The 57,671-nt window shown below is 68.2% G+C and carries 45 protein-coding genes and 1 tRNA gene (2 of these 46 only partly in view); 21 read left to right on the top strand and 25 right to left on the bottom strand.

What is annotated here, in order from left to right:
* A protein-coding gene (mfd, locus tag LCM32_RS05750; protein WP_224820109.1) for a transcription-repair coupling factor crosses the window boundary here: on the top strand, positions 1-283 show its 3' portion. Its footprint begins 3,194 nt before the window's first position; 283 of the gene's 3,477 nt are visible here — the last part of the coding sequence; the start codon falls outside the window, past its left edge; the stop codon is at positions 281-283.
* 18 nt (positions 284-301) lie between these two features.
* Here mfd and LCM32_RS05745 read toward each other — a convergent pair whose 3' ends face one another.
* The 13 genes from LCM32_RS05745 to chvE all read right to left on the bottom strand — a co-directional run bounded on the left by LCM32_RS05745 (position 302) and on the right by chvE (position 15,467).
* Positions 302-1,135, bottom strand: a complete 834-nt coding sequence (locus LCM32_RS05745) for a GNAT family N-acetyltransferase (RefSeq protein WP_224820108.1) — start codon at positions 1,133-1,135, stop codon at positions 302-304.
* Between the two features lie 182 nt (positions 1,136-1,317).
* On the bottom strand, positions 1,318-3,021 hold the full coding sequence (locus LCM32_RS05740) for a hypothetical protein (protein WP_224820107.1): 1,704 nt from the start codon (positions 3,019-3,021) through the stop codon (positions 1,318-1,320).
* A 48-nt stretch (positions 3,022-3,069) separates the two neighbouring features.
* Positions 3,070-4,221, bottom strand: a complete 1,152-nt coding sequence (locus LCM32_RS05735; RefSeq protein WP_224820106.1) for an HD domain-containing protein — start codon at positions 4,219-4,221, stop codon at positions 3,070-3,072.
* Positions 4,222-4,390: 169 nt separating this feature from the next.
* The gene (locus LCM32_RS05730; protein WP_224820105.1) at positions 4,391-5,257 is read right to left on the bottom strand and encodes an SMP-30/gluconolactonase/LRE family protein; all 867 of its coding nucleotides are present in this window, start codon (positions 5,255-5,257) and stop codon (positions 4,391-4,393) included.
* Between the two features lie 177 nt (positions 5,258-5,434).
* The gene (locus tag LCM32_RS05725; protein ID WP_224820104.1) at positions 5,435-6,040 is read right to left on the bottom strand and encodes a 2-dehydro-3-deoxy-6-phosphogalactonate aldolase; all 606 of its coding nucleotides are present in this window, start codon (positions 6,038-6,040) and stop codon (positions 5,435-5,437) included.
* Positions 6,037-6,885 carry a 2-dehydro-3-deoxygalactonokinase gene (locus tag LCM32_RS05720; protein WP_412070667.1) on the bottom strand — a complete coding sequence of 283 codons (849 nt, stop codon included), beginning with the start codon at positions 6,883-6,885 and terminating at the stop codon, positions 6,037-6,039. The genes LCM32_RS05725 and LCM32_RS05720 overlap by 4 nt, the downstream gene beginning before the upstream one ends.
* 97 nt (positions 6,886-6,982) lie before the next feature.
* Entirely contained in the window at positions 6,983-7,900 is a 918-nt protein-coding gene (locus tag LCM32_RS05715; protein WP_224820102.1) for a dihydrodipicolinate synthase family protein, read from the bottom strand.
* Positions 7,901-7,910: 10 nt separating this feature from the next.
* Positions 7,911-8,864 (bottom strand): aldose epimerase family protein, encoded by a 954-nt coding sequence (locus LCM32_RS05710; RefSeq protein WP_224820101.1) that lies wholly within the window; start codon positions 8,862-8,864, stop codon positions 7,911-7,913.
* Positions 8,858-9,781, bottom strand: coding sequence for a Gfo/Idh/MocA family protein (locus tag LCM32_RS05705; protein WP_224820100.1), 924 nt, complete (start codon positions 9,779-9,781; stop codon positions 8,858-8,860). The genes LCM32_RS05710 and LCM32_RS05705 overlap by 7 nt, the downstream gene beginning before the upstream one ends.
* Positions 9,781-11,523: an L-arabinonate dehydratase gene (gene araD, locus LCM32_RS05700; protein ID WP_224820099.1), complete on the bottom strand. Its 1,743-nt coding sequence runs from the start codon at positions 11,521-11,523 to the stop codon at positions 9,781-9,783. The genes LCM32_RS05705 and araD overlap by 1 nt, the downstream gene beginning before the upstream one ends.
* A 3-nt stretch (positions 11,524-11,526) precedes the next feature.
* Positions 11,527-12,756: a multiple monosaccharide ABC transporter permease gene (gene mmsB / locus LCM32_RS05695; protein ID WP_224820098.1), complete on the bottom strand. Its 1,230-nt coding sequence runs from the start codon at positions 12,754-12,756 to the stop codon at positions 11,527-11,529.
* Positions 12,757-12,768: 12 nt separating this feature from the next.
* Positions 12,769-14,289, bottom strand: coding sequence for a multiple monosaccharide ABC transporter ATP-binding protein (gene mmsA / locus LCM32_RS05690; RefSeq protein ID WP_224820097.1), 1,521 nt, complete (start codon positions 14,287-14,289; stop codon positions 12,769-12,771).
* A gap of 122 nt (positions 14,290-14,411) precedes the next feature.
* Positions 14,412-15,467 carry a multiple monosaccharide ABC transporter substrate-binding protein gene (gene chvE / locus LCM32_RS05685; protein WP_318246179.1) on the bottom strand — a complete coding sequence of 352 codons (1,056 nt, stop codon included), beginning with the start codon at positions 15,465-15,467 and terminating at the stop codon, positions 14,412-14,414.
* Between the two features lie 151 nt (positions 15,468-15,618).
* Between chvE and LCM32_RS05680 the strand changes: the two genes are divergently transcribed.
* Positions 15,619-16,536: a LysR family transcriptional regulator gene (locus LCM32_RS05680; RefSeq protein WP_224820096.1), complete on the top strand. Its 918-nt coding sequence runs from the start codon at positions 15,619-15,621 to the stop codon at positions 16,534-16,536.
* 67 nt (positions 16,537-16,603) lie between these two features.
* Here the strand turns inward: LCM32_RS05680 and LCM32_RS05675 are convergent, their stop codons facing one another.
* Entirely contained in the window at positions 16,604-16,918 is a 315-nt protein-coding gene (locus LCM32_RS05675) for a hypothetical protein (RefSeq protein ID WP_224820095.1), read from the bottom strand.
* Between the two features lies 1 nt (position 16,919).
* Complete coding sequence (locus LCM32_RS05670) at positions 16,920-17,573, bottom strand: alpha/beta hydrolase (protein WP_222489615.1); 654 nt, start codon at positions 17,571-17,573, stop codon at positions 16,920-16,922.
* Positions 17,574-17,736: 163 nt separating this feature from the next.
* Here LCM32_RS05670 and LCM32_RS05665 point away from each other — a divergent pair, with 163 nt between their 5' ends.
* The 14 genes from LCM32_RS05665 (at position 17,737) to LCM32_RS05600 (ending at position 28,150) form a co-directional block, all read left to right on the top strand.
* Positions 17,737-18,231 (top strand): Rrf2 family transcriptional regulator, encoded by a 495-nt coding sequence (locus tag LCM32_RS05665; RefSeq protein ID WP_224820094.1) that lies wholly within the window; start codon positions 17,737-17,739, stop codon positions 18,229-18,231.
* Between the two features lie 88 nt (positions 18,232-18,319).
* Positions 18,320-19,366, top strand: a complete 1,047-nt coding sequence (locus tag LCM32_RS05660; protein ID WP_224820093.1) for a cysteine desulfurase family protein — start codon at positions 18,320-18,322, stop codon at positions 19,364-19,366.
* A gap of 16 nt (positions 19,367-19,382) precedes the next feature.
* Positions 19,383-20,921 carry a Fe-S cluster assembly protein SufB gene (gene sufB / locus LCM32_RS05655; protein ID WP_224820092.1) on the top strand — a complete coding sequence of 513 codons (1,539 nt, stop codon included), beginning with the start codon at positions 19,383-19,385 and terminating at the stop codon, positions 20,919-20,921.
* Between the two features lie 2 nt (positions 20,922-20,923).
* Entirely contained in the window at positions 20,924-21,115 is a 192-nt protein-coding gene (locus LCM32_RS05650; RefSeq protein ID WP_224820091.1) for a hypothetical protein, read from the top strand.
* Complete coding sequence (locus LCM32_RS05645) at positions 21,112-21,306, top strand: hypothetical protein (protein WP_224820090.1); 195 nt, start codon at positions 21,112-21,114, stop codon at positions 21,304-21,306. The genes LCM32_RS05650 and LCM32_RS05645 overlap by 4 nt, the downstream gene beginning before the upstream one ends.
* Before the next feature lie 26 nt (positions 21,307-21,332).
* Positions 21,333-21,647, top strand: a complete 315-nt coding sequence (locus LCM32_RS05640) for a heavy metal-binding domain-containing protein (RefSeq protein WP_224820089.1) — start codon at positions 21,333-21,335, stop codon at positions 21,645-21,647.
* Between the two features lie 13 nt (positions 21,648-21,660).
* A complete protein-coding gene (locus LCM32_RS05635; protein WP_224820088.1) occupies positions 21,661-22,257 on the top strand; it encodes a hypothetical protein in 597 nt (198 codons plus the stop codon).
* 25 nt (positions 22,258-22,282) lie between these two features.
* On the top strand, positions 22,283-23,038 hold the full coding sequence (sufC, locus tag LCM32_RS05630; RefSeq protein WP_224820467.1) for a Fe-S cluster assembly ATPase SufC: 756 nt from the start codon (positions 22,283-22,285) through the stop codon (positions 23,036-23,038).
* Positions 23,038-24,339: a Fe-S cluster assembly protein SufD gene (sufD, locus tag LCM32_RS05625; protein WP_224820087.1), complete on the top strand. Its 1,302-nt coding sequence runs from the start codon at positions 23,038-23,040 to the stop codon at positions 24,337-24,339. Before sufC ends, sufD begins: the two co-directional genes overlap by 1 nt.
* Positions 24,339-24,851: a YIP1 family protein gene (locus tag LCM32_RS05620; protein WP_224820086.1), complete on the top strand. Its 513-nt coding sequence runs from the start codon at positions 24,339-24,341 to the stop codon at positions 24,849-24,851. Before sufD ends, LCM32_RS05620 begins: the two co-directional genes overlap by 1 nt.
* Positions 24,852-24,853: 2 nt before the next feature.
* Positions 24,854-25,435, top strand: coding sequence for a YIP1 family protein (locus LCM32_RS05615; RefSeq protein WP_224820085.1), 582 nt, complete (start codon positions 24,854-24,856; stop codon positions 25,433-25,435).
* Positions 25,435-26,655, top strand: a complete 1,221-nt coding sequence (locus LCM32_RS05610) for a cysteine desulfurase (protein WP_224820084.1) — start codon at positions 25,435-25,437, stop codon at positions 26,653-26,655. The genes LCM32_RS05615 and LCM32_RS05610 overlap by 1 nt, the downstream gene beginning before the upstream one ends.
* A 244-nt stretch (positions 26,656-26,899) precedes the next feature.
* Positions 26,900-27,913 carry an acetylserotonin O-methyltransferase gene (locus LCM32_RS05605; RefSeq protein WP_224820083.1) on the top strand — a complete coding sequence of 338 codons (1,014 nt, stop codon included), beginning with the start codon at positions 26,900-26,902 and terminating at the stop codon, positions 27,911-27,913.
* A gap of 160 nt (positions 27,914-28,073) precedes the next feature.
* A tRNA-Arg gene (locus tag LCM32_RS05600) sits at positions 28,074-28,150 on the top strand.
* A 108-nt stretch (positions 28,151-28,258) separates the two neighbouring features.
* Here LCM32_RS05600 and LCM32_RS05595 read toward each other — a convergent pair.
* The 5 genes from LCM32_RS05595 to LCM32_RS05575 all read right to left on the bottom strand — a co-directional run bounded on the left by LCM32_RS05595 (position 28,259) and on the right by LCM32_RS05575 (position 42,367).
* The gene (locus LCM32_RS05595) at positions 28,259-29,383 is read right to left on the bottom strand and encodes an aromatic ring-hydroxylating oxygenase subunit alpha (RefSeq protein ID WP_224820082.1); all 1,125 of its coding nucleotides are present in this window, start codon (positions 29,381-29,383) and stop codon (positions 28,259-28,261) included.
* Positions 29,384-29,651: 268 nt separating this feature from the next.
* A complete protein-coding gene (locus LCM32_RS05590; protein WP_224820081.1) occupies positions 29,652-34,253 on the bottom strand; it encodes a beta strand repeat-containing protein in 4,602 nt (1,533 codons plus the stop codon).
* A 540-nt stretch (positions 34,254-34,793) separates the two neighbouring features.
* Positions 34,794-37,481 (bottom strand): calcium-binding protein, encoded by a 2,688-nt coding sequence (locus tag LCM32_RS05585; RefSeq protein ID WP_224820080.1) that lies wholly within the window; start codon positions 37,479-37,481, stop codon positions 34,794-34,796.
* Between the two features lie 446 nt (positions 37,482-37,927).
* Positions 37,928-42,142, bottom strand: coding sequence for a M10 family metallopeptidase (locus tag LCM32_RS05580; RefSeq protein WP_224820079.1), 4,215 nt, complete (start codon positions 42,140-42,142; stop codon positions 37,928-37,930).
* A gap of 9 nt (positions 42,143-42,151) precedes the next feature.
* Complete coding sequence (locus LCM32_RS05575) at positions 42,152-42,367, bottom strand: hypothetical protein (protein WP_224820078.1); 216 nt, start codon at positions 42,365-42,367, stop codon at positions 42,152-42,154.
* A gap of 946 nt (positions 42,368-43,313) precedes the next feature.
* Between LCM32_RS05575 and LCM32_RS05570 the strand changes: the two genes are divergently transcribed.
* On the top strand, positions 43,314-44,942 hold the full coding sequence (locus LCM32_RS05570; protein WP_224820077.1) for a glucan biosynthesis protein: 1,629 nt from the start codon (positions 43,314-43,316) through the stop codon (positions 44,940-44,942).
* A 441-nt stretch (positions 44,943-45,383) separates the two neighbouring features.
* Here the strand turns inward: LCM32_RS05570 and LCM32_RS05565 are convergent, their stop codons facing one another.
* The 4 genes from LCM32_RS05565 to LCM32_RS05550 all read right to left on the bottom strand — a co-directional run bounded on the left by LCM32_RS05565 (position 45,384) and on the right by LCM32_RS05550 (position 49,747).
* Positions 45,384-45,602 carry a hypothetical protein gene (locus LCM32_RS05565; protein ID WP_224820076.1) on the bottom strand — a complete coding sequence of 73 codons (219 nt, stop codon included), beginning with the start codon at positions 45,600-45,602 and terminating at the stop codon, positions 45,384-45,386.
* Positions 45,551-46,972, bottom strand: coding sequence for an O-antigen ligase domain-containing protein (locus tag LCM32_RS05560; RefSeq protein WP_224820075.1), 1,422 nt, complete (start codon positions 46,970-46,972; stop codon positions 45,551-45,553). The genes LCM32_RS05565 and LCM32_RS05560 overlap by 52 nt, the downstream gene beginning before the upstream one ends.
* Positions 46,973-47,207: 235 nt before the next feature.
* The gene (locus LCM32_RS05555) at positions 47,208-48,770 is read right to left on the bottom strand and encodes a hypothetical protein (RefSeq protein ID WP_224820074.1); all 1,563 of its coding nucleotides are present in this window, start codon (positions 48,768-48,770) and stop codon (positions 47,208-47,210) included.
* 365 nt (positions 48,771-49,135) lie between these two features.
* Positions 49,136-49,747 carry a response regulator gene (locus LCM32_RS05550; protein ID WP_224820073.1) on the bottom strand — a complete coding sequence of 204 codons (612 nt, stop codon included), beginning with the start codon at positions 49,745-49,747 and terminating at the stop codon, positions 49,136-49,138.
* Positions 49,748-50,120: 373 nt separating this feature from the next.
* Between LCM32_RS05550 and LCM32_RS05545 the strand changes: the two genes are divergently transcribed.
* The 4 genes from LCM32_RS05545 (at position 50,121) to LCM32_RS05530 (ending at position 56,201) form a co-directional block, all read left to right on the top strand.
* Positions 50,121-51,527, top strand: coding sequence for a WecB/TagA/CpsF family glycosyltransferase (locus tag LCM32_RS05545; RefSeq protein WP_224820072.1), 1,407 nt, complete (start codon positions 50,121-50,123; stop codon positions 51,525-51,527).
* A gap of 201 nt (positions 51,528-51,728) precedes the next feature.
* Positions 51,729-52,241, top strand: coding sequence for an oxidoreductase (locus tag LCM32_RS05540; RefSeq protein WP_224820071.1), 513 nt, complete (start codon positions 51,729-51,731; stop codon positions 52,239-52,241).
* A 7-nt stretch (positions 52,242-52,248) separates the two neighbouring features.
* A complete protein-coding gene (locus tag LCM32_RS05535) occupies positions 52,249-54,831 on the top strand; it encodes an ATP-binding protein (RefSeq protein WP_224820070.1) in 2,583 nt (860 codons plus the stop codon).
* A 134-nt stretch (positions 54,832-54,965) separates the two neighbouring features.
* The gene (locus LCM32_RS05530) at positions 54,966-56,201 is read left to right on the top strand and encodes an Hsp70 family protein (RefSeq protein WP_224820069.1); all 1,236 of its coding nucleotides are present in this window, start codon (positions 54,966-54,968) and stop codon (positions 56,199-56,201) included.
* Between the two features lie 251 nt (positions 56,202-56,452).
* On the opposite strand, the gene LCM32_RS05525 is transcribed toward LCM32_RS05530, so the two are convergent.
* A protein-coding gene (locus tag LCM32_RS05525) for a polysaccharide biosynthesis/export family protein (protein WP_224820068.1) crosses the window boundary here: on the bottom strand, positions 56,453-57,671 show its 3' portion. Its footprint extends 17 nt past the window's final position; the window shows 1,219 of its 1,236 coding nt (coding positions 18-1,236); the start codon falls outside the window, past its right edge; the stop codon is at positions 56,453-56,455.

Here is a 57,671-nt window from a genome sequence, read left to right as displayed (position 1 = left end):
GCTCCTCGTGGTGCGGATCAAGGCCATGTGCAAACGCGCGGGCATTGCCAAGCTCGACGGCGGGGAGAAGGGCGCGACGATCCAGTTCCACAACGACAAGTTCGCCTCTCCGGCGGGGCTGGTGGAATTCATGCAGGCGCAGAACGGGCTGGCGAAGGTCAAGGACAACAAGATCATCGTCCGCCGCGACTGGAAGTCCGACGCCGACCGGATCAAGGGCGCCTTCGCCATCGCGCGCGATCTGGCCGAGAAGGTGAAGGACGCGAAGAAGGAAAAGGCCTGAGGGATCTCAGGCCTTTTTCTATTTCAGCTTTTTCTCAAAGAAATGCGTGGGGTAGGGGTCGTCGTTAAAGCGCTCGATCCTTGTCCAGCCGGTCTTTTCATAAAGCGCGATGGCCGCCGGCATCTGTTCGTTGGTATCGAGCCGCAGGGTGTCGATCCCGAGGCGCTGCGCCTCGCGTTCGGTCTCCTGCATCATCCGTTTCGACAGCCCCAGCCCCCGGGCCGAGGGCGCGATCCAGAGCCGCTTGACCTCTGCGTAGCCCTGATCCGTGCCCTTCAGCGCGACGCAGCCGATGGGCAGCCCGTCGGAGAGCGCCAGCAGGAAGGCCCCCACGGGCGGGCGCATGGCGGGGGCCTGCGGGTCACAGGTCTTGGCCCGCTCGAAACCCTGTTTGAAGAGCCTGTTCACCTCGTCGAAATAGCGATCCAGACACCAGTTGGCATGGGGGCTTTCGGGGTCGGCCAGTTCGATGGTGATCCGGTCGCGGGTCAGGGCGGAGGCGATGAAATCCATCGCTTCCAACAGCTTGTCCGGGTCCGGATGGCGTGAGAGCAGGCTGTGCGCATTGGCGTTCGAGAGCGCCTCGTACTCCGCGAATTCGGCGGAGCCCTTGCCGGTCAGCACCGCCACCCGACGCCGTGCATCCTCCTGCGCCGTTTCGGTGGTGATCAGCCCTTCGTCCTCCAGCCCGCGCAGGATGCGGGAGAGTTGCCCGCTATCGAGCCCGAGGTAGAGCCGCAGGTCCGCCACGTCGCCCCGGCCATGGCCGATGGCATTGAGCACCCGCGCCACCCCCAGCGGACGGCCGCGCCCGAGGAAGCTTTGATCCAGCGCGCCGGTTTCGGTTGTCACAGCCCGGCTGAACCGCCGGACCCGGGAAATATCGGAGAGAGGCATCTGTCTGACCTTTGTCAGGGGTTTTTCGCTGACATATGTCAGGAAACCACCGCCGGTCAAGACAGTATCTGACATATGTCAGATACTAGCGCGCGCCCCGCCAGACCACGCGCGGGCTTTCATCTTTCCAAAAATACTCACTCCCCGGCCGGCTGCGCGGCACAACAGCTTGGGCCCTTGATCTGCCCGCTGGCCAGCATCGCCGATTGCGCACAGGCGCAGGAGGCCGCTACACCGGCGTCGGCACGGGCAAGCGCAAAGTCCAGTTTCTGCCGGATCAACCGACGCTCGACCTGCTCCCCGCGTGCTTCAAGACAGTCGTGCAACCCCTTGAGGGACCAGACGTTATCCGGGTGGATCGAGCCGCGGGGCAGGTCGCCTGCAAGGCCGAGGTCCTCGCGGTAGACGGCCTCCGCCTCCGCCACGTGGCCCTGTTCGTAGAGCAGCGCGCCAAGGGCATGGCGGGCGGGCTGCATCCAGCCCCAGGGCTCGTCATAGGGCAGCGTGTCATCCAGCCGGACGGCCTCACGCAGGTGGGCGAAGGCGGCGGTGTACGCCTGCTGACGATAGAGGATCTCGCCCCGCAGCATCTCTCGCGCGATCTGCATCAGGTCGCTGACGAGGTTGTTGTGCAGGCGGCGCAGCGGCATTTCTCCAAGGGCCGCGAGGAACGCCTCCTCGCCCGCAAGTGCCGCCTCGACCTCGCCAAGGGCCGCATGGGCGAGCGCCTTGCCATATAGCAGCGTGACGTGGAGCGTGGCGCGCAGGGCAGGATCGGCGGGGGGCGCCATGGCGATCAGCTCGCGCCACTGGCCGAAGCGGATCAGCACATGGGGCTCCATGGCGAGATAGGCCTCGAAATATTCGGCCATGGGTGGGCTTTCCATCAGCAGAAGCTCGGGCGGGAAGGTGGCCTCCATGCCGCGCAGCGCCTCCAGCGCGGGCTGCATCTGGCCGAGGAAGAGCGCGCCGTAGATCGCGAAGTGATAATCGTGCATCCGGTAGCCGGTGTAGTAGTTCATCCCGCCTTCGCGGTCGAAATACCTCAGGTCGGCGGCGATGGCGCGCTGGTTCCAGAAGAGCGCATCATGATAGGCGCCGCATTGCACGTCGATATGGGTGGGCATGTGGACGAGGTGGCCCGCGTCCGGCACGAGGTGGCGCAGCACGTCGCCGGCCTTCAGGGCCTTCTCGGGGGTGGGCGACATCTCCATCAGGTGGACGTAGAGGTGCAGCAGCCCGGGGTGCGCCATGCCGCCGGGCTGGGCCATTCCGGCCTCCAGCACGGATTGGCATTCCAGCGTATCGGCCAGCGGATTGGGGCGGCGTTCGGCCTGCTGCCACATGGCCCAGGGGGTGCGGTTCAGCAGCGCCTCGGCAAAGATCGTGCGAAGGTCCTTGTGATCGGGGTGGGCGGCGCTGACGGCCCGCATGGCCGCGGCAAAGTCATCGACCCAGGGCTGCAAATCTTCGATCGGGTCGCGCTGCGGATAGCGGGCGGAGAGGGCGCGGATCAGGTCCGCCTCGGCCTGCGTGACGCCCTCCAGCCGGGCGAGGGCTTCCTGCGAGGCGTCATAGGAGACGGCGAGCGCCTTGGCCCGGCTGACGGGGTCGAGCTTGATCCACGGCAGGTTGTAGTTCGGCCCGCTGGCATAGGCGACGCCCCACCATGCCATGGCGCAGGCGGGATCGGCCTCCAGCGCCTTGTGGAAACAGGCGACCGCCTCGACGTGGTTATAGCCGTAGACCCAGTTCAGCCCCCGGTCGAACCAGAGCTGCGCCAGCGGGCTGTCGGTGGTGACGGGCATCCCGTGGGCGCCGAGGTCGTAGTAATCGTCCATGGGGCTGGCTCCTGTGCATCTCGCGCGGCCAGCCTAGCGCCCGCGGGATCAGCGGACCAGTGTCGCCATGAAGGCCCGCACCTGCGGCGCGATCCAGTCGAAGAGCTGTGGGGCGCCATGGGCGATTTTCGCGCCGACGCGGGCCTCGAAAGTGGCGTAATCGACGCTGTATTCGACCCAGCTGCCCCCGCCGGAGGCGAGGTTCTGGTTCGGCGGCTGGAACCGGTCGACCGATTTGGCAAAGCGGGCGTCGGGGGTCTCGTTGGTTTCGAACTCGCCCCAGAGCGCGCGGGTGCGGCCCGCCTGATCCCCGGGCAGCAGGCCGAAGAGCCGGTCGGCGGCCTCGGCCTCCTCTGCCTCCTTGGCGGCCACGTCATGGGTGCCGAAGATCGGCGCATCGCCTGCGTCGATCTCGATGATGTCGTGGATCAGCAGCATCTGCACCACCCGGGCGGGATCGACACCGGGCCCGGCATGTTCCCCCAGCACGAGGGCATAGAGCGCGAGGTGCCACGAATGTTCTGCCGAATTTTCCCGGCGGGAGCCGTCTCCGAGCGTGGTGGCGCGGTAGACGGACTTGAGCCGGTCCACCTCGGCGAGGAAGGTGTATTGCCGGGCGATGGGGCCATTGGCGGTGCCTTCGGCGGCGAGGCAGGCGAAGAGATCGGGCAGGGTCTCGCCGATCAGCCGGGCGCGGCCGGTCGAGAGGTTCTCGCGGCAGACGGCCTCGTGATCGGCGCGGCGCGGGCTGGCGGCCCATGTCTGCAGAATCGGCACGGCGAAATCGACGCTCTTGGCAAGGCGGGCATCGGCGCTCTCGCAGGCCTCGAACTCCTCCCAGAGCGCCCGCAGCGCGGCGCCCTGATCGGCGGGCAGCAGGGCAAAGAGGCGGTCTGCTGCGGCGGCTTCGGCGGCGGCAAGGGCTACGGCGTCATGGGGCAGGTCGATGGGCTGATCGCCCGCGTCGATCTCGACGATGTCGTGCAGCAGGAGCATGGCGATGACCCGCGACAGGCGCTCGGGTGCGAGGTCTTCGAGCCAGATCATCGCGGCAAGGGCTGCCTGCCACGAGTGTTCGGCGGAGTTTTCCTGCCGCGACTGGTCGGTGAGGGTCGAGGCGCGGTCGACGGACTTGAGGCGGTCGCATTCCTGCAGGAAGGCCATCTGCGCGTCGAGCCGGGTGCGGAGGTCTGGGGTCATCCGGGGGTCTCTTGTCTGCTGGTCGTCCCGTGGCTGGGCCTTGGGTTGGGCCTCGGGTGAGGCCGCGGGCCGGGCCGAGAGGAGGGCCGTGGGGCGGGCAGGCGGACCCTAGACCCGCAGCGCCGGGAGGGCAAGCAACGGGGCATTCGTGCGAGGGCGTCTTGCGGGGTTAGAGGCGCACGCGGGGCTCGGGCCGCCCGGCGATCTCCTGCGTCAGCGCATAGGTGCAGCCCTGCGCCGCGTCGGGCGCCGCGATCCCCTCGCGGGCGGAGGTGACGAAGAGCGTCCGCAGGCCGGGTCCGCCGAAGGCCGGGCAGGAGGCATGGCGCCCCGCCAGCGGCACGATCCGGTCCGGCGTGCCGTCGGGCAGGTAGCGGACCACCCGCGCGCTGCCCCATTGCGCGTTCCAGACCGCGCCCTCGGCATCGGTGACGGCGCCGTCGGGGCTGGCGCCCGCTGCTGCCACGTCGACGAAAAGCACGGGATCGCCTGCGGGCCAGCCCTCGGCGTCGAGCGGCACGCGGAAGATCCGGCCCACGCCGGTATCCGTGAAATAGGCGCTGCGCCCGTCAGGAGCGAAGCAGATCGCGTTCGGGATCGTGATCCCGGGGTAGAGGCGGCGCAGCTCCCCCCCGTGGTAGCGATAGATCGCGCCAAGCCCGGGTTCCGCCGCCTTGCCCATGGTCCCGATCCAGAAACCGCCCTGCGGATCGGCGCGCCCGTCGTTGGAGCGGGTGGCGGGGATATCAGCCTCCAGCGGGCAGAGCAGGCTTTTGTCGCCGGTCGCAAGGGCCAAGCGCCAGAGCCCGGTTTCAGTGGCGATCAGCAGGTGGTCCCGGTCGATCCACCCGGCGGCAGAGGCGCATTCGCCAAGGTCCCAGTCCAGCGGCCTGTCGCCCTCGCGCGAGAGCAGCCGGTGGCCTAGGATGTCGAACCAGAAGAGCTGTTCGCGCTCCGGATGCCAGAGCGCTCCTTCGCCAAGATGGCAGGGGCGGGCGTCGTAGAGCGTGGCGTCAGCGGTCGTCTGGGGTGTCATTCTGGGCGGTCTCCGGGGCAACGGGGTGACCCGCTGTCGGCTGGGTCGGCCGTTGGGATCATGGGTGGGATCATGGGCTGGTGGCGCGGCACGGCAAGGGAAAACCCTGGGTCGGGGCCGGGCGGGGGATGGGAGCGGCGCAAGGCAGTATCGTGGCGCCTTTGCCGTGGTGCCGTCTCATCCCGCCATCCCGTCGTAGCGCGCCACGAGGCGGGCGGCCTTGGCGGCGACGGTCGCGGCGCTGTCGCCCGGCGCGAAGAGCGCGGAGCCGATGCCGACCCCCGCGGCGCCCGCGGCGAACCATTCGGGCAAATTGGCCTCGGACACGCCGCCCACGGCCCAGACCCCGGCCTCGCGCGGGAGCACGGCACGCAGGGCCTTCAGCCCCGAGGGGCCCGCGATCTCTCCGGGGAAGAGCTTCAGCGCATCGGCCCCGGCGGCGAGGGCCGCGAAGGCTTCCGTCGGGGTCAGCACACCGGGGTATGAGGCGAGGCCAAGGCGCTTCGTCTCGCCGATCACCGCCGGGTTCATGTTGGGCGAGACGATGAGCCGCCCGCCGGCCTGCGCCACCTGCGCCACCTGCGCGGGCGTCAGCACGGTGCCCGCACCGATCTGCGCGCGGTCACCACATGCCCCGGCCATGCGGGCGATTGAGGTCAGCGGATCGGGCGAATTCAGCGGCACCTCGATCAGGGTCACGCCCGCCTCGATCAGCGCCTCGGCCACGGGGACGGCGGCCTCGGGCGTGAGGCCGCGCAGGATGGCGATGATGGGTCGGGTCATGGGGTCTCTCCGCCGATCGGGGGCAGGCCCGCGCGCGCAAGGCGCAGCCCGGCCAGTGTGACGGTCTCGGCATCGTGCCGGGTGAGGGTGACGCCCTGAGCGGTGAGCGGCGCATATTGCGCCTGCTGCGCGCCACTGCCGACGAGGGCGACGCGGCCCGCCTCCCAGAAGGGACGCGCGCCCGCCAGTTCGAGGCCGGTGAGCAGGCCGGAGAGCCGGGCGCGGGCCGCACCCGGGGCGGGCGTGGCCAGCAGCGCTTCGGCCCGGATCGCGAAGAGGGCGGCGCTGACGCTTTCGGGGGTGGCAAGCGCCTCGGCCACGGCGGCGTTGAAGGCGGGGGCGTCCCACTGGTCATCGAGGCTGAGGCGCAGGATCGACTGTGTGGACAGCAGGGCGAAAAGCTCGCCGGTCAGGAAGGTGCGAAAGCCGGTGACCTGTCCGCGCGAGAGGCGGACCCACTTGGTATGGGTGCCGGGCAGGCAGAGCGCGCCGTCGAAATCGGGCTCTGCGGCCAGAAGGCCCGCGATCTGCGTCTCCTCGCCGCGCATCACGTCGGGGGGTGAGGATTGCGAGAGGCCGGGCAGGATGCGCACCCGCAGCCTTGCGTCGTGGGTGGGGGCGGGCGTCGCCTCGGCCGGGGCGGGTGCGCAGGGCACGGCGGCATAGCCTGCCTCGGCCCAGCCCCCGCGCGCACCGGCCATGCCGCAGATCAGCACCTCGGCGCCCTCGGGGCCGATCCAGTCGCCCGCAAGCGCCAGCAGGGCGCCCTCGAATGCCTCCGGCGCAAGCCCGCCCATCCCCCGGTCGGAGCGGCGCGACTCCAGCACCGCGCCGTCGGGCCCCATGGCCCAGACCCGCAGGTTGGTGGTGCCCCAGTCGGCGGCGATCCAGTCGATGGCCTGTTTTTCCAAACCCTGCCTCTCCGAGACGGTCATGCGCCCCTCACTTGCCCCAGCGGAGCGCGATCAGGTCCAACTCTTCGCTCAGCGAAAGCAGGCGGGCCTTGGTCCGCTCCGACATCGGCTTGAGCGGGTGGCGCACATGGTCCGAGCCGATCACGCCGCCCGCCATCATCACCGTCTTGGCGGCGCGCAGGCCGCATTGGCGGTTCTCGTGGTTGATCAGCGGCAGGCAGAGCTTCCACTGCTCCAGCGCGGCGGCGGTGTTGCCCGCGCGGTATTCGGTCACGATGGGGCGGATCTTCTCGGGCTGCAGCGCCGAGGTCATCGTGCCCGTACAGCCCGCGTCGAGATCCGCCAGCAGGGTCACCGCCTCCTCGCCGTCGAAGGGGCCGACGATGTCGGGGCCGCCCGCCTCGATCAGCGCGGCCAGCTTGTCGGCGGCGAAGGGGGTTTCTATCTTGAAGTAGGAGACATGTTCGATCTCGCGCGCCATGCGCACCAGAAGCGGCACGGGAAGGGACACCCCGGAGAGCGGCGCGTCCTGCACCATGATCGGGATGTCGATCGCCTCGGAGACGGCGGCGAAATGCTCGAAGATGCCTGCCTCGGCGGGGACGAGGCCGACGCCGTGATAGGGTGGCATCATCATCAGCATCGACGCGCCGAGCGCCTGTGCCTCCTTGGCGCGGGCCACGACGATCCGGGTCGAGAAATGGCTGATCGTGACGATCACCGGCACCCGGCCCGCGACATGCTCAAGGCAGACCCGGGTCAGCAGGGCGCGCTCCTCGTCCGAGAGCAGGAACTGTTCGGAATAATTGGCAAGGATGCAGATCGCGTCGACGCCCTGGTCGATCATGCAGTCGAGGACGCGGCGCATCCCCTCGGGGTCGAGGCCGCCATCGGCGTGGAACGGCGTGGGGGCGACGGGCAGGATTCCGGTGAGCGGTTGGGTCATCTGGGCCTCTTCAGGTCTTGTGCGTCACGGCAAAGCGCGACGTCTGGCGATAGGTCTCGCCGGGGCGCAGCCCGGCAGAGGGGAAATCGGGGCGGTTCGGGCTGTCGGGCCAGACCTGCGGCTCCAGCGCGATGCCGCGCTGCTGGCCGGTGTAGACCTGAAGCCCCGGTTCGGTGGTCTCGACCGCGAGGCGCAGCCGCTCGGTTTCGAGCAGGCAGGCCGGTGCGAGGGGGCCACGCGCGGGACGCAGGCAGAAATTGTGATCGAGCGTGGCGGCGGGCGGGCGCGGCTGCCGGTGATCGAAGACGGTGCCTGCGACGGGGGCAGGGCCGCCCGTCGGGATCTTGTCTGCATCCACCGGCAGGTAGCTCTCTGCCGCGACGGTCAGCCGGTGCCCCGAGAGGTCGGCGCGGCCGTCAAGCGTCCAGTAGCCGTGGAAGGCGGGGGCAAAGCAGGTCTCCCGCGCGGTCTCGGCGGTGATGTCGAGGATCAGGGCACCGCTGGCGTCGAGGCTATAGCGCGCGGTGATCTCCACCGGACCGGGGAAGCCGCCGCATCCGTCGGGATGGGTGAGGGCGAGGGTGACGCTGTCCTCTTCCGCCGCGCTGATCCGCCAGTTGCGGGCGTCGAGGGCGGCAGACCCGCCGTGCAGCGTGGTGCGCCCGGCCTCGTTGCGGTCCAGCGAAAGCAGGCGGCCCGCGACGGGCATCTGCCCGCCGGCAATGCGGTTCGCCACCGGCCCGACGATGGCGCCGTAGTGGTTCAGCGGGCCAAGGTAATCCTCGAACCGCGCGGTGCCGAGGATCAGCGAGACGTCCACGCCCTCGATCCGGTAGTCGAGCAGGCTGGCACCCCATGTCATCACCTGAACGGTGGTCCCCGCGCGGGCGAGGGTGATCGCCTCCACCGCCGTGCCGTCTGGGGCCATGCCGAAGGGCGCGATATGGGGCCGGGGGATCACCATGCGAAGGCGGGGGCCGTCACACGGCGGCCCAGCAGGAAGGCATCGGCCACGTGGCGCAGGGGGGAGAGATCCATCTCGCTGCCGCCGGTCTTCACCAGCCGGGCCATCTGGTCGTAGAGGCGGGGGTATTCGCCGCTGAGCCCGGGCAGGGCTTCCTGCGCAACCCCGTCGATGGAGAGCGCGCCGCCGCCCTGTTCCAGCAGCAGGACGCCCGCGTCGGTCACCGCCTCGATGCTCCATGTCGGCGCGCCGGGTTCCAGCCAGTCGAGGTCCATCGTCACCTCCGCCCCCTGCGGGTGGTGGAAGCGGCAGGTGGCGGCAATGGGCGTCTCGCGGTTCTCGGGGAAGTGCAGCTCGGCCCCGGTCAGATGGACGGGATCGGGCAGGATCTCGGTCAGGATGGAAAGCGCGTTGATCCCCGGATCGAAGACGCCGAGGCCCCCGGCCTCGAAGACCCAGTCCTGCCCGGGGTGCCACTGGCGCACGTCCTCGCGCCAAGTGATCGTCAGCCGCTCCAGCCGCTTGTCCTGTAGCCAGGCCTTGGCGGCGGGCACCTTGTCGGCCTGCCGCGAGTGCCATGTGGCATAGATCGAGACCCGGTGCCTGCGGGCAAGCGCCTCCAGCGCATGACATTCCGAGAGCGTGGCGCCGGGCGGTTTCTCCAGCATCACGTGGCGGCCCGCGGCGATGGCCCGGCGGGCATAGTCGAAGCGCGGCACCGGCGGCAGGCAGAGCGAAACGACGCGCACCTCCGAACGCTCCGCCAGCATCTGGTCGAAATCGTCGTAGGCGGTGACGCCGGGCACGGTGCCGTGGCGCGAGACGGTGGCGGTCAGCTCCCAGTCGGGGCTGGCGGCGATGGCGGGGACGTGCTGGTCCACCGCGATCTTTCCGATGCCGACGAGTGCGATCTCCATCAATGGCTGTCCTTTCCGACGGGCGCCCCGCGGCAGCCCTTGAGGAAGTCCAGATCCGCGCCGGTGTCCGCGCCCTGCACATGGGCCTGGTGCAGCCAGGCGTAGCCACTTTCGGGCTGCTCGTGGGAGGGCCGCCATGCGGCCAGCCGCGCGGCCAGTTCCGCATCGGGAATGTCGAGGTGCAGCCGCCGGGCAGACACGTCGATCTCGATCATGTCACCGGTGCGCACCACGGCCAGCGGGCCGCCGGCGGCCGCCTCGGGGGCGGTGTGCAGCACGACGGTGCCATAGGCGGTGCCGGACATCCGCGCGTCCGAGATCCGCACCATGTCGGTGATCCCCTTGCGCAGCACCTTGGGCGGCAGCCCCATGTTGCCCACCTCGGCCATGCCGGGATAGCCCTTGGGCCCGCAGTTCTTGAGCACCATGATGCAGGTCTCGTCGATCTCCAGCGCCTCGTCGTTGATCTGCGCCTTGTAGTCGTCGATGTCCTCGAAGACGACGGCGCGGCCCCGGTGCTGCAGCAGGTGGGGGGAGGCGGCGGAGGGTTTCAGCACCGCCCCGTCGGGCGCGAGGTTGCCGCGCAGCACGGCAATGCCGCCCTGTCGGGTCAGCGCCTTCTCCAGCGGCAGGATGACATCCTCGTTCCAGTTGCGGACGTCCTTGACCTCGTCCCAGATCGTCGCCCCCGAGACGGTCAGCGCGTCGCGGTGCAGCTGTCCGCCTTCGCCAAGGCGTTGCAGCACGACCGGCAGGCCCCCGGCATAGAAGAACTCCTCCATCAGGTACTTGCCCGAGGGCATCAGGTTCACGATCGTGGCCACGTCGCGGCCGCAGCGGTCCCAGTCATCCAGCGTCAGGTCGACGCCGACGCGCCCCGCGATGGCCAGCATGTGGATCACCGCGTTGGTGGAGCCGCCGATGGCCCCGTTGCAGCGGATCGCGTTCTCGAAGGCCTGCTTGGTCAGGATGTCCGAGGGCTTCAGGTCGTCCTTGACCATCTGCACGATGCGCCGTCCGGAAAGCTGCGCCATCACGCGGCGGCGGCTGTCCACCGCCGGGATCGCGGCATTGCCCGACAGCGCCATGCCGAGCGCCTCGGCCATGGAGGCCATGGTGCTGGCGGTGCCCATCGTGTTGCAGGTGCCCGACGAGCGGCTCATGCTTTCCTCGGCCTCGAGGAATTCCTCCTGCGTCATCTCGCCCGCCTTCACGGCCTCCGAGAACTTCCACAGGTGGGTGCCGGAGCCGACACGCTCGCCGCGGAAGTAGCCGTTCAGCATCGGCCCGCCGGTGACGACGATCGAGGGCAGGTCGGTCGAGGCCGCCGCCATCAGCAGCGAGGGCGTGGTCTTGTCGCAGCCCACCAGCAGCACGGCGCCGTCGATCGGCTGGCCGCGCATCTGTTCCTCGATCGAGAGGGCCGCGAGGTTGCGGAACATCATCGCCGTGGGGCGGAAGGTGTTCTCGGAGGCGGAGAAGACCGGCACCTCGACCGGGAAGCCGCCGGCCTCCCAGATGCCGGCCTTCACCTTCTCGGCCAGCTCGCGCAGGTGCCCGTTGCAGGGCGTCAGGTCGGACCAGGTGTTCAGGATGCCGATGATCGGGCGCCCGTCGAACAGGTCATGCGGGTAGCCCTGGTTCTTCATCCAGCCGCGGTGATAGATCGTGTCGCGGCCGGTTCCGGCGTACCATTCCTGCGACCGCAGGCGGCGCGGCCAGGGGGCGGGAGTGAAGGTCATGGCTCAGCCCTGCTTGCTCTTGTTGTAGACATCGAAGATCACGGCAGCGAGCAGCACGAGACCCTTGATCATCTGCTGGTAGTCGATGCCGATCCCCATGATGGACATGCCGTTGTTCAGCAGCCCCATCAGGAAGGCGCCCACGACGGCCCCCACGATCTTGCCCACGCCGCCCGACATCGAGGCCCCGCCGATGAAGACGGCGGCGATCACGTCCAGTTCCAGCGCAAAGCCGGCCTTGGGGGTGGCAGTGTTCAGGCGGGCGGCGAAGACGAGGCCCGCGGCGGCGGCGAGGATGCCCATGTTGACGAAGGCGAGGAAGGTCAGCCGCTCGGTCTTGATGCCCGAGAGCTTGGCCGCCTTCTGGTTCCCGCCGAGCGCGTAGATCCGCCGCCCCAGCACCGTGCGTTCGGTGAGGAAGGCATAGATGATCGTCAGCACGCCCATGGTGATCAGCACGTTCGGCATCCCCCGGAAGGTGGAGAGCTTGAACATGATGAAGATCAGCGCCGCGCCGATGATGGCGTTGCGGGCGATGAAGAAGCCCCGGGGCTCGTCCACGATGCCATAGGCGCGGTTGCGGGCACGTTTGCGCATCCCGGACCAGATCACCGCCGCGGCGGCCACGATCCCGGTGCCGAGCGCCAGCACGTTCACCTGCCGCGCGTCGAAGACCGGGGCGAGGGCCTGGCCGATGGAGGCCGGGAAGATATCGGGCACGAAGCCGTTGGCGATGGTCTGGAACTCGCGCGGGAAGGGGCCCACCGACTGCCCTTCGAGCAGCCAGAGCGACAGCCCGCGGAACACCAGCATCCCCGCCAGCGTCACGATGAAGGAGGGGATCTTCCAGTAGGCCACCCAGTAGCCCTGCGCGGCCCCGATCACCCCGCCCACCACAAGGCAGATGGCGATGGCCGCAAGGTAGGGCACATCCATCTCGACGATCATCACGGCGGCAAGCGCCCCGATGAACCCCATGACGGAGCCGACGCTCAGGTCGATGTTGCCCGAGACGATGACGATCAGCATCCCGAGCGCCATGATGATGATATAGCTGTTCTGCAGCAGCAGGTTGGTGATGTTCACCGGACGCAGCAGCGTGCCGCCGGTCACGATCTGGAAGAATACCATGATCGCGATCAGGGCGAAGAGCAGCCCGTATTCGCGCATGTGGGCGAGGAGGTATTCCCCGACGCCCTTGGTCTCGGTGGCTGTGGGTTCCGCGATTGCCATGCCCTCTTCCCCTTATTCCGTCACGATGAGCGACATGATGCGCTCCTGGCTGGCGTCCTCGGCCGTCAGTTCCCCGACGAGGGCGCCTTCGTTCATCACGTAGATGCGGTCACACATGCCCAAGAGTTCGGGCATCTCGGAGGAGATCATCAGCACGCCTTTCCCCTGAGAGGAGAGGTCGTTGATGATCCCGTAAATCTCGAATTTCGCGCCCACGTCGATCCCGCGGGTCGGCTCGTCGAGGATCAGGATGTCGGGCTCGGCAAAGAGCCACTTGGACAGGACGACCTTCTGCTGGTTCCCGCCCGAGAGGTTCATCACCTTCTGGAAGACGCTGGGGGTGCGGATGTTCATCGCGCGCCGGTAGCGTTCCGAGACCTCGGTCTCCTCGTTCTCGTTCAGCACGCCGCCAGCGGAGACGCCTTCGAGGTTGGCCAGCGTGATGTTGCGCCGGATCGGCTCCTCGAGGATCAGGCCGAGGCTCTTGCGGTCCTCGGTGACATAGGCGAGGCCCGCGTCGATGGCGCGGTCCACCCGGCTCACGTCGACCTCCTTGCCGTTGATCCGCACCCGGCCCGAGATGTTCTTGCCGTAGGACTGGCCGAAGAGGCTCATCGCCAGCTCCGTCCGGCCTGAGCCCATGAGCCCCGCGATGCCGACGACCTCGCCCGCGCGCACGTTGAACCGTGCCGAGCGGATGACCTGCCGGTCCACGTGCTCGGGGTGCCAGACGCTCCAGTCCTCGACCTCCAGCAGCATCTCGCCCGCGCGGCGGGTCCGCTCGGGGTAGCGATGCGCCATGTCCCGGCCCACCATGTCGCGCACGATGGCGTCCTCGGTGATCGGCTGGCTGCGGGCATCCATGGTGGACACGGCCGCGCCATCGCGGATCACGGTGACCGTGTCGGCGACCCGGCGGACCTCGTTCAGCTTGTGGCTGATGATGATGCTGGTGACGCCCTGGTCCTTCAGCTCCAGCAGCAGGTCCAGCAGGGCCTGGCTGTCGCTTTCCGACAGGGCGGCGGTCGGCTCGTCGAGGATCAGCAGCCGCACCTCCTTGGACAGCGCCTTGGCGATTTCGACCAGCTGCTGCTTGCCCACGCCCAGCTTGTCCACCAGCGTGGTGGGGGCCTCGCGCAGGCCGACCTTGCGCAGCAGGCTTTCCGTCTTGCGGAAGGTCTCGGGCCAGTGGATCACGCCGTTCTGCGCGCATTCGTTGCCGAGAAACAGGTTCTCCGCGATCGAGAGCAGCGGCACGAGGGCCAGTTCCTGGTGAATGATGATGATGCCGCGCTTCTCGCTGTCCGCGATGTCGCGGAATTCGGCGAGCGCGCCGTCGTAATGGATTTCCCCGTCGTAGCTGCCAGCCGGGTAGACCCCGGAAAGCACCTTCATCAGGGTGGATTTGCCGGCGCCATTCTCGCCGACCAATGCGTGGATTTCACCCTTGCGGACGGTCAGGTTGACCCCGTCCAGCGCCTTGACCCCCGGAAAGGTCTTGGTGATCGCGCGCATCTCAAGAAGTGCCGTCATGACACAGCCTCCGCCTTGGGTGGGCCTGTTCTGCCTGGTCTGCCCGTTCTGGCCTGCTTGTCCTGACCTGCCCGGGCAGGGCCGAAGCCGCTGCCCGGACAGACCGGGAGGACCTCGTCCGGTTACTTGATTTGGTCCATCGTGTAGTAGCCGGTCGCGATCAGGCGCTCTTCCCAATTCGCCTTGGTGACCGGCAGCGGCTCCAGCAGGTAGGAGGGCACGACCTTCACGCCGTTGTCGTAGGTCGAGGTGTCGTTGATCTCGGGCTCACCGCCGTCGAGCAGGGCATCCACCATCTTGACGGTGACGCCGGCCAGCGAGCGGGTGTCCTTGAAGATCGTCGAATACTGCTCGTCCGCGAGGATCGACTTGACCGAGGGCACCTCGGCGTCCTGCCCGGTGACGATGGGCATCTTCATGTCGCCGGAGCCGTAGCCCACGCCCTTGAGCGAGGACAGGATGCCGATGGAAAGCCCGTCGTAGGGCGACAGCACCCCGTGCACGTCCTTGTCGGTGTAGTTCGCGGAGAGGAGGTTATCCATCCGCGCCTGCGCCACGGCGCCGTCCCACCGCAGGGTGCCGACGGTGTCCATGCCCATCTGGCCGGAGACCACCGCAATGTCGCCCGCGTCGATCATCGGCTGCAGCACGGACATGGCGCCGTCGTAGAAGAAGTAGGCGTTGTTGTCGTCCGGCGAGCCGCCGAAGAGCTCCACGTTCCACGGCTTCTGGTCCGGGAAACGCTCCTTCAGCCCGTCCACCAGCGTCGAGGCCTGCTGCACGCCGACCTTGAAGTTGTCGAAGGTGGCGTAATAGTCGACGTTGCCGCTGTCGCGGATCAGGCGGTCATAGGCGATGACCTTGATGCCCGAGGCGGCGGCGTTTTCCAGCGCGTTCGACAGCGTGGTGCCGTCGATGGCCGCGATCACCAGCACGTCCACGCCCTTGGTGATCATGTTCTCGATCTGGGCCAGCTGGTTGGGAATGTCATCCTCTGCATATTGCAGGTCGGTCTCGTAGCCGGCGGCCTCGAACTGCTCGACCATCGAGTTGCCGTCCGAGATCCAGCGGGCCGACGATTTGGTCGGCATGGCAATGCCCACGGTCCCGTCTGCAAGGGCCGCGGTGGCAAGCATGGCCAGAGCGCTGGCCGAGGCCAGGACTTTCGAAAGTGTCATGATGTTCCTCCTCAAGTGCGCCGGGTTCCTCCACCGGCGCCGGGTCTCCCTGTCGGGTCCTCCCGAACCCGCCACAGGGGTAACAGGGGTTTCGCATATCCCTCAATTCAGTTTTTTCGCCAACTGCATATCGAAAGTGTTATGCGTGGGCATGGAATTCGCCCAACGCCTGCGCCCGTCCCACCTGTCGCTGCTGCTCCGCATCGCGGAGACGGGACAGTTGCAGCGCGCCGCCCAGCTCTGCGCCATGTCCCAGCCCGCCGCCTCGCGCATCCTCGCCGAGGTCGAGGAACGCGCGGGCGGGCCGCTTTTCGAGAGACATCCCAAGGGGATGCGGCCAACGGCCCTGGGCGAGATCTGCGTGCGCCACGCGACGATCATCCTCGACCAGTTCGCAGCCCTGGAGGCCGAGAGCCGCCGGATTTCCGCGGGCGAGGTGGGGCGCGTGCGCGTCGGCGCGGTGACCGGCCCGGCGGTGGGGTTGCTGATGCCCGCCGTGCGTGACGTGAAGGCAACCACCCCGGATATCGAGATGACGATCGAGGTCGCGCCCTCCACCACGCTCGTGCGCGGGCTGGTGGATGGCAATTTCGACTTCGTCATCGCCCGCCTGCCGCCGGAACACGACAGCCGCGATTTCCGGCTCTACCCGGCGCGGAGCGAGGTCGTCTCGCTGCTGGTGCGGCCCGACCATCCGTTGGCAGGGCGGGAGCAGGTGGCGCTGGAGCAGTTGCAGGGCTTCGAATGGGTGATCCAGGAGGTCGGCTCCCCGATCCGGCAGGCGGTGGAGGCGGCGTTCCTGGAACGCGAATTGCGCACGCCTGCGCGGGTGACGAATTCCTCGTCCTTCCTCGTGGTACTGGCGATGCTGGCCGAAAGCGACGCCATCGCGCCCCAGACCGAGGAAGTGGCGCAGATGCTGGCAGAGGGGCCTCTCGGCGGGCGGCTGGCGGCGCTGCGGCTGGCCGAGCCGATCCTCGTCTCGCCCTGCTTCATCATCCAGAACCGGTTCCGCCAGATCCCGCCCGCCGCGAAAAGCGTGCTGGACCGGGTCTTTGCGCATCTCTGACGGCGCGGGCGGGCAGGGTGCCACGCCAGACGGGACGGGTGGGAAAAGAGACTGGCAGAAACGGGGATCAGCCCTGCGGCGGCTTCGGCGCCGGGCGTCGGGCGGGCTGCGCGGGATCGGGCTTGGTCGCCGGTTTGCCGGCGGGTCTGGTTCCGACCGGCGGCAGACCCTTCTCGGCGCGCAGCTGGTTGAGAAGCGCGCGACCGCGCCGCTCGGCGATCCGCACGCGGATCGCGGTCATGAAGGCCTCCTCGGTCGTGGTGGAGGAGGCGGCGAGGACCTTGGCGATCTCGCGGATCAGGTCGTGTTCGTCGCCCAGATGGGGGGCGGAGGCGAGCACGTCCCGTGCGAGCGCGTCGGCAAGGTCCTCTGCGACCGTCATGTCAGCGCGTGGATTCGGTCAGGCGGCGCTTCACGTAGTCGCTCACCGTGCCGATCATCGTGTCCATGTGGGGCTCTTCGAAGAAGTGGCCCGCGCCCTCGATCTGCTCGTGGGTGACGGTGATGCCCTTCTGCTCCTGCAGCTTGCTGACCAGCGAGGTGGTGTCCGCGGGCGGTGCCACGCGGTCGGCGGTGCCGTTGATGATCAGGCCCGAGGAGGGGCAGGGCGCGAGGAACGAGAAATCGTACATGTTCGCGGGCGGCGCGACCGAGATGAAGCCGGTGATCTCGGGGCGGCGCATCAGCAGCTGCATCCCGATCCAGGCCCCGAAGGAGAAGCCCGCAACCCAGCAATGCTTGGAGTTGTTGTTCATCGACTGCAGGTAGTCGAGGGCCGAGGCCGCATCCGACAGCTCGCCCACGCCCTGGTCGTATTCGCCCTGGCTGCGTCCGACGCCGCGGAAATTGAAGCGCAGAACGGTGAAACCCATGTTATAGAAGGCGTAGTGAAGGTTGTAGACAACCTTGTTGTTCATCGTGCCCCCGAACTGAGGATGCGGGTGCAGCACGATGGCAATCGGGGCGTCCTTGTCTTTCTGGGGGTGGTAGCGGCCTTCGAGGCGGCCTTCGGGTCCGGGGAAGATGACCTCGGGCATGTGTGCCTTGTCTCCTGCGGCGGTCGGGCTTAATTCTTGACAGAATTGGTAGGCGACCTTAGAACGGTTCTAAATCAGTCGTTAGACCGACTGGCTGTCAAGCGAGATAAGGCTTGGGGGCCATGAGGTCAATTCATTCGCGTGTTCTGACGGAGATCCGGTCATGAAACTCAGCACCAAGGGGCGCTATGCGATGGTTGCCCTCGCGGACATGGCGCTGCAGCCCAAGGAATGCCTTGTGACGCTGGCCGAGATTTCCAAGCGGCAGTCGATCTCGCTGCCCTATCTGGAACAGCTCTTCGTCAAGCTGCGCCGGGCGGGGCTCGTGGTGTCGGTGCGCGGCCCGGGCGGCGGCTATCGCCTGTCGCGGCCCGCGGCAGAGATTCGCGTGGTCGACGTGCTCTCGGCAGTGGATGAAACCGTCAGCGCCATGCACAAGGGGGCGGGCGCCAGCGGCGGTGCCTCGGGCAGCCGCGCCCAGTCGGTGACGAACCGCCTGTGGGAAGGGCTCTCGGCCCATGTCTATGTCTTCCTGCACCAGACCAGCCTCGGCGACGTGGTGAAGAACGGCCTCGCGCCGTGCCCGGCCGTGCCCACGCTCTTTGCCGTGGTGGACGAAGAGGACAGCACCCCCGCCGAAGAGGTCAGCGAGGCGTGACAAGCGGCATCGCATACGGGCCCCGGCCTCTCGTTAAAGATCTACGCAGCGTCCATCTTCGGAACGGTGCGGCAGAGGGGATGCGCTGATGGCCCCGCGTACCTATCTTGATTTCAACGCCACCACGCCCCTGCGGCCCGAGGCCCGCGCCGCGATGATCGCGGCGATGGACGTGGCCGGGAACCCCTCGTCGGTCCATGCCGAGGGGCGGGCGGCCAAGGCGCTGGTGGAACGCGCCCGCGCGCAGGTTTCGGCCGCGCTTGGGGCGGACGGGGCGGACATCGTCTTCGTCTCCTCGGCGACCGAGGCCGCGGCACTGGCACTTGCGGGCCGGGGGCTGGTCGGCGCGGACATCGAACACGACGCCGTCGGCGCCTGGATCGACCCGGTGCTGCCGGTCAGCCGCGACGGGATCGTCACGGTGGAAGACCCTGCCGCGACCTGCCTGCAACTCGCCAACAGCGAGACGGGCGTGCTTCAGGACCTGCCGCAGGGGCTGGCCGTCACGGATATGACGCAGGCCTTCGGCAAGCTGCCCGTGGCCTTCAACTGGCTGGGCTGCGACATGGCCCTCGTCTCGGCGCACAAGCTGGGCGGGCCCAAGGGCATCGGGGCGCTGGTGCTGCGCCGGGGCCTCGACGTGACCGCGCAGCTGAAGGGCGGCGGTCAGGAGATGGGGCGCCGGGCCGGGACCGAGAACATCCTCGGCATCGCGGGCTTCGGCGCCGCTGCCGAGGCCGCCGCGAAGGACCTCGATGCCGGGGTCTGGAAGGATGTGGCCACGCGCCGCGACCGGCTGGAGGCGATGATCGCCGAGGCCGCGCCGGAGGTGATCGTGGCCGGGCAGGGGGCGAAACGCCTGCCCAACACCTCCTGCCTGATCGCGCCCGGCTGGAAGGGCGAGACGCAGGTGATGCAGATGGACCTTGCCGGGTTCGCCATCTCGGCGGGGTCGGCCTGTTCCAGCGGCAAGGTGCGCGCCAGCAAGGTGCTGCGCGCCTATGGATTTGACGAGACCGAGGCCAGCAGCGCGATCCGCGTCAGCCTCGGCCCCGAAACGACAGACGATGACATTGCGCGCTTTGCCCAGACGTGGCTGGCGCGGCTGGAGAAACACCGCGCCCGCGCGGCGTGAGACGGAAGGAAGCGACATGACCGCACCCGATCAGAAAGAGCTCGAGGTTCGCGAGGGCGTCGACCGTGAAACGGTCGAGGCCGTCAAGAACATCGGCGACGCCTACAAGTACGGCTGGGAAACCGAGATCGAGATGGAATACGCGCCGATGGGCCTCAACGAGGACATCGTGCGGCTGATCAGCGACAAGAACGGCGAGCCGGAGTGGATGACCGAGTGGCGGCTGGAGGCGTTCAAGCGCTGGTTGACCAAGGAAGAGCCCGATTGGGCCATGGTTGACTACCCGGAGATCGACTTCCAGAAGCAGTATTACTATGCCCGTCCCAAGAGCATGGAGACCAAGCCCAAGTCGCTGGACGAGGTCGATCCCAAGCTGCTGGAAACCTACGAGAAACTCGGCATTCCGCTGAAGGAGCAGATGATCCTCGCCGGTGTCGAGGGCGCGGGCGAGACCCCCGCCGAGGGCAAGGAAGAGCGCCGCGTGGCCGTGGATGCCGTCTTTGACTCTGTCTCGGTCGGTACGACCTTCCAGGCCGAGCTGAAGAAGGCCGGCGTCATCTTCTGCTCGATCTCCGAGGCGATCCGCGAGCACCCCGAGCTGGTGAAGAAATACCTCGGCTCGGTCGTGCCGGTGAACGACAACTTCTACGCCACGCTGAACTCGGCCGTCTTCTCGGACGGGTCCTTCGTCTACGTGCCGCCGAACACGCGCTGCCCGATGGAACTGTCGACCTATTTCCGCATCAACGCGGAAAACACCGGCCAGTTCGAACGCACGCTGATCATCGCGGACAAGGGCTCCTACGTGTCCTACCTCGAAGGCTGCACCGCACCGCAGCGCGACACCGCGCAGCTGCACGCCGCCGTGGTCGAGATCATCGTCGAGGAAGACGCCGAGGTTAAGTATTCCACCGTGCAGAACTGGTTCCCCGGGGACGAGAACGGCAAGGGCGGTATCTACAACTTCGTGACCAAGCGTGCCGATTGCCGCGGCGACCGTGCCAAGGTGATGTGGACGCAGGTCGAGACCGGCTCTGCCGTGACGTGGAAATACCCGTCCTGCATCCTGCGCGGCGACGACAGCCAGGGCGAATTCTACTCGATCGCCATCGCCAACAACATGCAGCAGGCCGACACCGGCACCAAGATGATCCACCTTGGCAAGAACACCAAGTCGCGGATCGTCTCGAAAGGGATCTCGGCCGGACGGGCCCAGAACACCTATCGCGGGCAGGTCTCGATGCACAAGAAAGCCACCGACGCGCGGAACTACACCCAGTGTGACAGCCTGCTGATCGGCGACAAGTGCGGCGCCCACACGGTGCCCTACATCGAAGTGCGCAACAACTCGGCCCGGGTCGAGCACGAGGCGACCACCTCCAAGGTGGACGACGATCAGCTCTTCTACTGCCGTCAGCGCGGCATGGACGAGGAAGAGGCTGTCGCCCTCGTGGTCAACGGCTTCTGCCGCGACGTGCTGCAGGCGCTGCCGATGGAGTTCGCCATGGAAGCGCAGCAGTTGGTGGCGATCTCGCTCGAAGGCTCGGTGGGCTGATCATGTCGGGCCGCGCCACCTTCACCGCCGCCGTCGTGCTGGCCGCCCTCGCGGCGGCGGGCCTGACGGTTGCGGTTGCCTCGGCCCTCGGGCTGTTCGAGGGGGCGCGGCTGCACATGGCAATCGTGCTCGGGCTGACGGCGGTCGCTGTCTTCGCGCTCGGCCGTGGCCGGATCGGAAAGGATCACGGATGATCGTCTCTCTCGCAATGCAATCGCTTGGCGTCGGGATCGGCGTCTTTGTCGGCATCCTGATCGGCCTTGGCATGCGCAAGCGCAAGGGCAACGTCGAGGGGCTGCTGGCGGGCTCGGTCGTGCTGACGGCGCTGGCCGCCGGGGCACTGGCGATGGCCGTCATGATGGCGCTGAAATACGTCAGCGGCTGAGACACCGTAAGGCAGGAGCGGGCAGGATGATCATCACCACCACCAACAGCGTCGAGGGACGCCGGATCACCGACTACAAGGGCGTGGTCGTGGGCGAGGCGATCATGGGGGCCAACGTGGTGCGCGATCTCTTCGCCTCGATCACCGATGTGATCGGGGGCCGGTCGGGCGCCTACGAGAGCAAGCTGCAGGACGCGCGCGACGTGGCCTTCCGCGAGCTTGAGGCGCGGGCCGCGACGCTGGGGGCCAATGCCATCGTCGGGGTCGATCTCGACTACGAGGTGGTGGGCCAGTCGATGCTGATGGTCTCGGTCTCCGGGACTGCCGTGGTGCTGGACTGAGGCGGAGCGCGACGTGCCGGATACCGCCCCCTCGCTGCCGCGTCCCGAGCTGACGCTGCCCGCGGCCGAAGCCGCGGCGCTGCGGGCCGCCTACGGGGCGGCGCAGGGCATTCTCGAATACGGCTCTGGCGGGTCCACCGTCATGGCCGCCGAGATGCCGGGCAAGCAGGTGGTCGCGGTGGAAAGCGACGCCGACTGGGCCGCGATGATGCAGGCGTGGTTCGCCCAGAACCCGCCCGCAAGCGCGGTGGAGGTCCGTCACGCCGATATCGGCGGGACCGAGAACTGGGGCTATCCGCTGGACGACAGCGGCTGGCGCGGCTTCGCCGCCTACCCGCTGGGGGTCTGGGACGATCTGGCGTTCCACCCTGACGTGGTGCTGGTGGACGGGCGTTTCCGTCTCGGCTGCGCCATGGCGACGGCCTTCCGGATCAGCCGCCCCGTGGCGCTGCTGGTCGATGACTACAGTGACCGGCCGGAATACCGCCCGGTCGAGGAATTTCTGGGGCAGCCGGTCATGACCGGCCGGCTGGCCCGGTTCGATATCACGCCGCAGCCGGTCCCGGCGGACCACCTGCTGCGGCTCATGGAATGGATGCAGACCCCGTGAGGGCTGCCTGCAAAGGATGAAAGATATGCTGGAAATCAAGAACCTCCACGTGAAGCTGGAAGAAGAGGACAAGCAGATCCTCAAGGGTGTGAACCTGACCGTCGAGGCGGGCAAGGTACATGCGATCATGGGCCCGAACGGTTCGGGCAAGTCGACCCTGTCCTACGTCCTGTCGGGCCGCGACGGCTATGAAGTGACCGAAGGCTCGGCCACGCTGGAAGGCGAGGACCTGCTGGAGGCGGAACCCGAAGAGCGCGCCGCGGCGGGCCTCTTCCTTGCGTTCCAGTATCCGGTGGAAATCCCCGGCGTCGGCAACATGACCTTCCTGCGCACCGCCCTGAACGCACAGCGCAAGGCCCGCGGCGAGGACGAGATCAGCGCGACCGACTTCCTCAAGCTGGTGCGCGAGAAGGCCAAGACCCTGAAGATCGACGCCGAGATGCTGAAGCGTCCCGTCAACGTCGGCTTCTCGGGCGGTGAGAAGAAGCGGAACGAGATCCTGCAGATGGCCGTACTGGAGCCGAAGATGTGCATCCTCGACGAGACCGACTCGGGCCTCGACGTGGACGCGATGAAACTGGTCTCCGACGGCGTGAACGCGCTGCGCGACGAAGGCCGCGGCTTCCTCGTGATCACCCACTACCAGCGTCTTCTGGACCACATCAAACCGGACGTCGTGCACATCATGGCGAACGGCCGCATCATCAAGACCGGTGGCCCCGAGCTGGCGCTGGAAGTCGAGAAGAACGGCTATGCGGACATCCTGGCGGAGGAAGCCTGATGCAATCGCCCAAAGTTGCCCTGCGCGCGCGCAAGGACGAGGCGACCGAAGCCCGTCTTGCGACGCTGACCCTGCCCGAAACCGGCGGCTGGCTGGACGGCCTGCGCGCTGACGCGCTGAGCCGCGTCCGTGCCATGGCGCTGCCCGGCCCCCGGGACGAATACTGGAAGTGGACCCGCCCCGAGACGCTGATCTCGCCCGAGGTGACGCCCGCCGCGCTCTTCCACGATGACGAGCCGCCGATGTTCGACGAGGTGGACCGCCTCAAGATCGTCTTCACCGCTGGCAAGTTCGACGCCGAGGCCTCAGACGATTTCGCGCTGGAAGGCCTGACCATCGAGCGTCTGGCCGAGGCCGGCGCGACCGATCTGCACTGGGCCCGCGACCTCTATGGCACGCTGGAAACCAACGGTCAGACCCCGGTGGAACGTCCGCTTGCCGCGCTGAACACGGCCTTTGCCACCGATGGCGTGCTGATCCGCGTCACCGGCAAGGTCTCCAAGCCCGTCAGCCTGATCTACCGCCGCGAGAGCGAAGCCTCCGAGGCGATCCTGCACCACGTCGTGAAAGTGGAGCAGGGCGGCGAGATGACCCTGCTGGAGAACGGCCCGGCGGCCGCGCGCTTCAACAAGGTGCTGGAGGTCGAGGTGGCCGACGAGGCGACCTTCCACCACGTCCGGACCCAGGCCCGCGACCACGAACGCCGCGCCGTGACCCACATCTTCGCGCGCCTCGGCCGTGAGAGCGTGTTCAAGAGCTTCACCGTCACCATGAACGGCGTGCTGACGCGCAACGACTGCGTGATCGAGCTGACCGGCGATGACGCGGTGGCCCACGTGGCCGGTGCGGCGCTTGGCGATGGCGACTTCCACCACGACGACACCGTCTTCGTGACCCATGACGCGGTGAACTGCGAAAGCCGCCAGGTCTTTAAGAAGGTGCTGCGCAACGGCGCCGTGGGTGTCTTCCAGGGCAAGATCCTCGTGAAGGAAGGCGCGCAGAAGACCGATGGCTACCAGATCAGCCAGTCGCTTCTGCTGGACGATGACAGCCAGTTCCTCGCCAAGCCGGAGCTCGAGATCTACGCCGATGACGTGGCCTGCTCGCACGGCTCGACCTCCGGTGCGATCGACGAGACCGCGCTCTTCTACCTGCGCTCGCGCGGGGTGCCGACGGATCAGGCGACCAACCTGCTGACGCTGGCCTTCCTCGCAGAGGCGCTGGACGAGATCGACAGCGAAGAGCTGTCGGGCCTGATCCTTGCCCGCCTTGAAGGCTGGCTGGAGCGGCGTCGCGGCTGATGTCGATCCTGCGCGACATCGCGGCCACCTACCGGAGGCCGGGGGCGGTTCTGCGCCGCCACCTCCGGGCAGGGGAGCGCGAGGACAGGGCGCTGGCCACGCTGATGGCGGGCTGCGTGCTGATCTTCGTGGCGCAATGGCCGCGGCTGTCGCGTGAGGCCTTTCTCACCGGCGCGGAGCTGAGCCCGCTGCTCGGCTCCACGCTGATGGCCTGGGTCTTCCTTGCGCCGCTGCTGCTTTACGGCATCGCCGCGGTGGCGCACGTGGGGGCGCGGATTGCGGGCGGACGCGGGACATTCTACACCGCGCGCATGGCGCTCTTCTGGTCGATCCTCGCCTCCGCGCCGATGTTGCTGCTCCATGGCATGGTGGCAGGCTTCATCGGGCCCGGTCCGGCGCTCGACCTCGTGGGGCTGGCATGGCTGGCCGTCTTCCTGTGGTTCTGGATCGCAGGCATGCGGGTGGCCGAATGGCCCCTCGCACCCGCAGGGGCCGCGACCGGACAGGAGTGACGATGAGTTTCGACGAGATCAAGGCGCTGGTGCTGATGTCGCTGGTGGAACCGGGCAAGGCCGGGCGCCAGCTGCTGAGCCTGCGCCCGCCGCAGAGCGCCGTCTGGACGGCCATGGGCCTGCTGGCGGTGCTGAACGGCATTCTTTACGGGCTGCTCTTCGCGCCGGTGGACGTGTTGCCGCCGATGCTGCGCTCGCCCTTCGCCCTGGCCGGGCTGATCGGCACGGCCATGGTCGGCATGACCGTGATCATGATGCAGGCCGGCCGTCTTCTGGGCGGCACCGCGCTGCTGGGGGACATGGCACTGGTCGTCGTCTGGCTTCAGGCGCTGCGTCTCGCGGCGCAACTGGCAGTCAGCGCGATCTCGCTGCTGATCCCGATGCTCGGCGGCCTGCTGGGCATGGCGGCAGGGTTCTGGGGGCTCTTCGTCCTCGGCGGTTTCCTGGCCGCCGTCCATGGCTTTACCGGCTGGGGCAAACCGGCCGCGCTGATGCTGATGACCGGCCTGCTGCTGGCCTTTCTGCTCTCCTTCGTGCTGGCGGCCTTCGGCGTCGCCCCCGCGACCGTTGAAGGAACCCTCTGATGTATGACGTCAACGCCATCCGCGCCGACTTCCCGATCCTGTCGCGGGAGGTGAACGGCGTGCCGCTGGTCTACCTCGACAATGGCGCCTCGGCGCAGAAGCCGCAGGTGGTGATCGACGCGATCACGCAGGCCTATTCCATGGAATACGCCAACGTGCACCGCGGCCTGCACTTCCTGTCCAACCTCGCGACCGAGAAGTACGAGGCCGTGCGCGGCAAGATCGCGCGCTTCCTCAACGCCGCCTCCGAGGATGAGATCGTCATGAACTCGGGCACCACCGAGGGGATCAACATGGTCTCCTACGGCTGGGCCGCGCCGCGCCTGAAGGAAGGGGATGAGATCATCCTCTCCGTGATGGAGCATCACGCCAATATCGTGCCGTGGCATTTCCTGCGCGAACGTCAGGGTGTCGTGCTGAAGTGGATCGAGCCCGAGGCCGACGGCTCCTTCAACCCGCAGAAGGTGCTGGAGGCCATCGGGCCCCGGACCAAGCTGATCGCCGTGACCCAGTGTTCCAACGTGCTGGGCACCATCGTCGACGTGAAGACGATCTGCGCCGGGGCCCGCGCCGCCGGTGTGCCCGTGCTCGTGGACGGCTCGCAGGGCGCGGTGCACATGCCCGTGGACGTGCAGGACATCGGCTGCGATTTTTACGCCATCACCGGGCACAAACTCTATGGCCCCTCCGGCTCTGGCGCGATCTATATCAAGGCCGAGCGGATGGAGGAGATGCGTCCCTTCCTCGGCGGCGGCGACATGATCAAGGAAGTCACCCGCGACGGCATCTGCTATGCCGAGCCGCCGCTGAAGTTCGAGGCCGGCACGCCGGGCATCGTCCAGATGATCGGCCTTGGCGTGGCGCTCGACTACATGACCGGTGTCGGCATGGAGGCGATTGCGGCCCATGAGGCGGACCTCGCGGCCTATGCGACCGAGAAGTTCAAGGGGCTGAACTGGATCAACATTCAGGGGCAGGCCCCGGGCAAGGCCGCGATCTTCTCGCTCACCCTCGACGGGGCGGCGCATCCGCATGACATCTCGACCATCCTCGACAAGAAGGGCGTTGCCGTCCGCGCCGGGCACCACTGTGCCGGGCCGCTGATGGAGCATCTGGGCGTCACCGCCACCTGCCGGGCCTCCTTCGGGATGTACAACACCCGCGCCGAGGTGGACGCGCTGATCGAGGCGCTGGAACTGGCCCACGATCTCTTCGCCTGAGGCCGCGCAGAAAACTCTTGCGGCAGAGGCTGCCATGCCCGGGCCCGGTCTTCCCATGTGAAGATCGGGCCCGAAGTCGTTTTCGGGGCGCAATTTTCGCCCCGAAGGGCAGGGGACGCCGACGTCAAGAAACGGGCAGGGCGGCGGAAAACGTCATCGAATGTCCTGTTTGCGACCTTGAGCGGTTTTCATCTGGCCTATGTCCTGTAGCATGCCCTCAGGGTAACGACAGAAGGAGACAGGGATGCCCCTTGCGCAGAACGCCGACGAGATTTCCGATATCGCCTTTGGATTCATGGGATCGAAGGCACTCTTCTCGGCCTTGCAATTCGGGGTGTTCACCCATCTCTCGGGCGGGGAAAAGACCGCCGCTGAGTTGGCCGAGGCCGCCGGGATCGGCGAAGACGCCATGATGACGCTGCTCACGAGCCTCGCGGGCCTTGGCCTTGTGGCGGTGGAGGATGGCAAGTTCTCCAATGCGCCCGCCTCCGAGGCCTTCCTCGTGAAGGGGGCGAAATACGACTTCGGCCCCTATCTCGAATTGCAGGTCGGCAAGCAGATGTATCCGCTGCTCGACCAGATCGAGGATGCCCTGCAGGGCAAGCTGAAGGAGGAGGACACCGGCTCCTACGCCGAATGGTTCTCGGACCCGGAAGAGGCCAGGCTCTATTCCGAGAGCCAGCACGCGGGTTCGCTCGGGCCGGCACGGCAGCTGGCCAAGGCGCTGGACCTGTCGCAGGCGGAGGCGATGCTGGACGTGGGCGGCGGCACCGGCGCCTTCGCGATCACGCTCTGCCAGAAGAACCCGCAGCTCAAGGCGACCGTGCTGGAGTTTCCCAACGTCGCCGCCCTCGGGCGCCGCTACGTGGCCGAGGCGGGGCTTTCCGACCGGGTGATCTACGACGACGGCAACGCGCTGGAGACGGGCTTTCCGGGCGGGCAGGACGTGGTGCTCATGTCCTATCTCTTCTCCGGCGTGCCCGGCGAGGCCCACGAGGACCTGATCAAGCGCGCCTATGACGCGCTCAAACCCGGCGGGCGGCTGCTGATCCACGATTTCGTGGTGGATGCGGACCGGTCCGGGCCCAAGCTGGCGGCGCTCTGGCAGTTGCAGCACACCGCCTTCACCCCCGAGGCGCGGTCGCTCGACGCGGGCTGGCTGGAAGAGGCGCTGACCGCCGCGGGCTTCGAACAGGCCTCCGTCGGGACGATGATCCCCGAGATGACCATGCTGGCGCAGGGCGTGAAACCGGACTGACGCAGGCCGCCGCCCGGGCCACGGGGCAGGGCATTCCCGCCGCCGCGCGGCCCGTTCCGCCCGGGCTCAGGCCCGGCGTGGCCGGCATGAAAACTGTCCCCAAGGAAATCGACTTACCCCATTGCGCGGGTCCCGGTGATGGGGTAAGTCACCGCGACACGCACCCGTAGCTCAGCTGGATAGAGCGCTGCCCTCCGAAGGCAGAGGCCAGAGGTTCGAATCCTCTCGGGTGCGCCACTTCCCCGCACATCCCCTTGATATCGCTGCCTGGCTTTCGTTTTGCGCTGTGCGCGTCCCGCTGCCCGCCATCGGCGGTGCCGACGGCAGGCAGGGTCGGTGCGGCCGTCAGGGCATCTGTGCCGCGATCCAGCGGGCGAACTCGTAGTTCGGGCGCTCGAGGTGGCTGAGAGAGCCCGGCACGGCGAGGCGGCCCTGCATGCCGTTCCAGACCCGCTCGGTACAGCCGCGATCCTCGTCGTTCACGTGGTCCAGCAGCCCCTTCAGCGTGGCGAAATGGGCCTCGGCCTCGGGATCGGCGGCGAAGTCGGGATGCAGCCCGCCGCCGTAGACGATCTTGACCTTGCCGGGCTCCGCCCCGGGGGCGAGGCAGAGGTACCAGAAATACCCCGGCGTCAGGGTGATCAGCAGCGAAGGATAGATCGCCATCAGCCATGTGCGATAGCGGTCTTCTCCCTCAAGGGTCGTGTTGTCCTTGTGGGCGATGGAGAGGGCGATCGAATCGTCCTTGAGGATGTGGTGGTAGTTGAAGGCGGCCTTGCCCTCGGGACAGGTCATCTTGCGCAGGTCCACCGCGCCGCCGATGGTCCCGCCGTGGCACATGGGCAGGTGATAGCTCTCCATGAAATTCTCGGCGAGGATCTTCCAGTTGGTGTCCCAGAGGTGGTCCTCGCGGAAGGTCTCCACGTAGCGGCTCATGTCGAGGTAGCCGACGAGGTCATCGACCTCGGCCAGTTGCTCGGCCGGGTCGGGCAGGTCGGGGTTGAGGGTGACCATGATCCAGCCCTGCCAGTCGACGCAGCGGATCGCGGGCAGCCCGTGATCGGCCTTGCAGAAGCCCTTGTTCATGTCCATCGCGGGCGCCCCGCGCAGCGAGCCGTCGAGCGAATAAGTCCAGGCGTGGTAGGGGCAGGTGATGACACGCACGTTGCCGCGCCCTTCCAGCAGGGTCGACATCCGGTGGCGGCAGGTGTTGGACATGGCGCGCAGCGCGCCCTCCCGGTCCCGCAGGATCAGAACCGGGTCGCCCGCGATCTCCATCGTCAGGTAGTCGCCCGGGTCCTTCAGCGCGTCCGCACGCCCGGCGCAGAGCCAAGACTTGGCAAAGACGTGTTCCTGCTCCAGCGCCATGAAGTCGGGCGAGGTATAGACCGAGACCGGCATGGCGCGGGCCTGATCGAAGGGCAGGGCGACGTTGGCGCGCAGCTCGGCTGCGGGATCATGGATGTTCATGGGCGGCCTCCTTCCGGCAGATGCGGGACCCGCTGGGTCCGCCGAAAGCTTCCGCCCGGAACGGGGCCGCTGGCAAGAGAAGTGTTTCCGCAGGGGAAGCGCCACGGCGTTTTTTGGTCGCAGAGCTTGTTTGTATGCCAACAAGCTGCGCAATGCGGGTTGGTCTGCGGGGCAGGGGCGGCGGCCTGCGCGTCGGGGACCGGACAGGTGGCGCGAAAACGGCCCGCCCCGGTTGGGGCGGGCCGCGGGATGCGGTCGCGGGCCGCGATCAGAAGATGAAGTCGTCCGCCGAGATCGGCGCGACATAGCCCACATCGCTGAAGGCGGTGTTGCGCAGGTAGATCTCGTCCGTGCCTGCCACGATCACCGCCGTGCCCCCGTCATTGACGAGGTGGTTGTTCAGCAGGTCCCAGAAGCTGACGATCTCGGTCACGCCGGAGAGGTCGATCTTCTCGGCGTCATCCGCATCGAAGCCGACCAGCGTGTCGTTGCCGAAGCCATCCGCGAAGATGAAGGTGTCGATCCCGCCGGCGCCTTTCAGCGTATCGTCGCCAGCCCCCCCGATGAGCGTGTCGTTGCCGCCACCACCACGAAGCTGGTCGTCGCCATCGCCGCCTTCCAGCAGGTCCCAGCCGAAGCCGGAACCGCCCCGCAGAAGGTCGTCGCCGTCGCCGCCAAGGATCGTGTCGGAGCCGAGGCCGCCGTTGATCTTGTCGTTGTCGCCGCCGCCGTCGAGCAGGTCGTTGCCGTCGTCGCCGTAGAGCCTGTCGAAGCCGAAGCCGCCATCCACCGTGTCGTCGCCCGAGCCGCCGCGCAGAACGTCGCCGCTGCCCTCGCCAGAGAGCAGGTCGTTGCCGTCCTCGCCGTCCAGCTCGTCCTTGCCGGTGCCGCCCAGCAACGTGTCGTTGCCGGCCCCGCCGAGGAGCGTGTCGTCATCGGTGCCGCCGTTCAGGCTGTCCGCGCCGCTGCCGCCGTTGAGGGTGTCGTCTCCGGTTCCGCCAAGCAGCGTGTCGTTGCCGGCGCTGCCCTGCAGGTCGTCGTCCCCGGTGCCGCCATCGAGGAGGTCGTCATCGGCGCCCCCAATCAGCTCATCCGCACCGTCTCCGCCTTCCAGCGTGTCATCGCCACTGCCACCGGCCAGCGTATCGCTGCCGGCATCGCCGAGCAGGCTGTCGTTGCCGTCTCCGCCATCAAGGTCGTCGTCGCCATTGGCACCGATCAGCGTGTCGCTGCCCGTCCAGCCGAGGAGCAGGTCATCGGCGAGGCCGCCGTTGAGCAGGTCGTTTCCGACCCCGCCGCGCAGCGTGTCCGCGCCGTCGTTGCCGATCAGCGTATCGGCGCCATTGCCCCCGATCAGGTCGTCATCGCCGCCGCCGCCCAAGAGGCTGTCTGCCCCGTCGCCGCCATCCAGCGTGTCGTTGCCATTGCCGCCGTCCAGCGTATCGGCGCCAGCACCGCCCTCGAAGAGGTTGTCATAGCCGCCGTTGCCGATGACGAGGTTTGCACCGGCGTCGCCGATCACGGTGGAGGCGTTGGAGACCTCCACGTTCTCGATCGCCACGATCCCGCCAAGCACCGCACCGCCCGTGCCGCGGAACTGGCCCGCGCCAAGGTCGATCACCCGGTTGAGGCTGGAGACGAGCGCGAAGGTATCCGTCCCGCCGCCACCGTTGAAGACATTGCCCGACACGCCGGTCCCGGTCTGGGAATAGCGCAGCAGGTCGTTGCCCGCCCCGCCAAGCAGCGTGTCCGGCGCGGCGTCATAGCCCGCCCCGGTGCCGCTGCTGCCGTCGAGCGTGTCGTTGCCGTCCCCGCCCAGCAGGCTGTCGGAGCCGGTGCCGCCATAGAGCAGGTCGTTGCCGGTGCCGCCGTCCAGCGTATCGTCGCCGCCGGCACCATTGAGCGTGTCGTTGCCGTCGTTGCCCTCCAGCAGGTTCGCGGTGCCCGCGCCGGTGAGGTTATCCGCGAAGGCCGAGCCGAAGATGCCCTCGATCGCGAAGAGCGTGTCGCCGTTCGCCTCGCCGCCCACGCCGGTGCCGCTGCCCAGCGAAACCGTGACCGGGCCGCCGCTGTTGCGGTAGTCGGCCATGTCGAAGCCCGCGCCACCGCGCATCTCGTCCGCGCCCGCGCCACCGTTCAGCGTATCGGCACCGTCGCCCCCGAAGAGCACATCGCCGCCGCCATCGCCCGCGAGGCTGTCGCCGCCGCCTTCGCCGAAGAGCGTATCGGCATTGCCGCCGCCCGACAGCGTGTCATTGCCAAAGCCGCCGAAAAGCTGATCGGCCTGTCCGGTGCCGCCGATCCAGTCATGGGACACCGAGGTGTCAAAGACGAAGTTGGCCGCGGTGAAGGGGAAGCCCACGCCGCCGACGAAGACCGTCGAGGTGTCCACCCCGGCCCAGGTCACCGTGAAGACCGCATCCAGCCCGTTGCCCGACAGCAGTTCCTGCACGGTGGCATAGTCCCCGATGCCGAGGCCGCTGACATCGAACTTGTCCTCCGCGACGTCGAAATCCTCGATCCGGTCGGTCTCGGCCAGCGTGTCGGGGCCTGCCGCGATGAAGGTGTCCGCCATCTGGCCGCCGATCAGCGTGTCGTCGCCTTCGCCGCCGTCGAGGATGTCATTGCCGTAGTTGCCGTGCAGGTAGTCGTTGCCCGCACCGCCGAAGATCGTGTCGTCACCGTCCCCGGTGTCGTTGGTGGTGCTGTAGGCACCGTAGAGCGTGTCGTCGCCCTCTTCGCCAAAGAGGCGATCCCCGGCGTCATTGCCGCGCAGGTAGTCGCCGCCATCGGCGCCGAAGATGTCGTCGCGGCTGCTGGTCCCGGTGCGCAGGTTGTAGCCGGTGCCCGTGGCAAAGATGAAATCAGCCGCCGTGAGCGAGCCGGGATCGGCAAGCCCCTGAAGCCGGGTCACGTTTTCTTCGCCGCCATAGTAGACGCGGATCAGCGTGTCGCCGCTGTCGGCCTCCAGCAGTTGCTGCACCGTGGCGAAGTCCCCGATGTTCAGGTTGCTGACGTCGATCCGGTCGCCCTGTGCCTGGCTGAAGTCGCTGATCAGGTCGACATCGTTGACCGCGGTGCTGTCGGTGCTGTTCGCCTCGAAGATATCCGCGCCAGCCCCGCCGGTCAGCGTGTTCTCCCCGGTGCCGTCCGTCAGGTAGTCCGCCCCTCCACCGCCGAGGAGAAGGTCGTCGCCCTGGCCGCCGACCAGCGTGTCGTCGTCGCCGTCGCCATAGAGCAGGTCATCGCCGTAGTTGCCGTGCAGGTAGTCGTTGCCCGCACCGCCATAGATCGTGTCGGCGCCGTCCCCGGTGTCGTTGGAGGAACTGTAGGCGCCGTAGAGCGTATCGTCGCCCTCTTCGCCGAAGAGGCGATCCCCGGCATCGTTCCCGCGCAGGTAGTCACCGGCATCCGCGCCGAAGAGGTCGTCACGCTGGCTCGTGCCCGTGCGCAGGTCGTATCCGGTGCCCGTGGCAAAGATGAAATCACCCGCGTCGAGCGCACCGGCGTTCGCGATCCCCTGAAGGATGGTCTGCGATTCTTCGCCGGCGTAGAAGACGCTCAGGGTCGAATTGCCGCCGCTGGAGCTGAGCAGCCGCTCGACCGTGGCGAAGTCGCCGATGTTCAGCGCGCTGACGTCGATCCGGTCGCCCTGGGCGGTGTTGAAGTCGGTGACCGTGTCGGCCTCGTTCACGCCGACATCTTCCGTGGTGTTCGCGGCAAAGATATCCGCACCGGCCCCGCCGGTCATGGTGTTGTTGCCGACGCCGTCCGAGAAGAAGTCGTCCCCCGAACCGCCGATCATGAGGTCGTCGCCGAAGGCGCCGATCAGCGTATCGTTACCGGTCCCGCCATAGAGCGTGTCTTCACCGTAGTTGCCGTGCAGGTAGTCGTTGCCCGATCCGCCGAAGAGCGTGTCGTTGCCGTCGCCGGTGTCATTCGACGTGCTGTAGGCGCCGTAGATCGAGTCGTCGCCGTCTTCCCCGAAGAGGCGGTCCGCGCCGTCGTAGCCGCGGATGTAATCGCCGCTGTCTGCACCGAAGAGATCATCGCGGTCGTTGCTGCCGCTGACCAGGTTGTAGCCGGTCCCGGTGGCGAAGATGAAATCGCCTGCGCTCAGGCTGCCGGGGTTGGAGATCCCTTCGAGGACCGTCGAATGTTCAACGCCGTCCCTGAAGAACGAGAAGACCGTATCGCCGTTGGAGGAGCTGAGCAGCTGCTGCACCGTGGCGAAGTCCCCGATGTTGAGCTCGCTGACGTCGATCCGATCGCCCTCGGCCTTGCTGAAATCGGTGATCGTGTCGACTTCGTTCGGGCCGGAGTAGGTGGAGGTATTCGCGGCAAAGATATCCGCGCCCGCGCCGCCGGTCAGCGTGTTGTCGCCCGCACCGTCCACGAGGGAATCGTCGCCGTCCCCGCCTTCGAGAAGGTCATTGCCGAGGCCGCCGACGAGGGTGTCGTTGTCCGTGCCGCCGTAGAGAAGATCGTCGCCGAAATTGCCGTGCAGGTAGTCGTTGCCCGATCCGCCGAAGAGCGTGTCGTCGCCGTCGCCGGTGTCATTCGACGTGCTGTAGGCGCCGTAGATCGAGTCGTCGCCGCTTTCGCCGAAGATCCTGTCCCCGCCGTCATAGCCGCGCAGGTAGTCTCCCCCGTCTGCACCGAAGATGTCGTCGCGTCCGCTGGTGCCCGCGATGAGGTTGTAGCCGGTGCCGCTGGCAAAGATGAAGTCCGACGCGGTCAGGGTGGTGTGGTCGCCAACGCCGTTGATCACGTAGATCGAGGCAACGCCGTTGGAATAGGTGGTGATGTAGCTGTTCGTGCCATCGGAGCTCAGCAATTCCTGGACGGTCTCGAACGCCCCGATGTTCAAACCGCTGACATCCCAGGGGGGCGCGGAGAGGGGAATCGCCTCTGCCTGTCCGTTTTTGGTCGGGACTGCGCCGCCACCTGAAAGCTGAGTTCCCGGAATTCCTTTTGAGTACAACGTCATAATCGCTTCCCCCGAGTATGAACCTTAGAAAGATAGGCGAGCCTTTGTCGGCGAAAATTTGCCGGCCTTAGGGGAAGTATCTCATTTTGGCCCGAATTGGGGCAACCCTGAATTCCCCCAATTGGGGGTTGTCAGCCTAATGGGGATCGAAATTTTGCAATAACACCAATAGGTTGATTTTTGACCAGCGGCCGGGGCAACGCGATTGGGGGCCGCCCGCGCAAGCGGGGGCGGCATGGTTGAAAGCTGGCTCTGCCGTCGCGCGTTGGCCTGTTTTCGGGCGTCAGGCCGTTGAACCGGTGGTCGTTTCCGGCGGTCCGCCGGGTGGCCACGGGGCCATCGAAAAGGGGCGGGCAGGGCGCGGCGCGCCCTGCCGGATGACGCTGGGTCGGGTCCCTGGAGAGGGGCCTGACTGTCCGGTCAGACGAAGAAGATGTCCGTTTCCAGCCCCACCTTGCTGTCGAGCCCGACAAGGGTGATCGTGTTGCCGCTGCCGAAGTCGAAGACCACATCCGCGCCGCTGTCATCGGCGAACTGGTTCACCACCTGCGCCGCGCTCAGGCCACCGCCCCAGAGCGCATCGTCGAGGCCGAGGTCTTCGCCGAGGACGTAGTCGGTGACCGTGTCCGCCTCGATCTGGCCGATGAAGACGAAGCGGTCGGAGCCCGCGCCGCCGGTCAGCGTGTCATTCCCGCCTCCGGCACGCAGGGTGTCATTGCCCGCATCGCCGCTCACGAGGTCGGCGCCGAAGGCGCCGGTCTGGGCGCTGTCGTAGAAGATGTCGTTGTCATCGCCGAGGTAGGCGCTGTCGCGCCCGTCGCCGCCATAGACCGTGTCCGACCCGGAACCGCCCACGAGGACGTCGTCCTGCGCGCCGCCGAAGAGCAGGTCATTGCCGCCTTCGCCGATCAGCGTGTCCGACCCGGCATTGCCCGCGATCGTGTCCGAGCCGTTGCCGCCGAAGACCTTGTCCGCGCCATAGGGATCGAACTGGCCGGTGTCGGTGAAGCTGTCGTTGCCGTCCTCGAGGTAGACGAGATCCTGCCCGTTGCCGCCGTTGACCGTGTCGTTGCCGGCCCCGGCCCAGATCGTGTCGTTCTGGTCGCCGCCATAGATCACGTCGTTGCCGAGACGGCCATAGATCAGGTCTGCGCCCGCGCCGCCGTAGAAGGCATCGTTGCCGTTGCCGCCCTGGATCGTGTCGTCGCCGTTGCCGGCATAGACCGTGTCCTGGCCCGCCACGCCGCCCTGGGCATTGTCGAGGAAGAGATCGTTGCCGTTCTCCAGCCAGACCTCGTCAGGGCCGTTGCCGCCATCCACGGTATCATTGCCATCGCCGGCCCAGATCGTGTCGTCCTGGTCGCCGCCGTAGATCAGGTCATTGCCGAGACGGCCATAGATCAGGTCCGCGCCTGCGCCGCCATAGAAGGCGTCGTTGCCGTTGCCGCCCTGGATCGTGTCGTTGCCATTGCCGGCATAGACCGTGTCACGGCCCGCGTCGCCGCCCTGGCCGTTGTCGACGAAGAGGTCGTTGCCATCTTCAAGCCAGGTACGGTCGGGCCCGTTGCCGCCATAGACGGTGTCGTTGCCGCCGCCTGCGTTGATCGTGTCGCCGTAATCGCCGCCATAGATCAGGTCATTGCCCAGGTGGCCAAGGATGCTGTCGGCGCCGCTGCCGCCAATCAGGATATCATCGCCCGCATAGCCCTGCAGCGTATCATCGCCGCCCGCGCCGTCGAGGCGGTCAGCCCGGTCGGTGCCGGTCATCAGCTCGCCCGCGGCGGTGCCGAGCAGGTTGACCCCGCCCTGCGGTTCCTGCGCCTCGGGGATCTCGAGGAAGATCCCGTGCATGTAGTCGGCGGTGCCGTCGACGAGCGCCCCGGAGGAATCGGCAAGCGACAGGAAAACCCGGCCGTCGGGCAGCAGGGACAGGTCGCCGAGCAGCTGGTAGCTCGTCGTGTTGGTCGTGATCACCGCGGGCGCGCTTTCGAGCGAGCCATCCGCGTTGATGATCACGCCCATGATGTCGGTATCGCCATAGGTCACCGCGTGGGACCATGCGACGAGGATGCGGTTGCCGGGCAGGCCGAGGATCTCGTAGGGGATCGCGCCGGGCTGCTGGACGGTGTCATCGGGCGTGGGGATCGAGATCGTGGACTGGTACTCGCCGCGATTGTTGAAGCGGTCGATCTGGAGCGCCTCGTCCCCGTCGGTGCCAAGCTGGCCTTCGTAACCATAGACCACGGCAAAGCCGCCGTCGGTGGTGGCCGCGATCCGCGGGGCCGAGACATAGCCGCCCGCGCTCTGGTTCGGCTGGGGATCATAGGCGATCATCACCGGGCCGCCAGCCCCCGGAAGCGTCGAGGGTGCCGAGGTCAGGTTGGGTGCCGAGAGCCGCACCTCGTAACCATAGAGATCACCGGCGAAGGAGACGAAGGCGAGGTCCCCGGAGCCGAGCTGCGCCGCGTCGAGGGTGAAGACATCGCCGGGCCAGATCTGGACCGGCGCGCCGAGGCTCTGACCGTCGTTGCCGATCACCCGGGCGTGGGTGCCGCCGCCTTCGTAGCCTTGGGCGCGATAGTCATAGATCACCACCGCGCCGCCGCCGGCAAGGCTGATGACGTTGGTATCGTTGACGTTGCTGTCGAGGATCGAGTTGTGGTCCGCCGGGTCGTAGCCGTCGAGGTTTGGCGAGACGAGCTTGGCCGGGCCTTCCGGCGTGCCGCCTGCGGTGTAGCTGCGGGCAAAGACGTCGTAGGTATAGATCGTCTCGCCGCTGCCTTCGACCTCATCCCGGTTCATCGTGACCCAGCCGACGACATAGCCCCCGTCGGAGAGGGCGGTGATCTCGGGCGTGCCGTGGGAGCCGACCCGCGTGTCGTTCACGATCGTGGCCGCGGTGGCGGGGGTGCCATCGGCATTCAGGACGCGGGTCCAGGTGTCGTAGTCGATCCCGGGAATGCTGCCGTCGCCGGGGTACTGGTATTCGTTCCAGGCCACCGCGACACGGCCGTCGCTCAGAACCGTGGCGACCGGATTGCTGCCGAGACGGCCGAACCAGCCCTCCCCGCTACCAAAGATGACGTCGTTCTGCGGGGTGATCGGCATTGGTAAATTCCTGATTTCAAACTCTGCCACCAGACGCCCGTGCGGCAGGTCCGGTCCCGGCGTCGGGGAATATGGATCGCCGGGACCGACGGACCCGACCATGGCTTGGCCGAACGGGACGGACGGCGTGGCTATCGGTCGGGGACGTCTCCTGCGCGCCTTGCGGCTTGCAGGACCCTTGCTAAAGCCCCGGCCGCATTCCGCGCTACGCCCTGTTCAGGGGGTAGACACCAGATGGTCGACCGGGGCGCGCGATTCTGACGAGGAATGGCCCCGCGCGGGACGGCCCGCTGGCGCGCGGGTGGCGCCGGGGCGGGGCCAGGGGACAGGCCTGGGCCCGGCCGCGACACGGGGCGTGGAGGGGCAGAGCAGGGGGCTTGCACGAAAAACCGGGCCCGCGTCGAAACGCGGACCCGGTGCGCCGGGCTGGGGAGGCACCGGCTGGGTCAGAACAGGAAGTCGTCCGCCGAATAGAGGTCGGACCAGCCGAAGTCGGAGAAGGCCACGCCGGCGAGGGTGATCGAATTCGCCCCGTCGACGATGACCGCGATCCCGCCCACATCGGTGAGGTGGTTGTTGAAGAGATCGTAGAACCCGGTGATCCCGGTCACTCCGGACAGGTCGATCTTTTCGCCGTCGCTTGCCGAGAACCCATTGACCAGATCGTCGCCGAAGCCGTCGACGAAGATGAGGACATCATTGCCGCCACCCCCCACGATCGTGTCGTCCCCGGCGCCGCCGGTCAGCGTATCGGCCCCGGCCTGACCTTTCAGCAGGTCGTCGCCGTCGCCGCCGGACACAACGTCGTTGCCCTTGCCGGCCAGCAGCGTGTCGTTGCCGAGACCACCGTCGAGGTCGTCCCAGCCGAAGCCCGAACCGCCCTTGAGGTTGTCATTGCCGTCGCCGCCAAGGAGCGTGTCGTTGCCCTCGCCACCGTCGAGCTTGTCGTTGCCGACGTTGCCATCGAGATAGTCGTCGCCGTCCTCACCCGATAGCTTGTCATAGCCGGTGCCGCCGTCGAGCGAGTCATCGCCCGCGCCGCCCAGCAGGGTGTCGCCGCCGGACCCGCCGTCGAGCGTATCGGCCCCGTCGCCGCCGTTCAGCGTGTCGTTGCCGTTGGACCCGTTCAGGTAGTCGCCGCCGTCCCGCCCATAGAGCAGGTCGTCCTCGGTCCCGCCGAACAGCTCGTCGTTGCCGTCACCGCCGTCCAGCGTATCGTTGCCGAGGCCGCCGTTCATCGTGTCGTGACCCGCCGCGCCATCGAGAGAGTCTTCACCCTCGTTGCCGTAGAGCATGTCGCTGTTGCCGCCACCGAGGAGCGTGTCGTTCCCGGCGCCGCCTTCCAGCGTGTCCTCGCCGAGACGCCCCTTCAGGATGTCGTCCCCGCCCAGACCCTGCAACACGTTGTCCAGGTCGTCGCCGACGATCGAGTCCGCTTCCGTGGAGCCGATGACGTTTTCAACGTTCGTGATCGTCCGCGGCCCCTCAAGGCCGCCGTTGTTGTTGTAGGTTCCGGCGTTGAGGTCCACGTCGAACCCGAGGAACGCTCCGAACGCGATCGCCGAGACATCAAGCGTGTCGATGCCGGCACCGCCGTCCACGTCGTCGGTGAACGCGCCGCCGATCATCAGCAGGAGGTCGTCGCCGCCGCCGCCGAACACGCTGTCGATGTCGAACCCGCCATCGATCGTGTCGTTGCCCGTGCCGCCGTCGATGGTGTCCGCACCGCTGCTGCCATGCAGCTCATCCGCGCCGGAGCCGCCGAGGATGTCGTCACTGCCGGAGCCGCCGTCGATGGTGTCGTTGCCGCCGCCGCCTCCGATGGTGTCGTTGCCGGTGCCGCCGAGGATACTGTCGTGCTGCGCGCCGCCTTCGATGCTGTCATTGCCGGTGCCGCCGTCGATCTCGTCGTTGCCGGAGCCGCCGAGGATCGTGTCGTCCCCGTCGAGCCCGTCGATCGTGTCGTCGCCATCATAGCCGTCCAGCAGGTTGGCATCGCTGCTGCCAAGAATGGTCTCTCCGCCCATCGAGCCGATCAGGTTCTCGAAGAGCACCATCGTCTCGGTGGAGATCCCGAGAGAGGCCGTCCCGGCGCCGAGGTCGAAGGTCGCCCCGCCGAGGGACAGTGCGCTCCAGTCCACCGTGTCGTTGCCGGAGCCGCCGTTCATCGTGTCCGAGCCGATCCCGCCGGTGGTTTCGCGGATGATGTCATCGCCGCTGCCGCCGACCATGCTGTCCGACCCGATGCCGCCGTCGAGCACGTCATTCCCGATGCCGCCATAGAGCGTATCGTTGCCACCCAGCCCGAGGAGCGTGTCGTCCCCGGAGCCGCCGTTCATCACGTTGGCGCCCGCGGTGCCGCTGACGCTGTCATCGCCGCTGCCGGTGATCACATCCTCGAAGTTGATGAAGCTCTCGCTGCCGTAATTGGTGGCGCCGGTGATCATGTCGATCTCGTAGGCGAAATCCCAGTGGGTCGTGTCCAGAAGGTCGGTCCCCGTGCCCCCGTCGAGGGTTTCGTTCGTCCCGGTCCCGGCCTTGATGGTGTCGTCGCCGCCATAGCCACGGAACAGGCCCGAGCCATCGGAGACGATCGTGTTGCTGCCCTGCCCATCGTAGTAGGTCTCGATGTTCAGCAGGGTGGCCGTGTGGTTCACATGGGTGCCGGTGATCGTGTGGTTCAGGAAGTCGAAGACCTCACCGTCGTAGGTGGAGCTGAAGTGGTTCAGCGTGTCGTTGCCGGTGCCGCCGTCCACGTCGTCGTAGTATTCGCCTGCGAGGACCACGATCAGGTCGTCGCCCGCGCCGGCCGAGACGCTGTCGGTGGTAAAGCCGCCATAGAGCGTGTCGTTGCCGTCGCCGCCGATCAGCGTATCGACGCTGCCGTCGCCATAGAGAAGGTCATTGCCGGTGCCGCCGCTGACATAGTCCGCGCCACCTTCGCCGCGCAGCGTGTCGTCGCCCGCCTTGCCGTAGAGGGTGTCGCTCCCGCTGCCGCCGAGGATCGAGTCATCGCCCGCGTTGCCGTCCAGCACGTTGGCCGCCTGGTTGCCCAGGATGGTGTCGTTGCCGCTGCCGCCTTCGACGTTCTCGATCAGCGAGGCCGTGTTCCCCTGGTAGAGGTAGGCGTTGTAGATCGAGTGGCTCGCGGTGTGGCCGTCGCCGAGGTTGGCCCGCTGCGAGGGGTCCGCGATGGAGCCTGACCCGGGGGTCAGGTCGACGTTCACGCCGACCGAGTAGGCGCTGAAGTCGTAGGTGTCGGTGCCGCCGCCGTCCCAGATCGTGATGAAGATCCGGTCGAACGTGTCGATGGCGAGGCTGCCGTTGATGTAGGTGTCACCCGATCCGGGGGCCCAGCTGTAGACCGTGTTGCCGGAGTTGGTGCTGAAGTCGGCGCCATACATGTACTGCAGCGCCGCGATGTCGTTGCGCATGTAGGTCTGCGGCGCACTGGTGGCGCCGAAGGTGACGAAGTTGGTGTGGCCGCCGATATAGGTGCGATAGGTCATGATCGACCATTCGAGGGAATCCTCGTTGGTCGGCAGGGCGCCATAGGTGCCCGTCTCATGGCCGTGCTTCAGGCCCAGCGAATGGCCCATCTCGTGCAGGATGGTGAACCAGTCGTAATCGCCCGCATCGGGCAGGTCGCCCGACGGGCCCATGAAGCTGTCGCCGCCGTAGATCGACGTGGAGGGGTAGAAGGCATAGGCCGTGCTGGGATCGCTGGAATTGGCGACGCGGATCGTGGCGTTGCCGGTACCCGCCCCGGCATAGGTGATGTCGATCCCGGTCAGCGCCTCGATCGAGAAGACGCCCGAGGTCTGGGTATAGACCGCCGCATTGAGCGCGAAGTGCAGGGTTTCAAGCTGTTGCGCGGTCAGCTGCGAGAAGCCTTCGAACTGCGCCGAGGTGCCGTCGCCGTCCTGGTCGGAGAAGTAGCCGCCCTGGTAGTCCGCCGCCGCATCCGGCGCGGAATAGGTGATGGAACCGGCCCATTTCACGCCCGACAGCAGAGCGTCGATGCTCTGGTCGCCGGAGGCCGAGACCGAGTTGGTCGTGGCACTGTTGCCGTTGTAGAGCGGCAGGTTGCCTTCACCCGCTCCCATGGTGGCGCCGTAGTTGCGGTCCACGCCTTCCTCGGGCTCGATCCCGTCGTCAGCAGCGATATGGCCGACGAAGGCGTCTTCGGTGGGGGCGCCGCCCGCGGGCAGCACGCCGCCGGTCGCGGGCGCGCCTGCCGGGCTCCACGAGACGGTGGTCGTGCCGATCTGGGGGGCGCTGTAGGCGTCGGGCCCGCGGCTCTGCGCCGCCGGGACATAGACCGTCGAGGGCGCTGCCTCCTGGCTCAGGTCCGGGGTGTTCACCGCGCGGTCAGTGGTGACCACGACGTTGCGGGCGTCCTCTTCCTCTGCGACCGGCGCCGTGGCGCGCACGCTGCTGCCGTCGGGGCTGTCCTCGGCGGGAAGATCGCCGCTGGTATCCGCCGCGGCCGTCTCCTGCGGGGCTGGGCTGTCACCCTCGGGCGCCGGGGCCGCGCCGCTGGCGGGCAGAAGGGCCTCTTCGCCCGCGAACTGGAGGCCGCTGACGGCCTGGCTGCCGACGATCCGGTCGGTGGCGTCGTCATTGTCATATGCGCTGTCGAAAGTGTCTTTCGGGCTCATGGGGGCCTCCTATGGATTTTCCGACCGGGGGGTAGGGCAGAAGGTCTGACCGGACGGGGGGAAACAAAGGGCGAGGCGCTCCTGCGCCGCGCCGATCAGGGGATGATCGGGGTTTTCTGAAATGAAGGTCCTGAGCTCCTCGCGGGAGCCCTCGCTGACCAGGCGCTTGTCGTCTTCGGTGATAATGACGTCCGTCGCGGACATGTCCGCGCCGTAGGGGGCCATGGCGGGGGCCATAGCCGGGGCGGGTGCGGCGGTGCCGCCGGAGGGCAGGCGCCCCTCCGCACCCGTCGAGCCCGCATGAGAGGCGGGGGCGATCCCGGTTCCGCAGGCCGCCGTCAGGATGACGGTGACCGCAACACCACCCGAGCGGGATGCGCGGGTGCCGGATCTGCAGGAACGATGCATCCTTCCTCCTTTCGAACGCCGACACCGCTGTCACAAAAAGCGGACAGTCCGGTAGCGGACGCACTCCTCTGCGGGGTGGCAGGGCGCTTCGAGGGCTGTCAGCCCCTCTGATGCTCAGATTGGGATCCGGGTCGCGCGCCTGTTCTTTCGGGGCGCTGCACTGCTTGAAAATGACCTCTTCTGCCGTCTCTCCACGAGCGGTGAAATAAATGCCGATGCCGATGAAACGTCTTATTCAATGGGATTTCTATACACTCATAGGGTGAACGGATCAAGCTGCGGCGCGGCATGTGCCATGTGGGCGGCGCGGAACCGCCGGTCGGGGAAACCGCCCAAGGGACGGCAGCAGGCTGGAAATGGGGCGGGCACCAAGCCGCTTTCCGGCTGCGCGATCATAAGTGGACAGTCGTCGCTGTTTTTCGCGTACTTCAAAGTGCTGGCATATCTAGGGCTTACCCTGCGTCACATGCTGCCCGCCATCGCAGGCCCGGCCCGACCGAAGGGGGCATCGGGGCGATGGGTGCCGGGCCGTCCTCAGCGCGCCGTCCGTGGAGGCGGGGGCTTCTGCCGCGCCGCGCGCCGGTCTATGTCTGGACCGTCCCCGGCGGCGTACCCGGCCTTTCGGGGGGGAATCACCCGCAGATCGGCAAGGGCCTGCCCACAGCCCATCGGGGGGCCTTGTTTCCGCGCCCGACAATGCCAACTTGCTGCAAAACTTCCGATTTCTGCGCCGCCGCCGTCTGTCCCAATGCTGGAGCCCTCCATGCCGACCTCTTCGAAGGAAACTCTGACCCCCACCCGCCGTGCACTGCTGGCCTCTGCGCTCGGGGCCGGGGCCTTCTGCCTCCTGCCTGCCGCCGCGCGGGCCAGCGGGGATCTGGTGGGCCAGGGGATCGGTCTGGGGGAGGCGCAGCCCTTCTCCTTCGATGAGCTGCGGGCCCTTGCGCGCCGCCTCGCGCAGGAACCCTATACCCCCATGGCCAAGCCCGACGCCGCGATCCTCGACCGGATCGACTATGACGCCCATGGCCAGATCCGCTTCCGCAAGGACCGGGCGCTCTGGGGCGGGCGCGAGCGCGACAACCCGGTGCAGTTCTTCTACCCCGGCCGCTACTTCCAGGACCCGGTGCATATCTACGCGGTGGAGGCGGGCATGGCCCGCGAGGTGCCCTTCTCCAACGATCTCTTCTCCATGCCGGACGACAGCCCGGCGCGGGAGCTGACCAAGACCGAGGGCTTCGCCGGCTTCTCGGTGCAGGATCCCAAGGGGCTGGCGGATTGGATGGCCTTCCTGGGCGCCTCCTATTGGCGCACGGCGGGCTATTCGGGGCAGTTCGGCCTCTCTGTCCGGGGGCTGGCCCTCGACACGGCGATCCCCGACGGGCCCGAGGAATTCCCCCGCTTCACCCGGTTCTGGATCGAACAGCACGAGGATGGCGCGATCACCACATCGGCGCTGCTGGAAAGCCCGCGCGCGACCGGCGCCTATCGCATCCGCTCGTGGCAGGACGCCGGGGTGGAGCAGGAGATCTCGGCCGATATCTTCCTGCGCGGGGATGTGGAGCGGCTGGGGCTGGCACCGCTGACCTCGATGTACTGGTTCGGCAAGCATGACCGCCACGTCGCCGCCGACTGGCGCCCCGAGGTGCATGACAGCGACGGGCTGGAGATCCACGCCGCCAACGGCGAGCGGATCTGGCGGCCCCTGAACAATCCCCCCCGGGTCATGGCCAACAGCTTCTCGACCCCGCGGCCGCGCGGCTTCGGCCTGATGCAGCGCGAGAGGGACTTCGACCAGTATCAGGATGACGGCGTCTTCTACGACCGCCGCGCCTCGGCCTGGGTCGAGCCGATGGAGGATTGGGGCGAGGGCGCGGTCACGCTGATCGAACTGCCCACCGATGACGAGACCTTCGACAATATCGTGGCCTTCTGGCAGCCCTCGGGCCCGGCCGCCGCGGGCGGGGAATACCGCCTGAACTACCGGCTGAGCTGGAAGGAAGACTGCCCCGTGCCGCCGGTGAACGCGCGGTTCCGCGCAGTGCGCCTCGGCAAGGGGGGTATTCCCGGCCAGCCGCGGCCTGCGGATACGGTGAAGGTGGTCTGCGACTTCGATACGCACGGGATGGAGGGGCTGGGACGCGGCCCCGAAACCACGGTGAACGTGACCGCCTCGCGCGGGGAGATCGGCGGCGAGGCGGCCTATCCGGTGGTGGGAGAGGACGCCTGGCGCGCGATCTTCGACGTGGATTTCTCGATGCTGGCGGCGGAGGATGACACGCCGATCGACCTGCGGGTCTACGTGGATCATGCGGGCGAGGCGATGACCGAGACGCTGATCCTGCAGCTCTTCCCCAGCCAGCTGCGAGACCTGCTGGCGTCGAGCACCTGAGGGGGCTTCCTGTCTCCGGGACAGGCCCCGGCTCGCGTCTGCCGAGGCACACCTGAGGGTGGCGTTTTACGCGTCTCCCTCAATGCCCGTCTCACGATCTTTTACCCCGTCACCGTCTGCCCCCCGCGCGGGACAAGGCCGCAGGCAGCCGCGCATCGCCGGCGCGCCCCCACGCGGCGGCGATTTGGTGAGGCTAGGCGGTCGCTTTCGAGGGAGGGACGAGCTTGGCTGCTATAAAGTGGGAGCCAGAGAGGTTCAGATCGCCCCCGCGCGCGCCGTCGATGCGCGGCTTCGTGGCAGGCGGAGAGGGGGAAGGCCGAAGCGGTGTTTTTCTGGCCCGGACTTGTTGCAAGTCACCCGCCAAGTCATAGGGAGGCTCACAGCTCACAGCTCACAGCTCACAGCTCACAGCTCAAGGCCCAGCCCACCGCACTGCCACCCTTATGCGGCCTTGCCGTCTCCCAACTCCTTGCGGGCCTCTTCCAGCAGGCGGATCGTCTCGTCGTAGCTTTTCAGCGACTTCGGGAAGTGATCCCGCTGGTAGCGGTAGAAGGCGAGCCACGTTTCCATCTGGTCCAGCGGATAGGTGTTGCTCCAACTGCCCAGGGTCAGGGTGAAGGTGCCGCCGGCGCGGTCGAGGGTGCAGAATCTGTCCGACATGGAGATGTGATGGCCCGCCCACCGGGCGATGGCAAGGGGCTCTGCGGGGCCGCGTCGCGCCACCGGGCCGCGCGGCGCCGGGCTGCCTCCTCCTGAAGCTCGGCGGCATGGATGCCGAGGATCATCAGCCCGGGCCAGAGCAGGTAGGCCTCGATCTCGATGTTCTCTCCGAAGGACAGCAGCAGCAGGGTCATCACGATTGCCAGCGGCAGCCGTCCGCGCGGGCCACGGGCCGCATCCCAGATCGCCAGCCCGGTCTGCCACAGGATAGGCACCGCCCAGGCGATCAGCCCCACCAGCCCCTTGACGAAGAGCAGCGCCCACCATGTGTGGTGGCTGCCGATGGGCATGTATTCCACGATGTGCGGCCCGGGCTGGACGGTGCCATGGCCGAACCAGAAGGCCTCGTTCTCCCAGCGTTCGCGGGCAATCCGCTGCAGGGTCTCGCGCACGCGGGTGCTGTCGGCCCGGGCACCCTTGAAGGCGCTGATCGCATCCTTCAGCCCCTGCAGCAGCGCCGTGCCCACCACGGCGAGCGAGGCCGTGGCCGCCGCCACCATCTGCCAGGCCCAGCCCTTGCACACCAGCGGCAGCATCCGCGGCCCGATGGTGCAGGCCACCAGCCCGATCAGCCCCATGCGGCTCTTCGACAGCAGGATCATCGCGACGCCCGCCGCGATCCCGATGCTGCGCCACTTATGGTCCTTCTCCTCCAGGGCAAAGCAGACCTGCACCACCCCGAGCAGCGCCGCGAAGGGCGACCAGGGGGCATAGAACTGCCACCGGGGGGTCCAGCTGGCGGGGTCCCATGTGAAGAAATAGACGCTGAAATACTCCGGCCCCGGTCCGCCGATGGCCTTCAGCGGCGAGGTGAAGATGCGCTCGGGCAGGCCGATCTGCGGGGCGATGAAGAGGATGGGCAGAAGCGCCAGCGTCCAGAGCCCGACGATGCACTGGCCCCGGATCAGCACCTCGCGGCGGATCGGCAGCACCGCGCCCGCAAGGGGGAAGAGCGCCAGCAACGCCCATCCCTTGGCCCAGCCGATCGAGGATTTGATCGTCTTCTTGACGCCCAGTCCCCAGTCGAGGTGCCCGATCCAGAGCGCCACCAGCATGACCAGCATGCCCGCGATCCAGCCCCAGACCACCGGGGGGATCGTCCCCCGGGCCCGCAGCTCGGGCCGGATCGCGGGGCCGAGGTAGAGCACGAGCGCCGCGAGCCCCGCCAGAAGCCACGCCAGCACCGGCCCCACGACGTAAAGCGCGCCGACGAAGTAGAACGGCCATGTCCAGCGAAGGGTCTTGTAGACCATCCGCTCCGCGAGGTTCTCGGGCGTGATCGGGATACGAAGCTTGGGGCGGCGGGGCATGGCAGGGGTCCGGGGCGTGAAGGGCATAAGCTGGAGGAGGGAGTGGGGCGGGGCGGTCGGGCAGAGCGGGCCGCGGCGTTTTTGGGGGGTCCACTGGCCCCGGCATATCAGGGCTCGGGAAACGGTCGGCTGGCCCTGCGCGGAAGACCCGTCTGCTGCCACGGCGCGGACCGGTGCCTGAGCGGCGCGTACCCGCTTTGCAAAGAGGGCACGCCGGGTTTGCAAACCACCCGCCTCATTCCGCAGGGACCCCGGCCGGCCCGTGCTCCTCCGAGGGTCTGCGCTTGCCGTCCCCGTCGCGGGGCGTCAGCAGCTTGTCGATCAGCGGGCGGCGCATCCAGCCGAGGAAGAAGCCGAGGAACATGAAGAAGGTCGCGGCGATCCCTGCGGCCAGCGCCAGCTTGCGCCGGGGGCTGCTGGGGTCCGTCGGCAGCGAGGGGTTCTCCAGCACCTGCACCAGCGGGTAGGAGGCAAAGAGATCGGCCTTGTTGGTCTGGGTCCGGGCGATGGCAGAGGCAAAGACCGCCTCGGCCACGGCAAAGTCCCGTTGCAGGTCTTCGAGCCGCGCGGCCGGGTCGATCAGCGCCATCTGGCGCGCCCGGGCCCGGTCCAGCCGGGCCGTGGTCTTGGCCAGTTCCGCCTCCAGCCCAGCGCGTTCGGCCTCCAGCGTGACAAGATCGCTCAACAGTGGCGCCCGGTTGCCCACGTGGGACATGTCGAGCCGCGCAAGCGCCGCCCGGGGCAGGCCGGTGATCGCCTCGGCCCGGGCCAGCGCATCGGCCTCGGCCCCGGCATGGGCGGCCCTTGCGGCCTGCACCTCGGGGTGATTGGCGCCGAAGGCCGCCCGCTTGCGCGAAAGCAGCGCCGCCTGGTCCGACATCTCGCGGGCCAGCGCGCCATAGGCCGTATCTGCGTGCAGCTTCAGCGCCGCCGCCGCCAGCCGGGGCGTCGTGTCGAGCGCCTGCCGCAGTGCGGTGACGGCTTCGCTCTTGTCGGCCAGCGTGGTGGCCATGTCGCCCGCCCGTCGCGCCAGTTCGTCGGTCTCGGCCACTAGCGCCTCGAACTGGGTGGCCGAGATCAGACCTGTCTCCCGTTGGAGCCGCGAGATCTCGTCGCGCGTGGCGAGGACGGAGCGGCGATAATCGTCGATCGCCTCGCCCGCGCCGACCTCGCGCATTTGCAGCTCATCGGTGCGCAGGGCCTCGATCTCGTGGAAGAAGGCGGCCAGCAGGGCCTCGCCACGGATCTTGGCATCCTCGGGGGAATTGCCGGTGATCGAGACATGGATCAGCCCGGTCTGGTCCACCAGTTCGATCCGGGGGCTGCCGAAGTCGCGCGGCTCCATCTCCAGCGCACGGGCGGCAGCGCTGACGATCCGCTCGGCGGCCAGCAGACGCTTGTAGGTCTCGGTCGGGCTGACGGAGGAATGCGCATAGGGCGAGGAGGCGAAGGACGACGCCTGTCCGATCCGGTCGAGGTTCACCGAGGCCGAGGCCCCGGAGCCCGGCAGGATCAGCGACAGCCCCGAGGTGTAGCGCAGCGGCGCCGTGGAGAGATAGGTGGAGATCGGCGTCCAGATGCAGACCACCCCCACGGCGAAGAGCCCGAGATAGCGCGGCAACCGCCCCGCGTCGGCCGGACGCCCGCCGCGCAGCAGCCGGGCAAAGGTGATGGAGCGCAAAGGGCTGCGGAACAGCACCGGCAGCGGCAGACGCAGGAAGCGCCGCAGCGCCCCGCGCAGGACGCGGACGAACAGGCTGAGCCAGCGGGTCAACAGTCGGATCAACAGGCGGGGCATGGGAGGTCTCCTTGGACCTCAGCCATAGCGCAAACCGCGCCTGCGCCGGGTGTCGCCGGAGGATGGGAAAATGGAGCGGGGGGAGAGGCTGGCTATCCGTCGGGATAGGCGCTTCCGTGGCGGGGGAAACCCGTTGCACCCGGCCGCGCGGCGCGGACCCTTCTTAGGGAAGCGGGAAGCGGGAAGCGGGAAGCGGGAAGCGGGAAGCGGGAAGCGGGAAGCGGGAAGCGGGAAGCGGGAAGCGGGAAGCGGGAAGCGGGAAGCGGGAAGCGGGAAGCGGGAAGGCCCTCCCGCCGGGCGCGCTGGGCACAGCCCCTGTCCGCCGGGGCATCGGTGCGGCGCGTCTGCGCCCCACCGGGGCGGGCTCAGAACAGGCCCTGTTCCTTCGCGATCAGCGCGGCCTGGGTCCGGTTCGCGGCGCCGATCTTGCGGTAGAGCGTCTTCATGTGAAGCTTGACCGTCGGCTCGCGGATATCGAGGTCGCGGGCGATCTCCTTGTTGGACTTGCCCTGCGTCAGCCCCTCCAGCACCTGCATCTCGCGGTGCGAGAGCATCTCGGCAAGCGGATGGCTCTCGGCCTCCTCCGCCGCGCGCATGAATTCGAGGGGGGCGTATTGCTCGCCCATGGCCATGAAGCGGATCGCGTTGACCAGCGACTTGGCCGAAAGCGTCTTGGGCAGGAACCCGGCCGCGCCCGCGGCGAGCGCCTGTTCGGCGACCTCGCGGCTGGCGGTGCCGGAGATGATCGCCACGCGGTGCTCCCCCGGCAGCGCCATGACGCGCTTGAGACCGTCGAGGCCATTCATCCCGGGCATGGTGAAATCGAGTAGCACCAGATCAAAGGCCTCGGCGGCCAGCAGCGCCTCGGCCCCGGCGAGGTCGGCGGCGGTGGCGGCGTCGAGCCCTGCCTCGTTGCCGACGTAGAGCACCAGCGTATCGCGCAGCAGGTCGTGGTCGTCGGCGATCAGAATGCGCATCTCGTCTCCTCTTGCGGGCCGCAGGGTCTGTCCCGCCTCCGCTTCACGGGAGGTTCCTATCATTGCTCGATTTTGAAAAGTCATCTTTTTCCTCCTTGGCGGCGCACCGCAGGCGGGGCTCAAACAGGCCCATTAAGACACCATTAAGGTGTCAGAAAAAGGGCGAGGACGGGGAGGCTGTATACACCTTCGGATAGGGGGCACGCCCCGATGATCCGCGCCGCGATGCGCTGGGCGACGGCGGGACGCCACAGGGCGGGGGGCCGATCCGAGGGGGCACGGGACCTCGCCGCCGGGGATGTTGAGCGGCGGGCAGGGCGGCGGGCACGGTCGGGGCAGAGGCAAACGCCACCGTCACATCCCGGAGACCGCCATGACCTACGCCGCACACCGCCCCGCCGATTTCCACGCCGCCCGTCCGGCCAATGTGCCCGCGGCCCCCGCAGCCGGGCTCGACCGTGTCCGCCTCTTCGGGCTCGACGTGGTGTCCGCCACGACCGAGGCGGTGATTGACCACCTGATGGCCCCGGGGCGGCGCAGCCGGGTCGCCTTCCTGAATGCCCATTGCGTCAATATCCTGTCGCGGGATGCGGCCTATGCCGATGCGATGGCGGGCGCGGATATGATCCTGCCGGATGGCATCGGGGTGGAGCTGGCGGCGCGGATGACCGGCCAGACAATCGCCGAGAACCTGAACGGCACCGATTTCACGCCCGCGCTGCTGAAGGCCGCCGCCGCCCGGGGGCTGAGCGTCTACCTGCTGGGCGCGCGTCCGGGCGTGGCGCAGGCTGCCGCCGACCGGCTCTGCCTGGCCATTCCCGGGCTGCGGGTGGTGGGGGTGCGCGACGGCTATGACGGCATGGCGGACGAGGCCGCCACCGTGGCCGCGATCAACGCGGCGCGGCCCGATATCCTTCTGGTGGCCGCCGGTGTGCCGCTGCAGGACCAGTGGCTGGCCCGCATGGCCGCCCGGCTGGAGCCCCGGCTGACGCTGGGGGTCGGGGCGCTCTTCGACTTCCTGGCCGGGCGGGTGCAGCGGGCGCCGGCCCCGGTGCGCCGGGCGCGGATGGAATGGGCCTGGCGGCTGGCGATGGAGCCGCGCCGCATGGCCGGGCGCTACCTCGTCGGCAATGCGACCTTCCTGGCGCGTGCCGCGGCTCAGGCCCTGCGGCAGGTCTCGCCCCGCGCCGTGGCGACCCGGGCGCTGGACGTGACGCTGGCGGGGGGCGCGCTGCTGCTGCTGGCGCCTGCAGGGCTGATGGTGGCCGCCGCGATCCGGGCCGAAAGCCGCGGGCCGGTCTTCTTCCGCCAGACCCGCGTGGGCCGGGACGGGCGGACCTTCACCATGTTCAAGTTCCGCTCCATGCATATCGACGCCGAGGCCCGCCGCGCGGCGCTTCTGGCGCAGTCGGACCGGGACGGCATCTGCTTCAAGTCCCGCAACGATCCCCGGGTGACGCGGGTCGGCCGCCTGCTGCGCCGGTTCTCGATCGACGAGATGCCCCAGATCCTCAACGTCCTGCGCGGCGAGATGTCGGTGGTCGGCCCGCGCCCCGCGCTGCCCTCCGAGGTGGCGGCCTATCCGGCGCGGGCGCTTGGGCGGCTGGCGGCGAAGCCGGGGCTGACCGGGGTCTGGCAGGTGTCGGGCCGGGCCGAGATCGGCTTTGACAAGATGATCGACATGGACCTGGCCTATGTCCGGTCGCGCGGGCTGCTGCTGGACCTGATCCTGATCGCGATGACCTTCCGGGCGATCCTCGGGGGCCGGGGGGCCTATTGAGGCCGCGGCCCCGTGGCGCGCCGTCGTCCCCAGCGACGGCGCGCCGACAGGATCCCGACACCTGCCATACCCCCTTGATCCCATCCCGCCTATCCGTTCGGATATACCCACTGCACGGATGCTCCCGAGACGCGCGGCCCGCGGGATGGGATAAGAGTTTCACAAGACCACCACTCACGGCATCCCCACGGAGGACAGACGATGATCGCCCAGACCTTCACGCGCATGGCCACGCTGGCTTTCCTTGCCCTGCCGCAGGGCCTCGCGGCGGACCCCCTGCCGACCCCGACAGGAGAGGTTCTGCTGACGGTCAGCGGGTCGATCACGAACACCAACGATGGGGATGCCACCCTTTTCGACCGCGCCATGCTGGAAGCGCTGGACCCGGTCACCTTCACCACCACCACCATCTGGACCGAGGGGCCGCAGGAATTTACCGGCGTCTCCCTCAAGACCCTGATGGAGACCGTGGGGGCAGAGGCCGCAAGCCTCTCGGCCACGGCAGTCAATGACTACGCGGTGAAAATCCCCGACAGCGACTGGGTCGACGGGGGGCCGATCGTGGCCTTCCTGCAGAACGGCGCGTCCATGTCGCTGCGCGAGAAGGGGCCGCTCTGGGTCGTCTATCCCTTCGACGACAACGCCAAGTACCAGAACGAAGTGACCTATTCCCGCGCCATCTGGCAACTGGACCGGATCGAGGTCGCGGACTGATCCCAGCATGACCGCGCCCGAAGACCAGTCCACGTCCCAGCCCACGCCCCGGGACAGCCTTGCCGCCCGCCGCCGCCGGTCGCGGGCGCGCGCCGGGCTGGCCGTGGGCGCTCTGGTGATCTGCGTGGCGCTCGTCATGGGGATGGCGCTCTTCGTCCTGCGCGAGGTCGAGGCCTTCAGCCGGGCCAATTCCGACAACCTCCAATGGAGCCTGTCCCAGACCGACGTGGAATTCCTGCGCTTCAACATCGCGGTGGAACATGCCCAGATGGACCCCACGGCGCTGGACCGGGTCCGCCGCAGCTTCGATATCTTCTACAGCCGCGTCGCCTCGCTGGAGCAGGGCGATGTCTACCGCACCCTGCGCGCGGACCCGGCCTATGTCTCGCCCCGGCAGCAGATCGCGACCTTCCTCCAGGACACCGTGCCGCTGATCGACGGGCCCGACGCCGCGCTGCGGGAGGCTTTGCCTGCGCTTGCGGAACGCACCACGGCGCTCGCCGGCGAGGTGCGCGCCCTGTCGCTGGCGGGGCTCGCGGCCTTTGCAGAGCTGTCGGATATGCGCCGCGAAGGGGTCATGCGCACGCTGGTCGCCCTCGCGGCCGTGCTGGGCTGTCTCTTCGCGGGCCTCGTGCTGATCGCATGGGTGCTCTGGCGCCTGTCCCGGATTGCCGAGTACCGTGCACTGGAGGTGAGCCGTGCGGGCGAACGCACCCGCACCATCGTCGAAACCTCGCCCGAGGCCATCGTGGTGAGTGATGTTGCGGGCAATATCCGCGAGTTCAACCCGCGCGCGCAGGCGATGTTCGGCTATTCCCGGGCCGAGGCCCGGCACCGCAACGCGATCAACCTGATTTTCCCCGGCGAGGAGGCCGCGCGCCTGCGCACCGGGCTGCTGGCCTTCCTCGAAACCGGCGGTGTGCCCGGCGAGGCGGCCAGAGACTTCGAGGCGACCGCCACCGACGCGGCGGGCCGCCAGTTCACGGCGGAGCTCTCCATCGCGCGGGCCGAGGCCGGGCCGCTCTACATCATCTACGTCCGCGACATCTCGCGCCGGAAACAGGCGGAGGAGGGGCTGACCGATGCCCGCGACCGCGCCCTTGCGGGGGAACGCGCCAAGGCGGAATTCCTCGCCGTGATGAGCCACGAGATGCGCACGCCGCTCAACGGGATGCTGGGCACGATGCAGCTGCTGCGCGATCACAGCCTGGACGAACGGCAGATCGATCTGCTCGACCGGATGGACAGCTCCGGCCACCTGCTGCTGGGGCTGGTGAACGACGTGCTGGAGCTTTCGAAGTTCGAGGCCGGCAAGATGACCGCCGAGCGCAAGCCCTTCGACGTGGCCCGGCTGCTCGACGGGGTGATCGAGACGGCGGCCCCGCTGGCCTCTGCCGCGGGCAACAGCCTTGCATGGTCCTGGGCGGGGCCCGCCCGCGCGGTGGCCACGGGCGATGCCCGGCGGCTGCGGCAGGTGCTCCTGAACCTCGTGGGCAACGCGGTGAAATTCACCCGGGCGGGCTCTGTCGATGTGGAGGTCGAGGCGCTGAAGGGCGGCACGCTGCTGGAATTCCGCGTCATCGACAGCGGCATCGGCATCGCACCCGAGAACATCGAACGCATCTTCCACGACTTCGAGACGCTGGACAGCTCCTATGCGCGGCAGGCCGGGGGCACGGGCCTCGGCCTTGGCATCGCGCGGCGGCTGGCCAAGCTCATGGGGGGTGAGATCGGGGTGGAAAGCGAACCGGGTGAAGGCTCGCTCTTCTGGCTGCGCATTCCCGTGGGGGCAGAGGCGGCCCTGCCGGAGGCGGAAGCGCCCCGGGCCGCGGCACCCGCGCTGCGCCCGCTGGACCTGCTGCTGGTGGAAGACAACGAGATCAACCGCTTCGTCGCACGCCAGATGCTGGAGGCCGAGGGGCACGCGGTGACCGAGGCGGTAAACGGGCGCGCGGGCGTCGAATGGGCCGACAGCCGGGCCTTCGACGCGATCCTCATGGATATTTCCATGCCGGTGATGGACGGGCCCGAGGCCGCACGGCGCATCCGTGCCGGGGGCGGGGCCTCGGCCGGTCGGCCGATCATCGCGGTGACGGCCCATGCGCTGTCGGAGGAGATCGCCTCCTTCCGGGCGGCGGGCATCGACCATTGCATCGCCAAGCCCATCGACCGGACCGAGCTGTTTCGGACGCTTGCGGCGGCGGTGAACGCGGACAAGGGGCAGGTCGCGGCGCAGGACGGGGTGCCGCGGGTGCGGGCGCTTCTGGACCGGGCGCAGATCGACACGCTCTGGCAGGGGCTGCCCGAGGCGCGGCGCGACGAGATGCTGGCCCGCGTGGTGGCCGAGATTGACGCGACCATCGACGCCCTCGTCGTCACGGCGCCCGACGATCCGGCACTGGCCGCCACGGTGCACCAATGCGCGGGCAACTGCGCGGCCTTCGGGCTTGGCGCGCTGCGTGTCGCGCTCGCCGCGATCGAAAGCCGGGCCAAGCAGGGCCAGCCGGTGCAGGTGGAAGCGCTGAAGGCGCTTGGCCCCCTCTGGGCGGACACCCGCGCCGAGCTGGAGCATTGGCGCGCCGCCGCCTGAGGGCCCGGTCATGCGCATAGGGCCCGCCCAGAGCCACGCCGTCCGCGCCCGGATCGCGGGCCTCCGCCGCTTCCCGCTTGCACCTTGCGCGGCTTCCCCGTAAGCCCGGACCTTTCCACAAAAGGGGGCGCAGCATGGACCGTCTGGCAATCGATTTTGGCACCTCCAACTCGGCCGTGGCGCTACCCTATGACGGCGGCATCTACCGCATCCCGATCGAGCGTGGTGGCGACACGCTGCCCACCGCCGTCTTCTTCCCCGCAAGCGGCGGGATGCGCATCGGCACCGCCGCCGCGGAGGCGCTGATCGCGGGCGAGGAGGGGCGCTACATGCGCGCGCTGAAAAGCGTGCTCGGCCTGCCGCTCTTGCATGAAAAGCGCCTGATCGGCGGGCAGCGCCGCACGCTGGCCGAGGTGATCACCGCCTTCCTCGCCGAACTGCGCACCCGGTCCGAGGCGGCCACGGGGCTGACCTTCCGCCGCGCGCTTTCCGGCCGTCCGGTGCATTTCCACTCCAACGATCCCCAGAAGGACGCGCAGGCAGAGGCCGACCTGAGGGCCTGCTACCTCGCCGCCGGGTTCGAGGAGGTCGATTTCCTGCCCGAGCCCGAGGCTGCCGTGCTGGCCAGCCACGGCCTCGCGGGCGGTGCGCGCCTCGGCCTGATCGTCGACATCGGCGGCGGGACCTCGGACTTCACCTTCTTCCGCACCTCCGCCGACCAGCCCGAGATCATCGCCAGCCACGGTATCCGCCTCGGCGGCACGGATTTCGACCAGTCGGTCTCGCTCGCTCATGCCATGCCGCTGCTCGGCCTCGGCTCGGAGCTGCGGCGCGAGATGGGCAGCGGGCTGCTGCCGGTGCCCCGTGCGCCCTATGTCGACCTTGCCACATGGGCCAAGATCCCCTTCGTCTACACGCCCGAGACCCGGCGTCTGGCCAAGGACATGCTGCGCCTCGCGGTAGAACCCGAGAAGATCGAACGCTTCCGCGACGTGGTGGAGGAGGAACTGGGCCACGGCCTCGCCTTCGCGGTGGAGAAGGGCAAGATCGCGGCCAACGGGCCCGGGGGCACGGGCGAGATCCGCATGGGCGAGATCGAGAAGGGCCTTGCCGCGCCGGTGACGGTGGCGGGGCTCGACGCGGCCATGGCGCCCCATGGCGCCGCCCTGAGCGAGGCGATGGTCGAGACACTGGCCCGGGCGGGCGTGGCGGCGGAGGAGGTGCAGGACATCATCCTCGTCGGCGGCTCCAGCCTCATGGGCTTCGTTGCGCGCGAGGCCCGCGCCCTGATGCCGGGGGCCGAGGTGCGCAGCGCCGAGGCCTTCACGGCGGTCGTGGACGGTCTGGCCCTCGCGGTCGGGCGGGGCTGAGGGGCGGGGGGAGCCGCCCATGGCGGTCATGGCGCGTCCGATAGGGCGGCCTCCAACGGAATAGACTGCCCCGAGCAGCTCGGTCCTGTGTGGCCCGTTCCGATACGGCCAGCCATAGGGCGCCCGTCCTGAACGCGCCCGTCCCGAGGCCCGCTTCCGAAGCGGCTGATGCCGTATCCCCCTGACGCAAAACGAAACTGGCGACGGGAAACCCGCCGCCAGCCTCTGCTCGCCTCTGTTTTCTCTTCCGCTCAGGGCAGCATTGCCACGGCACCGATCACCCCCAGCACGCGGCCGATCTCGGTCACGTTGGTGATGCCGCTGTCGTAGCAGGCGATGCTGTCGCCCGGCAGCAGGTAGGGGTCGTAGTCGTCCCGGTCGGCGCGGGCGCGCATCTGCTCGATGGGCCGTTCGATCACCACCGAGACATCCGTCACCGGGTTGCGCGAGAAGAGCGCGGCGGAGCGGGCGGCACTGGAAACCCGCGCCCCGCCGACGCAGTTCGCATCCACCACCGCCTGCATGTAGCGCGTGCCGTAGGGCACCTCGCGCACGGTCTGGCCGATGGCAGAGATCGCGTTGCCGGTGGCGGGCTGGGTCAGGTTCGACAGGAAGAGCGAGACGCCCGGCGGGCTGATCGGGCCTGGCACCACGAGGTCATCCTGGAAGCAGCCGCGGGAGGGGACGTGGATCTCGTCCCCGGTGATCAGCATGATGTCCTCGAACATCTCGCCCCGGATCGCGCCGCGCAGGTCGAGCGTGTAGTTCCGCCCCGCGCGGCTCAGCTTCACCGCCGAGAGATCCGCATCGGGCCGGATGCCACCCGCGTTGCGCAGCGCGACCGAGAGGTTGCGCTGTTCCGTCGAGGCCCCGAAAGCGGCCTGCCGACGGCTGTCCACCTGATCGCCCGAGACGCCGCCGATGTCGATCGGATGGGGCTCGAACACCGCGCCCGAGACCGCGACGCGGGCGGGCGCAAAGTCGAGGATCAGGAGCGAGGTCACAGGCTCCGCCCCGTAATGGCCGCCCGCGACGAGGGCGCGGCGGATGTCGCTGGCGACCGCCTCGGGGCGGCGGCCGGCGGCGGCGATGGGGGGCAGGAACGGCAGCTTCAGCGTGCCATCGCGCGAGACGACGTAATCGCCCGAGAAGGTCTCGTCCTGCGGCAGGCGGAAGTCGACGAGATCCCCGCGCGAGAGCAGCTCGCCGCGCAGCGCATAGGCGTCGCCGTCCAGCTTGCCGCCGCCGGTGTAGTCGGCCCCGCCGATGGGCGGGCGGCACTTGGCGGCGTTCATGTCTGGCGCGCGCAGGAAGCTCATGGCGTTCCGGCTGACCTCGAACTCCCGGTACTGGGCCTGGTAGCCGTCGCCCTGTGCGACGGGTTCGATGTTGCGCGCCTGGGGTGGTGCGGCGCAGGCGGCCAGGGCGCCGAGCGCGATCAGGGCGAGACCCTTTGCGGGGGCCTTTCCG

It is taken from the genome of Pseudooceanicola nanhaiensis (assembly GCF_020171315.1).
Taxonomy (GTDB): domain Bacteria; phylum Pseudomonadota; class Alphaproteobacteria; order Rhodobacterales; family Rhodobacteraceae; genus Pseudooceanicola; species Pseudooceanicola nanhaiensis_A.
Note: the sequence above shows the minus strand (reverse complement) of the source record. Positions and strands in the feature narration are given on the sequence as shown.

Excerpts from the sequence above, each read along its gene's own strand:
- mmsB (WP_224820098.1), bottom strand. The coding sequence starts at position 12,756 with ATGGCAATCGCGGAACCCACAGCCACCGAGACCAAGGGCGTCGGGGAA.
- LCM32_RS05705 (WP_224820100.1), bottom strand. The coding sequence starts at position 9,781 with ATGGAGATCGCACTCGTCGGCATCGGAAAGATCGCGGTGGACCAGCAC.
- LCM32_RS05680 (WP_224820096.1), top strand. The coding sequence starts at position 15,619 with ATGGAATTCGCCCAACGCCTGCGCCCGTCCCACCTGTCGCTGCTGCTC.
- LCM32_RS05640 (WP_224820089.1), top strand. The coding sequence starts at position 21,333 with ATGATCATCACCACCACCAACAGCGTCGAGGGACGCCGGATCACCGAC.
- LCM32_RS05675 (WP_224820095.1), bottom strand. The coding sequence starts at position 16,918 with ATGACGGTCGCAGAGGACCTTGCCGACGCGCTCGCACGGGACGTGCTC.
- chvE (WP_318246179.1), bottom strand. The coding sequence starts at position 15,467 with ATGACACTTTCGAAAGTCCTGGCCTCGGCCAGCGCTCTGGCCATGCTT.
- LCM32_RS05570 (WP_224820077.1), top strand. The coding sequence starts at position 43,314 with ATGCCGACCTCTTCGAAGGAAACTCTGACCCCCACCCGCCGTGCACTG.
- LCM32_RS05575 (WP_224820078.1), bottom strand. The coding sequence starts at position 42,367 with ATGGCCCCCTACGGCGCGGACATGTCCGCGACGGACGTCATTATCACC.
- LCM32_RS05730 (WP_224820105.1), bottom strand. The coding sequence starts at position 5,257 with ATGACACCCCAGACGACCGCTGACGCCACGCTCTACGACGCCCGCCCC.
- LCM32_RS05660 (WP_224820093.1), top strand. The coding sequence starts at position 18,320 with ATGGCCCCGCGTACCTATCTTGATTTCAACGCCACCACGCCCCTGCGG.
- LCM32_RS05665 (WP_224820094.1), top strand. The coding sequence starts at position 17,737 with ATGAAACTCAGCACCAAGGGGCGCTATGCGATGGTTGCCCTCGCGGAC.
- sufD (WP_224820087.1), top strand. The coding sequence starts at position 23,038 with ATGCAATCGCCCAAAGTTGCCCTGCGCGCGCGCAAGGACGAGGCGACC.
- LCM32_RS05735 (WP_224820106.1), bottom strand. The coding sequence starts at position 4,221 with ATGACCCCAGACCTCCGCACCCGGCTCGACGCGCAGATGGCCTTCCTG.
- LCM32_RS05605 (WP_224820083.1), top strand. The coding sequence starts at position 26,900 with ATGCCCCTTGCGCAGAACGCCGACGAGATTTCCGATATCGCCTTTGGA.
- sufB (WP_224820092.1), top strand. The coding sequence starts at position 19,383 with ATGACCGCACCCGATCAGAAAGAGCTCGAGGTTCGCGAGGGCGTCGAC.
- LCM32_RS05555 (WP_224820074.1), bottom strand. The coding sequence starts at position 48,770 with ATGCCCCGCCTGTTGATCCGACTGTTGACCCGCTGGCTCAGCCTGTTC.
- LCM32_RS05615 (WP_224820085.1), top strand. The coding sequence starts at position 24,854 with ATGAGTTTCGACGAGATCAAGGCGCTGGTGCTGATGTCGCTGGTGGAA.
- LCM32_RS05715 (WP_224820102.1), bottom strand. The coding sequence starts at position 7,900 with ATGACCCAACCGCTCACCGGAATCCTGCCCGTCGCCCCCACGCCGTTC.
- LCM32_RS05595 (WP_224820082.1), bottom strand. The coding sequence starts at position 29,383 with ATGAACATCCATGATCCCGCAGCCGAGCTGCGCGCCAACGTCGCCCTG.
- LCM32_RS05645 (WP_224820090.1), top strand. The coding sequence starts at position 21,112 with ATGATCGTCTCTCTCGCAATGCAATCGCTTGGCGTCGGGATCGGCGTC.
- LCM32_RS05585 (WP_224820080.1), bottom strand. The coding sequence starts at position 37,481 with ATGCCGATCACCCCGCAGAACGACGTCATCTTTGGTAGCGGGGAGGGC.
- LCM32_RS05565 (WP_224820076.1), bottom strand. The coding sequence starts at position 45,602 with ATGTCGGACAGATTCTGCACCCTCGACCGCGCCGGCGGCACCTTCACC.
- LCM32_RS05725 (WP_224820104.1), bottom strand. The coding sequence starts at position 6,040 with ATGACCCGACCCATCATCGCCATCCTGCGCGGCCTCACGCCCGAGGCC.
- LCM32_RS05535 (WP_224820070.1), top strand. The coding sequence starts at position 52,249 with ATGACCGCGCCCGAAGACCAGTCCACGTCCCAGCCCACGCCCCGGGAC.
- LCM32_RS05710 (WP_224820101.1), bottom strand. The coding sequence starts at position 8,864 with ATGGTGATCCCCCGGCCCCATATCGCGCCCTTCGGCATGGCCCCAGAC.
- LCM32_RS05550 (WP_224820073.1), bottom strand. The coding sequence starts at position 49,747 with ATGCGCATTCTGATCGCCGACGACCACGACCTGCTGCGCGATACGCTG.
- LCM32_RS05720 (WP_412070667.1), bottom strand. The coding sequence starts at position 6,885 with ATGGGGCCCGACGGCGCGGTGCTGGAGTCGCGCCGCTCCGACCGGGGG.
- araD (WP_224820099.1), bottom strand. The coding sequence starts at position 11,523 with ATGACCTTCACTCCCGCCCCCTGGCCGCGCCGCCTGCGGTCGCAGGAA.
- LCM32_RS05560 (WP_224820075.1), bottom strand. The coding sequence starts at position 46,972 with ATGCCCCGCCGCCCCAAGCTTCGTATCCCGATCACGCCCGAGAACCTC.
- LCM32_RS05610 (WP_224820084.1), top strand. The coding sequence starts at position 25,435 with ATGTATGACGTCAACGCCATCCGCGCCGACTTCCCGATCCTGTCGCGG.
- LCM32_RS05650 (WP_224820091.1), top strand. The coding sequence starts at position 20,924 with ATGTCGGGCCGCGCCACCTTCACCGCCGCCGTCGTGCTGGCCGCCCTC.
- LCM32_RS05530 (WP_224820069.1), top strand. The coding sequence starts at position 54,966 with ATGGACCGTCTGGCAATCGATTTTGGCACCTCCAACTCGGCCGTGGCG.
- LCM32_RS05670 (WP_222489615.1), bottom strand. The coding sequence starts at position 17,573 with ATGCCCGAGGTCATCTTCCCCGGACCCGAAGGCCGCCTCGAAGGCCGC.
- LCM32_RS05620 (WP_224820086.1), top strand. The coding sequence starts at position 24,339 with ATGTCGATCCTGCGCGACATCGCGGCCACCTACCGGAGGCCGGGGGCG.
- LCM32_RS05740 (WP_224820107.1), bottom strand. The coding sequence starts at position 3,021 with ATGGACGATTACTACGACCTCGGCGCCCACGGGATGCCCGTCACCACC.
- LCM32_RS05540 (WP_224820071.1), top strand. The coding sequence starts at position 51,729 with ATGATCGCCCAGACCTTCACGCGCATGGCCACGCTGGCTTTCCTTGCC.
- LCM32_RS05545 (WP_224820072.1), top strand. The coding sequence starts at position 50,121 with ATGACCTACGCCGCACACCGCCCCGCCGATTTCCACGCCGCCCGTCCG.
- sufC (WP_224820467.1), top strand. The coding sequence starts at position 22,283 with ATGCTGGAAATCAAGAACCTCCACGTGAAGCTGGAAGAAGAGGACAAG.
- LCM32_RS05580 (WP_224820079.1), bottom strand. The coding sequence starts at position 42,142 with ATGAGCCCGAAAGACACTTTCGACAGCGCATATGACAATGACGACGCC.
- mmsA (WP_224820097.1), bottom strand. The coding sequence starts at position 14,289 with ATGACGGCACTTCTTGAGATGCGCGCGATCACCAAGACCTTTCCGGGG.